General features: G+C 65.2%; 55 protein-coding genes and 4 tRNA genes (2 of these 59 only partly in view). 27 read left to right on the forward strand and 32 right to left on the reverse strand.

Annotated elements, in window-relative coordinates; genetic code table 11:
- Positions 1–1153 carry the 3' portion of an MFS transporter gene (locus PJW05_RS07195; RefSeq protein ID WP_271411033.1) on the forward strand. The gene continues 722 nt to the left of window position 1, outside the view, so 1153 of the gene's 1875 nt are visible here — the last part of the coding sequence; its start codon lies off the left edge, out of view; its stop codon occupies positions 1151–1153.
- Between the two features lie 41 nt (positions 1154–1194).
- Here PJW05_RS07195 and sugE read toward each other — a convergent pair whose 3' ends face one another.
- From sugE to rdgC, 3 genes are all read right to left on the reverse strand, one after another.
- The gene (sugE, locus tag PJW05_RS07200; RefSeq protein ID WP_271411034.1) at positions 1195–1509 is read right to left on the reverse strand and encodes a quaternary ammonium compound efflux SMR transporter SugE; all 315 of its coding nucleotides are present in this window, start codon (positions 1507–1509) and stop codon (positions 1195–1197) included.
- A 143-nt stretch (positions 1510–1652) separates the two neighbouring features.
- Entirely contained in the window at positions 1653–2603 is a 951-nt protein-coding gene (locus PJW05_RS07205) for a bile acid:sodium symporter family protein (protein WP_271411035.1), read from the reverse strand.
- 56 nt (positions 2604–2659) lie between these two features.
- A complete protein-coding gene (gene rdgC / locus PJW05_RS07210; protein WP_271411036.1) occupies positions 2660–3580 on the reverse strand; it encodes a recombination-associated protein RdgC in 921 nt (306 codons plus the stop codon).
- A 160-nt stretch (positions 3581–3740) separates the two neighbouring features.
- Here rdgC and PJW05_RS07215 point away from each other — a divergent pair.
- From PJW05_RS07215 to PJW05_RS07240, 6 genes are all read left to right on the forward strand, one after another.
- Positions 3741–3816, forward strand: a tRNA-Val gene (locus PJW05_RS07215).
- A 14-nt stretch (positions 3817–3830) separates the two neighbouring features.
- A tRNA-Asp gene (locus PJW05_RS07220) sits at positions 3831–3907 on the forward strand.
- 68 nt (positions 3908–3975) lie between these two features.
- A tRNA-Val gene (locus tag PJW05_RS07225) sits at positions 3976–4051 on the forward strand.
- Between the two features lie 15 nt (positions 4052–4066).
- Positions 4067–4143, forward strand: a tRNA-Asp gene (locus tag PJW05_RS07230).
- A 212-nt stretch (positions 4144–4355) separates the two neighbouring features.
- Positions 4356–5066 (forward strand): FKBP-type peptidyl-prolyl cis-trans isomerase, encoded by a 711-nt coding sequence (locus PJW05_RS07235; protein WP_271411037.1) that lies wholly within the window; start codon positions 4356–4358, stop codon positions 5064–5066.
- Positions 5067–5437: 371 nt separating this feature from the next.
- A complete protein-coding gene (locus PJW05_RS07240) occupies positions 5438–5872 on the forward strand; it encodes a YkvA family protein (RefSeq protein WP_271411038.1) in 435 nt (144 codons plus the stop codon).
- Here the strand turns inward: PJW05_RS07240 and PJW05_RS07245 are convergent.
- Entirely contained in the window at positions 5860–6597 is a 738-nt protein-coding gene (locus tag PJW05_RS07245) for a substrate-binding periplasmic protein (RefSeq protein ID WP_442969246.1), read from the reverse strand. The genes PJW05_RS07240 and PJW05_RS07245 overlap by 13 nt on opposite strands.
- 145 nt (positions 6598–6742) lie before the next feature.
- Here PJW05_RS07245 and PJW05_RS07250 point away from each other — a divergent pair, with 145 nt between their 5' ends.
- From PJW05_RS07250 to PJW05_RS07260, 3 genes are read left to right on the forward strand one after another with little or no spacing between them, the layout of a single operon-like run.
- Positions 6743–7057 (forward strand): helix-turn-helix domain-containing protein, encoded by a 315-nt coding sequence (locus PJW05_RS07250; RefSeq protein WP_271411040.1) that lies wholly within the window; start codon positions 6743–6745, stop codon positions 7055–7057.
- Positions 7054–7419, forward strand: a complete 366-nt coding sequence (locus PJW05_RS07255) for a hypothetical protein (RefSeq protein WP_271411041.1) — start codon at positions 7054–7056, stop codon at positions 7417–7419. Before PJW05_RS07250 ends, PJW05_RS07255 begins: the two co-directional genes overlap by 4 nt.
- Positions 7419–7886 carry a sel1 repeat family protein gene (locus PJW05_RS07260; RefSeq protein WP_271411042.1) on the forward strand — a complete coding sequence of 156 codons (468 nt, stop codon included), beginning with the start codon at positions 7419–7421 and terminating at the stop codon, positions 7884–7886. The genes PJW05_RS07255 and PJW05_RS07260 overlap by 1 nt, the downstream gene beginning before the upstream one ends.
- Before the next feature lie 22 nt (positions 7887–7908).
- Here PJW05_RS07260 and PJW05_RS07265 read toward each other — a convergent pair whose 3' ends face one another.
- The gene (locus PJW05_RS07265; RefSeq protein WP_271411043.1) at positions 7909–9654 is read right to left on the reverse strand and encodes a bifunctional diguanylate cyclase/phosphodiesterase; all 1746 of its coding nucleotides are present in this window, start codon (positions 9652–9654) and stop codon (positions 7909–7911) included.
- Between the two features lie 83 nt (positions 9655–9737).
- Positions 9738–11819, reverse strand: a complete 2082-nt coding sequence (locus PJW05_RS07270; protein WP_271411044.1) for a carboxy terminal-processing peptidase — start codon at positions 11817–11819, stop codon at positions 9738–9740.
- Between the two features lie 126 nt (positions 11820–11945).
- Here PJW05_RS07270 and PJW05_RS07275 point away from each other — a divergent pair, with 126 nt between their 5' ends.
- The 4 genes from PJW05_RS07275 to PJW05_RS07290 all read left to right on the forward strand — a co-directional run bounded on the left by PJW05_RS07275 (position 11946) and on the right by PJW05_RS07290 (position 16117).
- On the forward strand, positions 11946–12911 hold the full coding sequence (locus tag PJW05_RS07275; protein WP_271411045.1) for an NAD(P)H-quinone oxidoreductase: 966 nt from the start codon (positions 11946–11948) through the stop codon (positions 12909–12911).
- 155 nt (positions 12912–13066) lie between these two features.
- The gene (gene ahpC, locus PJW05_RS07280) at positions 13067–13630 is read left to right on the forward strand and encodes an alkyl hydroperoxide reductase subunit C (RefSeq protein ID WP_271411046.1); all 564 of its coding nucleotides are present in this window, start codon (positions 13067–13069) and stop codon (positions 13628–13630) included.
- Positions 13631–13897: 267 nt separating this feature from the next.
- On the forward strand, positions 13898–15454 hold the full coding sequence (gene ahpF, locus PJW05_RS07285; RefSeq protein ID WP_271411047.1) for an alkyl hydroperoxide reductase subunit F: 1557 nt from the start codon (positions 13898–13900) through the stop codon (positions 15452–15454).
- Positions 15455–15574: 120 nt separating this feature from the next.
- Positions 15575–16117, forward strand: coding sequence for a hypothetical protein (locus PJW05_RS07290; RefSeq protein ID WP_271411048.1), 543 nt, complete (start codon positions 15575–15577; stop codon positions 16115–16117).
- 108 nt (positions 16118–16225) lie between these two features.
- On the opposite strand, the gene modA is transcribed toward PJW05_RS07290, so the two are convergent.
- From modA to PJW05_RS07325, 7 genes are all read right to left on the reverse strand, one after another.
- On the reverse strand, positions 16226–16981 hold the full coding sequence (modA, locus tag PJW05_RS07295) for a molybdate ABC transporter substrate-binding protein (protein WP_271411049.1): 756 nt from the start codon (positions 16979–16981) through the stop codon (positions 16226–16228).
- 194 nt (positions 16982–17175) lie between these two features.
- A complete protein-coding gene (locus tag PJW05_RS07300) occupies positions 17176–17829 on the reverse strand; it encodes an HAD family hydrolase (RefSeq protein WP_271411050.1) in 654 nt (217 codons plus the stop codon).
- A complete protein-coding gene (locus PJW05_RS07305; protein WP_271411051.1) occupies positions 17829–18818 on the reverse strand; it encodes an ABC transporter ATP-binding protein in 990 nt (329 codons plus the stop codon). The genes PJW05_RS07300 and PJW05_RS07305 overlap by 1 nt, the downstream gene beginning before the upstream one ends.
- Positions 18815–19612, reverse strand: a complete 798-nt coding sequence (locus tag PJW05_RS07310; protein ID WP_271411052.1) for an ABC transporter permease — start codon at positions 19610–19612, stop codon at positions 18815–18817. The genes PJW05_RS07305 and PJW05_RS07310 overlap by 4 nt, the downstream gene beginning before the upstream one ends.
- Positions 19599–20441, reverse strand: coding sequence for an ABC transporter permease (locus PJW05_RS07315; RefSeq protein WP_271411053.1), 843 nt, complete (start codon positions 20439–20441; stop codon positions 19599–19601). The genes PJW05_RS07310 and PJW05_RS07315 overlap by 14 nt, the downstream gene beginning before the upstream one ends.
- On the reverse strand, positions 20438–21244 hold the full coding sequence (locus PJW05_RS07320; RefSeq protein WP_271411054.1) for an alkaline phosphatase family protein: 807 nt from the start codon (positions 21242–21244) through the stop codon (positions 20438–20440). The genes PJW05_RS07315 and PJW05_RS07320 overlap by 4 nt, the downstream gene beginning before the upstream one ends.
- Before the next feature lie 151 nt (positions 21245–21395).
- A complete protein-coding gene (locus tag PJW05_RS07325) occupies positions 21396–22454 on the reverse strand; it encodes an ABC transporter substrate-binding protein (protein ID WP_271411055.1) in 1059 nt (352 codons plus the stop codon).
- A 301-nt stretch (positions 22455–22755) separates the two neighbouring features.
- On the opposite strand from PJW05_RS07325, the gene PJW05_RS07330 reads away from it, so the two are divergent.
- Positions 22756–23472 carry a UTRA domain-containing protein gene (locus tag PJW05_RS07330; protein ID WP_271411056.1) on the forward strand — a complete coding sequence of 239 codons (717 nt, stop codon included), beginning with the start codon at positions 22756–22758 and terminating at the stop codon, positions 23470–23472.
- Positions 23473–23599: 127 nt separating this feature from the next.
- On the opposite strand, the gene lpcA is transcribed toward PJW05_RS07330, so the two are convergent.
- The 7 genes from lpcA to minC all read right to left on the reverse strand — a co-directional run bounded on the left by lpcA (position 23600) and on the right by minC (position 28873).
- Entirely contained in the window at positions 23600–24187 is a 588-nt protein-coding gene (gene lpcA / locus PJW05_RS07335) for a D-sedoheptulose 7-phosphate isomerase (RefSeq protein WP_271411057.1), read from the reverse strand.
- Positions 24188–24203: 16 nt separating this feature from the next.
- Positions 24204–25493: a M18 family aminopeptidase gene (locus PJW05_RS07340; RefSeq protein ID WP_271411058.1), complete on the reverse strand. Its 1290-nt coding sequence runs from the start codon at positions 25491–25493 to the stop codon at positions 24204–24206.
- Positions 25494–25651: 158 nt separating this feature from the next.
- Positions 25652–26227, reverse strand: a complete 576-nt coding sequence (locus tag PJW05_RS07345; RefSeq protein ID WP_271411059.1) for a class I SAM-dependent methyltransferase — start codon at positions 26225–26227, stop codon at positions 25652–25654.
- A 37-nt stretch (positions 26228–26264) separates the two neighbouring features.
- Positions 26265–26900, reverse strand: a complete 636-nt coding sequence (locus PJW05_RS07350) for an RluA family pseudouridine synthase (protein ID WP_271411060.1) — start codon at positions 26898–26900, stop codon at positions 26265–26267.
- Between the two features lie 58 nt (positions 26901–26958).
- On the reverse strand, positions 26959–27213 hold the full coding sequence (minE, locus tag PJW05_RS07355; protein WP_271411061.1) for a cell division topological specificity factor MinE: 255 nt from the start codon (positions 27211–27213) through the stop codon (positions 26959–26961).
- A complete protein-coding gene (gene minD, locus PJW05_RS07360) occupies positions 27210–28025 on the reverse strand; it encodes a septum site-determining protein MinD (RefSeq protein WP_120652639.1) in 816 nt (271 codons plus the stop codon). The genes minE and minD overlap by 4 nt, the downstream gene beginning before the upstream one ends.
- Before the next feature lie 101 nt (positions 28026–28126).
- The gene (minC, locus tag PJW05_RS07365; RefSeq protein ID WP_271411062.1) at positions 28127–28873 is read right to left on the reverse strand and encodes a septum site-determining protein MinC; all 747 of its coding nucleotides are present in this window, start codon (positions 28871–28873) and stop codon (positions 28127–28129) included.
- A gap of 120 nt (positions 28874–28993) precedes the next feature.
- On the opposite strand from minC, the gene PJW05_RS07370 reads away from it, so the two are divergent.
- Positions 28994–29914: a lipid A biosynthesis lauroyl acyltransferase gene (locus PJW05_RS07370; RefSeq protein ID WP_271411063.1), complete on the forward strand. Its 921-nt coding sequence runs from the start codon at positions 28994–28996 to the stop codon at positions 29912–29914.
- A 37-nt stretch (positions 29915–29951) separates the two neighbouring features.
- Entirely contained in the window at positions 29952–31160 is a 1209-nt protein-coding gene (locus tag PJW05_RS07375) for a patatin-like phospholipase family protein (protein ID WP_271411064.1), read from the forward strand.
- 34 nt (positions 31161–31194) lie between these two features.
- On the opposite strand, the gene PJW05_RS07380 is transcribed toward PJW05_RS07375, so the two are convergent.
- The 3 genes from PJW05_RS07380 to PJW05_RS07390 all read right to left on the reverse strand — a co-directional run bounded on the left by PJW05_RS07380 (position 31195) and on the right by PJW05_RS07390 (position 34290).
- A complete protein-coding gene (locus PJW05_RS07380; protein WP_271411065.1) occupies positions 31195–32040 on the reverse strand; it encodes a pirin family protein in 846 nt (281 codons plus the stop codon).
- A gap of 197 nt (positions 32041–32237) precedes the next feature.
- Positions 32238–32972: an MlaA family lipoprotein gene (locus PJW05_RS07385; protein WP_271412187.1), complete on the reverse strand. Its 735-nt coding sequence runs from the start codon at positions 32970–32972 to the stop codon at positions 32238–32240.
- 22 nt (positions 32973–32994) lie between these two features.
- A complete protein-coding gene (locus PJW05_RS07390; protein WP_271411066.1) occupies positions 32995–34290 on the reverse strand; it encodes a serine/threonine protein kinase in 1296 nt (431 codons plus the stop codon).
- Between the two features lie 239 nt (positions 34291–34529).
- On the opposite strand from PJW05_RS07390, the gene PJW05_RS07395 reads away from it, so the two are divergent.
- Positions 34530–34913 carry a hypothetical protein gene (locus PJW05_RS07395; RefSeq protein ID WP_271411067.1) on the forward strand — a complete coding sequence of 128 codons (384 nt, stop codon included), beginning with the start codon at positions 34530–34532 and terminating at the stop codon, positions 34911–34913.
- 125 nt (positions 34914–35038) lie between these two features.
- Here PJW05_RS07395 and PJW05_RS07400 read toward each other — a convergent pair whose 3' ends face one another.
- On the reverse strand, positions 35039–36589 hold the full coding sequence (locus PJW05_RS07400) for a glycoside hydrolase family 17 protein (RefSeq protein WP_442969213.1): 1551 nt from the start codon (positions 36587–36589) through the stop codon (positions 35039–35041).
- Positions 36590–36723: 134 nt separating this feature from the next.
- Positions 36724–36948, reverse strand: coding sequence for a DUF2061 domain-containing protein (locus PJW05_RS07405; protein WP_271411069.1), 225 nt, complete (start codon positions 36946–36948; stop codon positions 36724–36726).
- A gap of 224 nt (positions 36949–37172) precedes the next feature.
- On the opposite strand from PJW05_RS07405, the gene PJW05_RS07410 reads away from it, so the two are divergent.
- Both PJW05_RS07410 and PJW05_RS07415 read left to right on the forward strand, forming a co-directional pair.
- Positions 37173–37481 (forward strand): DUF485 domain-containing protein, encoded by a 309-nt coding sequence (locus PJW05_RS07410; RefSeq protein WP_271411070.1) that lies wholly within the window; start codon positions 37173–37175, stop codon positions 37479–37481.
- Entirely contained in the window at positions 37482–39140 is a 1659-nt protein-coding gene (locus PJW05_RS07415) for a cation acetate symporter (RefSeq protein WP_271411071.1), read from the forward strand. It begins immediately after the preceding gene.
- 609 nt (positions 39141–39749) lie between these two features.
- Here the strand turns inward: PJW05_RS07415 and PJW05_RS07420 are convergent.
- Positions 39750–39905, reverse strand: coding sequence for a DUF3309 family protein (locus PJW05_RS07420; RefSeq protein WP_271411072.1), 156 nt, complete (start codon positions 39903–39905; stop codon positions 39750–39752).
- A 135-nt stretch (positions 39906–40040) separates the two neighbouring features.
- Between PJW05_RS07420 and PJW05_RS07425 the strand changes: the two genes are divergently transcribed.
- The 6 genes from PJW05_RS07425 to cls all read left to right on the forward strand — a co-directional run bounded on the left by PJW05_RS07425 (position 40041) and on the right by cls (position 45073).
- The gene (locus PJW05_RS07425; protein WP_271411073.1) at positions 40041–40409 is read left to right on the forward strand and encodes a DUF2784 domain-containing protein; all 369 of its coding nucleotides are present in this window, start codon (positions 40041–40043) and stop codon (positions 40407–40409) included.
- Between the two features lie 105 nt (positions 40410–40514).
- Positions 40515–41327 (forward strand): SDR family oxidoreductase, encoded by an 813-nt coding sequence (locus tag PJW05_RS07430; RefSeq protein WP_271411074.1) that lies wholly within the window; start codon positions 40515–40517, stop codon positions 41325–41327.
- Positions 41328–41436: 109 nt separating this feature from the next.
- Positions 41437–42591: an MFS transporter gene (locus tag PJW05_RS07435; protein ID WP_271411075.1), complete on the forward strand. Its 1155-nt coding sequence runs from the start codon at positions 41437–41439 to the stop codon at positions 42589–42591.
- 75 nt (positions 42592–42666) lie between these two features.
- Positions 42667–43095 (forward strand): hypothetical protein, encoded by a 429-nt coding sequence (locus tag PJW05_RS07440; RefSeq protein WP_271411076.1) that lies wholly within the window; start codon positions 42667–42669, stop codon positions 43093–43095.
- Between the two features lie 29 nt (positions 43096–43124).
- Positions 43125–43457 carry a YnfA family protein gene (locus PJW05_RS07445; protein WP_271411077.1) on the forward strand — a complete coding sequence of 111 codons (333 nt, stop codon included), beginning with the start codon at positions 43125–43127 and terminating at the stop codon, positions 43455–43457.
- A gap of 221 nt (positions 43458–43678) precedes the next feature.
- Entirely contained in the window at positions 43679–45073 is a 1395-nt protein-coding gene (gene cls / locus PJW05_RS07450) for a cardiolipin synthase (protein WP_271411078.1), read from the forward strand.
- A 23-nt stretch (positions 45074–45096) separates the two neighbouring features.
- Here the strand turns inward: cls and PJW05_RS07455 are convergent, their stop codons facing one another.
- On the reverse strand, positions 45097–45450 hold the full coding sequence (locus tag PJW05_RS07455) for a hypothetical protein (protein WP_271411079.1): 354 nt from the start codon (positions 45448–45450) through the stop codon (positions 45097–45099).
- A gap of 906 nt (positions 45451–46356) precedes the next feature.
- On the opposite strand from PJW05_RS07455, the gene PJW05_RS07460 reads away from it, so the two are divergent.
- On the forward strand, positions 46357–47730 hold the full coding sequence (locus PJW05_RS07460; protein ID WP_271411080.1) for a multiheme c-type cytochrome: 1374 nt from the start codon (positions 46357–46359) through the stop codon (positions 47728–47730).
- A 50-nt stretch (positions 47731–47780) separates the two neighbouring features.
- On the opposite strand, the gene PJW05_RS07465 is transcribed toward PJW05_RS07460, so the two are convergent.
- The 5 genes from PJW05_RS07465 to PJW05_RS07485 all read right to left on the reverse strand — a co-directional run.
- The gene (locus tag PJW05_RS07465) at positions 47781–48011 is read right to left on the reverse strand and encodes a YheU family protein (protein ID WP_271411081.1); all 231 of its coding nucleotides are present in this window, start codon (positions 48009–48011) and stop codon (positions 47781–47783) included.
- Between the two features lie 49 nt (positions 48012–48060).
- Positions 48061–50838 (reverse strand): hybrid sensor histidine kinase/response regulator, encoded by a 2778-nt coding sequence (locus PJW05_RS07470; protein ID WP_271411082.1) that lies wholly within the window; start codon positions 50836–50838, stop codon positions 48061–48063.
- A gap of 68 nt (positions 50839–50906) precedes the next feature.
- Positions 50907–52100: an osmoprotectant NAGGN system M42 family peptidase gene (locus tag PJW05_RS07475; protein ID WP_271411083.1), complete on the reverse strand. Its 1194-nt coding sequence runs from the start codon at positions 52098–52100 to the stop codon at positions 50907–50909.
- Between the two features lie 109 nt (positions 52101–52209).
- Positions 52210–53955, reverse strand: a complete 1746-nt coding sequence (ngg, locus tag PJW05_RS07480) for an N-acetylglutaminylglutamine synthetase (protein WP_271411084.1) — start codon at positions 53953–53955, stop codon at positions 52210–52212.
- 4 nt (positions 53956–53959) lie between these two features.
- Positions 53960–54353 carry the final stretch of an N-acetylglutaminylglutamine amidotransferase gene (locus PJW05_RS07485; protein WP_271411085.1) on the reverse strand. 1376 nt of this gene lie beyond the right edge of the window, so only the last 394 of its 1770 coding nucleotides appear in the window; the start codon falls outside the window, past its right edge — the gene reads right to left on this strand; its stop codon occupies positions 53960–53962.

Here is a 54353-nt window from a genome sequence, read left to right on the forward strand (position 1 = left end):
CCTCGGCGCGGTCTACCTCACCCAGATCCCGGCCTATTCCAAGGAACTGCTGCACGGCGACGAAAGCGTGGTGACCCTGATCCTCACTGTGTTCTCGGTGGGCATCGCCCTGGGTTCGATGCTCTGCGAGCGGCTATCGGGCGGCAAGGTGGAGATCGGTCTGGTGCCCTTCGGCTCCATCGGTCTGACGCTGTTCGGCCTGCTGCTCTGGTGGCATTCCGGCGCATTTCCCCAGGGCGCCGTGCCCCATGACTGGCTGGCGCTGCTGGGCCATGGCCAGGCCTGGCTGATCCTCGCCGACATCCTCGGCATTGGCCTGTTCGGCGGCTTCTACATCGTGCCGCTCTATGCGCTGATCCAGGCGCGGACGGCGGAGCACGAGCGTGCGCGGGTGATCGCCGCGAACAACATTCTCAATGCGCTGTTCATGGTGGTTTCGGCGATCGTCTCGATCCTTTTGCTCAGCGTCGCCGGGCTGGCGATTCCCGAGCTGTTCCTGGTGGTGTCGCTGATGAACATCGCGGTGAACAGCTACATCTTCAAGATCGTCCCCGAGTTCAGCATGCGTTTCCTGGTCTGGCTGCTGGGCCATTCCATGTACCGCGTGGAGCACAAGGGGCTGGACGCGATCCCGGAGGAGGGCGCGGCGGTGCTGGTGTGCAACCACGTGTCCTTCGTCGATGCCTTGCTGATCGGTGGCGCGGTACGACGGCCGGTGCGTTTCGTCATGTACTACAAGATCTACCAGTTGCCGGTGCTGAACTTCATTTTCCGCACGGCTGGCACCGTGCCCATCGCCGCGCGCCACGAGGACCTGCTGGTGTATGACGCGGCCTTCAAGAAGATTGCCGAGTACCTGCGCAACGGCGAGCTGGTGTGCATCTTCCCCGAGGGCAAGCTGACCGGCGACGGTGAGTTGAACGAGTTCAAGAGCGGCATCGAGCGCATCCTCGAGGAGAACCCGGTGCCGGTGATTCCCATGGCGTTGCAGGGGCTCTGGGGCAGCTTCTTCAGCCGCGACCCGGCCAAGGGCGTCTTCCGGCGCTTCTGGTCGCGGGTGCGTCTGGTTGCCGGCGCGCCCCTGTCGCCGGACCTGGCTGACCGCCAGGCCCTGCAACTGCAGGTGGCTGAATTGCGGGGTGATGCCCGCTGAGTGAACAAGCCCGCCACCCGGAGGGCTTTTTCGTGGCCGCGTCAGTGGCTGAGCTTGAGGCCGATCAGACCGCTGATGATCAGCGCGACGCTGAGCAGGCGCACCAGTGCCATGGATTCGCCGAACAGGATGACGCCGGCGATCACGGTGCCGACCGCGCCCACGCCGGTCCAGATGGCGTAGGCGGTGCCGAGCGGCAATTCCTTAATGGCCAGGCCGAGCAGGCCCAGGCTGATGAGCATGGCGAGGACGGTGAGGGCGGTGGGTAGCGGCTTGCTGAAGCCGTCGGTGTACTTGAGGCCGATGGCCCAACCCACTTCGAACAGGCCGGCGAAGAAAAGAATGATCCAGGACATGGTGACCTCCCGTTGACGACACATTGGAATGGGGCCGTCCCCGGTGATCACTCGCAGAGTGGTAAGGTCGTCCTTACGCTGCGCAATATTTTGCACATTCTGGTCGGCCGGACAAGTCCGGCCGGATGAAGTGGGATGGAGGGCTACTGTCGTCCGGGTTGGCTGGTGCCGTCGTCCATGCGCCGGAAGATGGCCGCCAGCAGGGAGCCGGACAGATTGTGCCAGACGCTGAACAGGGCGCTGGGCACTGCGGCCAGCGGAGAGAAGTGCGCGTTGGCCAGGGCGGCGCCGAGGCCGGAGTTCTGCATGCCGACCTCGATGGACAGCGTCTTGCGCTGGGCCAGTGGCAGACCGAAGAAGCGCCCGGCCAGGTAACCCAGGCACAGGCCCAGGCCGTTGTGCAGCACCACCACGGCCATGATCAGCAGGCCGGATTCGGCGATCTTCGCCTGGCTGGCGGCGACCACCGCCGCGACGATCGCCACGATGCTCACCACCGACACCAGCGGCAGCACGTCCACCACCAGCCGGACCCGCTCGCCCAGCAGGCGCTGCGCCACCAGGCCGAGGGCAATGGGCAGTAGCACCACCTGCAGGATGGACTTGAACAGGGCGCCGAACTCTACCGGCAGCCAGGCCGAGGCCAGCAGCCAGATGAGGGCGGGGGTCACCAGTGGGGCGAGGAGGGTGGTCACCGCGGTGATGCCCACCGACAGGGCGACGTCGCCCCGGGAGAACCAGGTCATCACGTTGGAGGCGGTGCCACCGGGGCAGCAACCCACCAGGATGACGCCCACGGCGATCTCCGACGGCAGTTGCAGCAGCTTGCAGAGCAGCCAGGCCAGTCCCGGCATGACGATGAACTGCGCGAGCACGCCGATCAGCACCCGCAGCGGGCGTCGGGCGACCTCGCGGAAGTCGGCGGCCTTCAGCGTCAGGCCCATGCCGAACATGATCAGGCCGAGCAGCGGGACTATCCAGGCGGTCAGCGGCAGGAACCAGGCCGGTTGGTAGAAGGCCAGCACGGCGAAGAGCAAGATCCACAGGGCGAAGGTGTTGCCGATGAAACGGCTGAAGGCGGCGAGGGCACGCATGGTCGATCCTTGTCGTCAACGTGAAAGCGCCGGCTCGGGGCCGGCGCTCGGAAGGGTCAGACGCCCTGGGGGATCTCTTCGCCGCCGAGGGCTTCGAAGAGCTGCGGGATGAACTCCACCAGGGTCAGCATCATCAGGGTGAAGCTGGCGTCGAGCTGGCTGAGGGCGTCGTCGCCGCCGTCCTGCTCGGCCTTTTCCTGCAGCAGGTCTTCGAAGCGCAGGCGCTTGATCACCAGCTTGTCGTCGAGGATGAAGGAGAGCTTGTCCTGCCAGGCCAGGGACAGCTGGGTGACCAGTTTGCCGGAGGTCAGGTGCAGCTGGATTTCGTCACTGGTCAGGTCCTGGCGTTTGCAGCGCACCACGCCGCCGTCTTCGTCGGTGTCGCGCAGTTCGCACTCGTCCAGCACATAGAAGTCGCTGGCGGCTTCCTGGGTCTGGACCCACTGGGTGAGGGTGGCGGTGGGGGCGATCTTCACCGAGGCCGGACGCACCGGCAGCGAGCCGATGGCTTCACGCAGGGTGGACAACAGGTCCTCGGCGCGCTTGGGGCTGGAGGCGTCCACCAGGATCAGGCCCTGGGCCGGGGCGATAGCGGCGAAGGTGGCGGATTTGCGGATGAAGGCGCGTGGCAGGAAGCTCTGGACGATCTCGTCCTTCAACTGGTCGCGCTCCTTCTTGTAGACCTTGCGCATTTGCTCAGCTTCGATCTGGTCGACCTTCTCTTTCAGGGCATCACGCACGACGCTGCCGGGGAGGATGCGCTCTTCCTTGCGCGCGGCCACCAGGAAGAAACCTTCGCTGACATGCACCAACGGCGCATCCGCGCCCTTGCCGAAGGGCGCCACGAAGCCGTAGGTGGTCAGCTCCTGGCTGGCACAGGGTCGAGCCGGTTTGGTGGCCAGCGCGGCTTCCAGCGCCTCGGCATCGATGTTCAGATCCTGGGTGAGGCGATAGACAAGCAGGTTGCGAAACCACATAGGGGGATAACCTCCGGACACAAAGCGCGCATTATTCTCATCGGGAGGCGTTGGGCTCAACCCTGAGCTAAGCCTTTGGAAGGCATGAGAAATTTTTTTTGAAAGAGGGCTTGCCAGGGTCCGGATACCTCTCTAGAATGCGCCCCACTTCGAGAGTGAAGGGTGATTAGCTCAGCCGGGAGAGCATCTGCCTTACAAGCAGAGGGTCGGCGGTTCGATCCCGTCATCACCCACCATCTCGCAGTTACGCGCAGCGGTAGTTCAGTCGGTTAGAATACCGGCCTGTCACGCCGGGGGTCGCGGGTTCGAGTCCCGTCCGCTGCGCCATATTAAAAGCCCTCAGGTAACACCTGGGGGCTTTTCATTTAGTGTGCGTTGCTTCGTTGGACGCATCCGGGTGATTAGCTCAGCCGGGAGAGCATCTGCCTTACAAGCAGAGGGTCGGCGGTTCGATCCCGTCATCACCCACCATTTTCGCGGTTACGCGCAGCGGTAGTTCAGTCGGTTAGAATACCGGCCTGTCACGCCGGGGGTCGCGGGTTCGAGTCCCGTCCGCTGCGCCATCCAAAAGCCCTCAGGCAGTCATGCCTGGGGGCTTTTTCTTTGCCCGGCGGAAAGTTCCTACGGCACCGGCGCAATGGCTTGCGTGATGCGGTGCAAGACGCTGAACTTATTGCCAAATCTCAGTTCTCATTGCCCATAGCCACTTCTCGCGGCGGCCTGCTAAGCTCGCCGTTCCATCGTATTGCCATCACGGCACAGACAAGGATTCAGCATGAAACAACATCGGTTGGCAGCCGCTGTGGCCCTGGTGGGCCTGGTTCTCGCGGGTTGCGATTCGCAGACCAGCGTCGAACTCAAGACTCCGGCCCAGAAGGCCTCCTACGGCATCGGCCTGAACATGGGCAAGAGCCTGGCCCAGGAAGGCATGGATGACCTCGATTCCAAGGCCGTTGCCCAGGGTATCGAAGACGCCATCGGCAAGAAGGAACAGCGCCTGAAGGATGAAGAGCTGGTCGAAGCCTTCGCGTTCCTGCAGAAGCGTGCCGAGGAGCGCATGACCGCACTGAACGCCGAGAATGCGAAGGCGGGCAAGAAGTTCCTTGAAGACAACGGCAAGCGCGAAGGCGTGGTGACCACTGCCTCCGGCCTGCAGTACGAGATCGTGAAGAAGGCCGAAGGTCAGCAGCCCAAGGCCAGCGATGTGGTGACCGTTCACTACGAAGGCAAGCTGACTGATGGCACCGTGTTCGACAGCTCCATCCAGCGCGGCAGCCCCATCGACCTGCCGGTCAATGGTGTGATTCCCGGCTGGGTCGAAGGCCTGCAACTGATGCACGTGGGCGAGAAGGTCAAGCTCTATATCCCCAGCGAGCTGGCCTACGGCGAGCAGAGCCCGAGCCCGGCCATTCCGGCCAACTCGGTGCTGGTGTTCGATCTGGAACTGCTCGGCATCAAGGACCCGGCCGCCGCCGACCAGCAGTAAGCGGTCGCAGCGTCCTGGCAAACGCCCCGTTCGACGGGGCGTTTGCATTTCTGGTGACGGTCCTGTTCGAGCCTGGAACCGACCTTTCGGTCACAAGAAGAATGGAGCGCCTGGAAAGTGTTACGGTTATGCACATCACCGGGTAACCAGGCCCATGCTGGATGCGACCTGCGGTCGCACTGCCGACCGACTGGTCAAATGCTTGATTTTGCTGATCTTTTGGCCCTGGGTAAAATTTGCCCGATCTGTCGCGGGGCCGCGTGACATGGGCCTTTGCCTTGCTCTGTGGAAAACTGTTCACAAGCTTATCCACAGAATTCGTGGATAACCACGCCAAGCCCTCTAGGCCAGGCCTCAGCCGAGGAGTACCGATGAAAGCTCCGTGGAATTTCCAGCGTTACCTGACGCTGGCACAGCGTTTCCTCGCCGGTGGGCGTTTGCCCTCGCTGCTGCTGGCGGTGTCGCGCAAGAGCGCGAGCCAGAGCGGTCGGCTCGGTGCAGTGAAAGATGACCTGCGACTGTTACTGTCCCTTGCCAATGCCTGGTTGCGTGGCGAATACCGGCAAATCAACCCGAAGGCATTTCTCGCCGTGGTGGGGGCCTTGCTCTACTTCGTCACGCCGCTCGATGCACTGCCCGACTGGCTGGTGGGCATGGGGTTCGTCGACGACCTGGCGGTTCTGGCCTGGGTGCTGAAGACCTGGAGCGGCGAGCTGGATGCCTTCCGCGCCTGGCGCGCGGCGCAGAGCCCAGAAGCGCGGGCGGCCCTGGAGCGCTTGCCGGCGCCGGATTCTCAGCGGTCCTGAAGGCCGGCGCGTTGCTGTTCCCCCAGCAGCATTGATTCGAGTTCGCCGCTGTCCCGCAGGTGCTGCAGTGCCGTGTCCAGGCGCTCGGCCGGTATCGGCAACTGACTGCCATAGACGCAATGCAGGCGATAGCGCTCCACCACCCAGGGGCTGAAGACCAGGGGCGCGTCCGGGCGCTGGGCCAGTTCATAGGCGAGGGCGCGACGCATGTCGATAATGGCGTCCAGGCGCTTGCGACTGAGCAGGTTCAGGCTGGTGTCCAGGTCGCGCACATCCTTGCGCTTCACCGCGTGGTTCGCGAAGGCTTCCATCAACGGCATGCTGTAGGCATAGCCCAGGCTGGTGCCCAGCACCTTTCCCCGCAGGTCGGCCAGGCCGCCGATGGTCGGGGTGTCGCGGTGCTGCAGCAGGGCATCCTCTTCTTCGAACAGCGGCGGCGACCAGCGATAGGCCGAAGCGTCCACCACCCACTCCGGATTCATGTTGCAAATCAGGTGGATGCGCCCTTTCCTGAGGGATTCCTCGATGCGCTTGTTAGGGGTTTCGATGAAGCGTACCGGGACGGAAAGGTCCTGGGCGATGCGTTCGCCGAGACGCTGGATGAAGCCGCCGAGCAGGGTGTGGTCGCTCACTTGAACATAAGGCATGCCGTCGGCCGGACCGAAGCCCCAACGCAGCGCGTCGGCCAGCAGCAGACTGGGCCAGAGGCTGACGAGTACCCACATCACCACATGAAAATGCCGCGTCACGGACCTTCCCCCGGCTGGTGGACGCAGTATAGTTCACCCTTTGCGGGGCTTCGGCCTGCTAAGATGGCCGCCTGCATGGAGGTGCTGAAGCAGTCGGCACTGCGTTCCACGGGGAGCTTCAATGAGTGTGCAAGTGATCATGCGTGACGGTCAGGCGGAGTACGCGGTACTGCCTTGGGCCGACTACCAGGCGCTGCTGCGCGCCGCCGGCCAGGCCACTACCGAGCCTGCCGCCGAACCCGCCAGAACCGTCCTCGGACAACTGAAGTCGCTGCGTGAAGCCCAGGGGCAGAGCCTGGAGCAGTTGGCCCGCGTCGTGGGGATCAGCCCGCACTACCTGGGGCTGATCGAAAGCGGCGAGCGCGAGCCCGACGAAGCGATCAAGCGCGGCCTGGCGCGTGCCCTCGGGGTATCCGGCTGGGAGTCCGGATCTTGAGCCTGAGAATCAGCCGCCAGCATTGGCAAGCCTTGTTGAATGAACTGGAGGACGCCCGCCGTCAGCGACACCTGCTGACCTACCGGGCGTTGATCGAGCGCCTGCAACTGCCGCCACCGGCCATGCAGACCCTCACCGCCGCCCTTGAACATCTGGCTGTCCTCGATGCCCGTGCCGAGCGTCCGTTGCGCAGCTCCCTGGTCATCAGTCAGGGGGCGAGTCGCCTGCCGCGCACGGGCTTCTTCGAGTGCGTCGAGCGTCTGGGTCGCTTTTCCGGCCCGCCGGACGGAACGGCAGCGGCATCCTGGCATGCCGCCGAGGTGGTGCGCGTGTTCGAGTCCACTTATCCCGAAGAGCTCTGATGCTCTGGAATCTGCGGGCGCGGCTCGGCTACCAGGTGGCGCGTCGGCTGATGCGATTTCCCGGGCTGGTGGCGCACCCGCGGGCCTGGCAGTGGATGCAGGGGCAGTTCGCACGCATGGCCGCACTGGGCGATGTGTCCGCGCAGAGCTTCTACGGCCATCTGTTGCTGCACCGGGGGCATGGCTTCGGCGCTCGCGAGGAGGGAATCCGTCTACTGCGACTGGCGGCCCAGGGGGGCGATGGCAAGGCCGCCTACCAGTTGGGCCTGCTGAGCCTGGCGGGCGATGCCCGGCAAGCGCCGGATGCCGCCGAAGCCGCGCACTGGTGGGGTCTGGCAGCCAACGCCGGCCATCCGCTGGCAGCTCGCAAGCTGGCTGACCTCTATCGCGATGGCGGACCGGGCCTGGGGCCGGATGCCTCCGCCGCAGAACGCGCGGCGCGGCGCGCGTTCGAACTCGGACTCTGATTCTGTCGAAACGCCTTCGCGTTCAATCCGCTTCGATGATGTGCAGGCTGTAGCCGGGTACCGCCTTGGCGTGGCGCTTGGCTTCCGAGGCCAGGCCGGCGAGTTGCGCGGCGTCCAGTCGTTCGCAGTCTTCCGCTTTCAGGGTCACCACACCGATGGACAGCGACAGCAGCGGAAACTCCTCGCGTTGGCCGTGGCGGTTGTGGGCGACGAAGCAGCCGGCTTCCAGGTGGTCGGGGCGGTAGAAGCGCCGGCACTGGCTCTGGAAATCTTCCAACAGGTGATTGAGCCGCAGGCGCCAGTCGTCCGATCCCAGCACCAGCATGAAGTCGTCGCCGCCGATATGGCCGACGAAGTCCCGTGCCGGATCGACTCGCTCGCTCAGGCACTGGGCCAGGCACAGCAGCACTTCGTCGCCTTTGGCATAGCCGTAGAGGTCGTTGAAGGGTTTGAAACTGTCGATGTCCACGTAGCAGACCACGGCCTGGCGGCGCTGCTGCAGCAGTCGGGTCAGGCACTGTTGGATGGGCACGTTGCCGGGCAGCAGGGTCAGTGGATTGGCGTGACGCGCCTGCTGGATCTTCAGCTCGGTGATCAGCTTGAGTACGTCGATCACCCGTCCCAGCCCACGGTAGTGACCGTCGAGGAGGATGATGAAGTCTTCTTCGATGCGCTGCCGCGCGCGGCTGGTGATGAGACGGCTGACCTGCTGCAACGATTGCCCGATTTCCACGGCGAGGAAGTCCGTGCTCATCAGTCTGTTGACCGCTTTGCGCGTGAACAGGTCGGTGGCGAAAGGCCGCAGCAGGGCCTCTGAAAGCAGGTGGCGATGGACGATGCCCACCGGCCGCTGATGGGCGTCGAGTACCGCGAGGGAATTGAGGTTGGCCTGGGCGCGAAAGGCTTCCAGCACCTCGTGGATCGGCGTGTCCTGCTGCACGGCCGGTTGCTCGTTGAGCAGGGCGGAGAGGTCGCTGTTCTCTTCGTTCATGCTGCCGAGCGATTCCAGCGGTGGCAGCAGGGCGCGGGCATCGCGGGAAGGGTGTTCCTGGGGGCGGCCCAGCAGGTAGCCCTGGACGAGATCGATGCCCATTTCCGCCAGTACCGCCAGCTCTTCCGGCAGTTCGATGCCTTCCGCAATGACGTGGGCGCGCGAGGCCTTGGCCATCTTCAGGATGGATTCGACGAATTCGCGTTTCACGGCGTCCTGGTGGATGCCATCGATGAAATGGCGATCGATCTTCACGTAATCCGGGCGCAGCTCGGACCACAGGCGCAGGCTGGAGTAGCCGGCGCCGAGATCGTCCAGGGCAATGGAGAAGCCCATGGCGCGATAGTGGTGCAGGGCGGTGTCGAGCAGGCCGAAGTCTTCGGTCGGGGTCTGTTCGGTGAGTTCGATCACCACCTGGCTGGGCGGTATGCCGAAGGCCTGCAGCATTTTCAGGGTTCGGCCCGGTTGATGCGCCGGGTCCAGCAGGGATTCCGGGGAGACGTTGAGGAACAGCAGACCGTCGAGCTTGAGCTCCTTGAAACGGCGGCAGGCGCTCTTGCGGCAGGCCATCTCCAGTTCGCTCAGGCGCCCGGCATGGCGCGCCACCGCAAACAGGGTCATCGGCGAGTGCAGCGGGCTGTTGGAGGGGCCACGGGTGAGGGCCTCGTAGCCAAGGATGCGCCGTTCCGACAGCGACAGGATCGGCTGGAACAGACTGTGCAGGTCGCCCTGGGCAAGAATCAGGCCCAACGCGCTCAACTGCTCGGTGACGGTCATGCTGTTACTCGTGAAAAAGAAGGGGGCCGCAGTTGCGGCCCCCGGATTTCACGACAGTTGTATGACAGCGTTATGACATCAGTTCAATGCTTCGCCACGGCTGAGTTCAGACCCAGGTAGTCCAACAGGATCTGCCCGGTTTCGGTCAGGTAGGCGTCATCTTCCGGCTTGGTCTTGTCTTCCTCTTCCGGCAGGGCGTCTTCATCCTCCGGCTTGAGCTCCTGCAGCAGTTCCTCGCCCTTGGCCTTGCGGCGGGTGTTCTCCATCGCCAGCTGCTTGGCCTCGATGTCGCTCTGCTGGGCGCGGCGCTTGGTTTCGTTGAGGCTGACCACGGTGTCTTTCATCAGCTTCTGCGCCAGCGCCAGACGCTCGCGGCTGTAGACGAAGTCCGGGTTCTGCGCGGTGCGCGCATCATGGCGGGCTTTCAGCTCGGCCAGGAACGGCTTGAACGGGTCCAGCTCGGGCTTGATGGCCGGGCGGATGCTGTCCCAGGGCATGGCTTCGGGCAGCGCGCTCTCGCCGATCTGCTTGGTGTCCACCACCGAGGGGTACTCGATGTCTGGCAATACGCCCTGGTGCTGGGTGCTCTGGCCGGAGACGCGATAGAACTTGGCCAGGGTCAGCTTCAGCTCGCCATGGTTCAGCGGCTGGATGGTCTGCACGGTGCCCTTGCCGAAGGTCTGGCCGCCGATGATCAGTGCGCGGTGGTAGTCCTGCATGGCGCCGGCGAAGATTTCCGAGGCCGAGGCGGACAGTCGATTGACCAGCACGGCCATCGGTCCGGTGTAGTAGACGCCGGTGTTCTCGTCGGCCAGTACGTCGACGCGGCCGTCGCTGTTGCGTACCAGCACGGTCGGACCCTGGTCGATGAACAGCCCGGTCAGTTCGGTGGCTTCCTGCAGGGAGCCGCCGCCGTTGTTGCGCAGGTCGATGACCACGCCGTCGACCTTCTCCTTCTGCAGCTCGCCGAGGAGTTTCTTCACGTCGCGGGTGGTGCTCTTGTACTCGGGGTCGCCGGCACGGAAGGCCTTGAAGTCCAGGTAGAAGGCCGGCACTTCGATCACGCCGAGCTTGAACCGGGTGCCTTCATGTTCGAGGTTGAGGACGGATTTCTTCGCCGCCTGTTCTTCCAGCTTCACGGCCTCGCGGGTGATCGATACCACCTTGCTGGTCTGGTCGTTCGGCGCGTTGCTCGCCGGGATCACTTCCAGGCGTACCACCGAGCCTTTCGGGCCGCGGATCAGCTTGACCACCTCGTCCAGGCGCCAGCCGATCACGTCGACCATTTCGCCATTGCCTTGGGCGACACCGATGATCTTGTCCGCCGGCGCCACTTGCTTGCTCTTCTCGGCCGGTCCGGCCGGCACCAGGCGCACCACCTTCACGTACTCGTTGTCGCTTTGCAGCACGGCGCCGATGCCCTCGAGGGACAGGCTCATGTTGATGTCGAAGTTCTCCGCATTGTCCGGGGAGAGGTACTGGGTGTGCGGGTCGTAGGTCTGGGCGAACGCGTTGATGTAGGCCTGGAACACGTCCTCGCCACGGGTCTGGTCGAGGCGCGAGAGCTGGTTCTTGTAGCGCTTGACCAGCAGTTCCTGGATGGCCTTGGGTTCCTTCTTGGCGAGTTTCAGCCGCAGGACCTCGTCCTTCACGCGCTTGCGCCAGAGGTCGTCGAGGGCGGCGCGATCCTTGGCCCAGGGCGCCTTCTCGCGGTTGGTCTCGAGGCTTTCATCGACGTTGAAGTCGATCTTGTCGACGCCTTTGTCGAGCATTGCCAGGGCGAAGTCCAGGCGCTCCTTGAGGCGGTCCAGATGGCGTTTGTAGATGATGAAGCCGGGTTCCAGGTCGCCGCTCTTCAGCAGGTCGTCGAAACGGGTGCGCCATTTGTCGAATTCAGCGATGTCGGCGGCGGTGAAATACATCCGCGCCGGGTCGAGGAGCTTGAGGTAGCCCTCGTAGATCTTCACCGAGCGGTCGTCGTTGAGCGGCGGCTTGTTGTAGTGGTGGCGCTTGAGCAGTTCCACCACGTTGAGGCTGGCGATCACCTGTTCGCGGTCGGGCTGGAGGGCATCCCAACTGTTCGGGGCGGTGGGGGCGGCATGCAACGGCAGGACGCTGACGCTGAGGGCCAAGGCAAGTGCAGAACTGATCAGGGAGCGCTTCATGCTGATTCGACGTCGGGACAGGTGATAACGCATATTAGGCCGTATTTGAGGGCGCCGGGTTCCATTGGCGCAATGCAAAGGCCCGGCAGCTCGCCGGGCCTGGTCCAAGCTCACTATGGAGGCACCGTGAAGGCATTGCAAGGCGTCGAAGGGCGCGTGGAGTGGGGGGAGCGGGCCAGTCCGGCCTGCGATGTGGGGCAAGTGCGAATTCGCGTAGCCGCGGCCGGCCTGAACCGGGCCGACCTGTTGCAGCGGGCGGGGCTCTATCCGCCGCCGCCGGGTGCCAGCGACATCCTCGGCCTGGAGGCCTCCGGCGTGATCACCGAGGTGGGCGCCGGCAGTGGCGCCTGGCAGGTGGGCGACCGCGTGTGCTGCCTGCTGGCCGGCGGCGGCATGGCCGAGGACGTGGTGGTGGACGCCCGCCACGTATTACCTGTGCCCGAGGGCCTGTCTCTGGCCGAGGCCGCGGCGCTGCCGGAGGTGTACGCCACCGCCTGGCTCAACCTGTTTCAGCTGGCGGCGCTGAAGCCCGGCGAGAAGGTGCTTCTGCACGCCGGGGCCAGCGGTGTCGGCTCCGCCGCCATTCAGCTGTGCAAGGCCTTCGGCAGCCCCTGCTGGGTCAGCGTGGGGTCGCCCGAGCGCCTGGCCTACTGCGAATCCCTCGGCGCCCAGGGGGGCGCGCTACGTGGCGAAAGCCTGGACAGCCTGCGCGATTTCGGCCCCTTCGACGTGATTCTCGACCCCGTAGGCGGCAACTACGCCAGCCTCAACCTGGCCCTGGCCGCCACCGATGGCCGCTGGGTGAACATCGGCCTGATGGGCGGACGCAATGCCGAGCTGGACATGGCGCTGCTGCTGGGTAAGCGGGTGCAACTGATCGGTTCCACCCTGCGCAGCCGAGATGAGCAGTTCAAGGCCGACCTGATCAGCGAGCTGCGCCAGCACGTCTGGCCGCTGTTCGAGGAGGGTCGCCTGCAGCCGCGCCTGGAAAAAACCTTCCCGGGCAAGGATGCGGATGCCGCTTTCGACGCACTGGCCAGCAACCAGGTGGAAGGAAAGCTGGTGTTGCTGGTGGATGAAAGCCTGGTCTGAGGTACTTTGGTCAACGCTCCAGGCCTCGTGGTTCGGGGCGTTGACGAGTTGCATTGATGTAATCAATCGATCTGATGCCTGTAATCAATATGATCTTTTTGGAATAACCTCATAGTCTTCGTCGGGTAAATTTTCTAACCCACGAGGACGTTGCGATGTCTCTGATCAACACCGAAGTCAAACCTTTCAAAGCGACTGCTTACCATCAGGGCAAGTTCGTCGAAATCTCCGAAGCCAGCCTGAAGGGCAAGTGGTCCGTGTTCTTCTTCTACCCGGCCGACTTCACCTTCGTCTGCCCGACCGAGCTGGGCGACCTGGCCGACAACTACGACGAGTTCCAGAAACTGGGCGTGGAAATCTACGGCGTGTCCACCGACACCCACTTCACCCACAAGGCCTGGCACGACACGTCCGACACCATCGGCAAGATCCAGTACCCGCTGGTTGGCGACCCCACCTGGGTCCTGTCGAAGAACTTCGAAGTGCTGATCGAAGAAGCCGGTCTGGCTGATCGTGGCACCTTCGTGATCGACCCGGAAGGCAAGATCCAGATCGTCGAAGTCAACGCCGGCGGCATTGGTCGCGACGCCCAGGAACTGCTGCGCAAGGTCAAGGCTGCCCAGTACGTCGCCGCTCACCCGGGCGAAGTCTGCCCGGCCAAGTGGAAAGAAGGCGAAGCCACTCTGGCGCCGTCCCTCGACCTGGTCGGCAAAATCTAAAAACGGTCGGGAAGCTGTTGCGCAGCGCTGATGCTGCGTTGAATGCAGGTTCGGGCTGCTCATTTACAGCTCGTAAACGCCGCGCCCTCGCCTGCATTCGCCTTGCCTGAGCGCTTGCTCTCGACGCTTCCCACGCCGTTTTACGTGCTGCAAAGGCGAGCGGCAGGCCTTCCGGCCATCTGCTCGCATCACACCCCTCAACCCCGTTCAGGGCGGCCGGCGACGGCTGTCGAGGGGTGACTCATGCCCGCAAAAAAGGAATCGCACATGTTGGACGCCAATCTTAAAACCCAGTTGAAGGCCTACCTTGAAAAGGTCAGCCAGCCGTTCGAGATCGTCGCGTCCCTCGATGACAGCGACAAATCCCGCGAACTGCTCGGGCTGCTGCAAGACATCACCGGCCTGACCGACAAGATCACCCTGAAGACCGATGGCAGCGACGCCCGCCGCCCGTCGTTCTCGCTGAACCGACCGGGCGCAGAGATTGCCCTGCGCTTCGCCGGTATTCCCATGGGCCACGAGTTCACCTCGCTGGTGCTGGCCCTGCTGCAAGTCGGCGGTCATCCGTCCAAGCTCGGCGCCGATGTGATCGAGCAGATCAAGTCCATCGAAGGCGAGTTCAACTTCGAAACCTATTTCTCGCTGTCCTGCCAGAACTGCCCCGATGTGGTGCAGGCGCTGAACCTGATGGCGGTGCTCAACCCGAACATCCGCCACGTCGCCATCGACGGCGCGCTGTTCCAGGACGAGGTCAACGAGCGCCAGATCATGTCGGTGCCGAGCCTCTATCTGAACGGCGAACTGTTCGGCCAGGGGCGCATGGGCGTGGAGGAAATCCTCGCCAAGATCGATACCGGCGCCGCCGCCCGCGATGCTGAGAAGCTCAACGCCAAGACGGCCTTCGACGTGCTGGTCATCGGCGGTGGCCCGGCCGGTGCATCCGCCGCCATCTACGCCGCCCGTAAAGGCATCCGCACGGGCGTCGCTGCCGAGCGTTTCGGCGGCCAGGTGCTGGACACCATGGCCATCGAGAACTTCGTCTCCGTGCAGGAAACCGAAGGCCCGAAGCTGGCACGAGCCCTGGAAGAACACGTCAAGCAGTACGACGTCGACATCATGAACCTGCAGCGAGCTTCCGCGCTGATTCCGGCCAAAGCCGAAGGCGAGCTGCACGAAGTGAAGTTCGAGAGTGGCGCGAGTCTGAAAGCCAAGACCGTGATTCTCTCCACCGGCGCCCGCTGGCGTGAAATGAACGTGCCCGGCGAGCAGGAATACCGTGGCCGTGGCGTGGCGTACTGCCCGCACTGCGACGGCCCGCTGTTCAAGGGCAAGCGTGTGGCGGTGATCGGCGGCGGCAACTCCGGTGTCGAGGCAGCCATCGACCTGGCCGGCATCGTCGCCCATGTCACCCTGATCGAGTTCGACGACAAGCTGCGTGCCGACGCCGTGCTGCAGAAGAAACTGGGCAGCCTGCCCAACGTCACCGTCATCAAGAGTGCGCTGACCACCGAGGTGAAGGGCGATGGCCAGAAGGTCAACGGCCTGGTCTACAAGGACCGCACCCGCGATGAGCTGCGCACCGTTGAACTGGAGGGCATCTTCGTGCAGATCGGCCTGCTGCCCAACAGCGAATGGCTGAAGGGTGCCGTGGAGCTGTCCCCGCGTGGCGAGATCATCGTCGACGCCAAGGGCCAGACCAACGTGCCCGGCGTATTCGCCGCCGGCGACGTGACCACCGTGCCCTACAAGCAGATCGTGATCGCCGTGGGCGAAGGTGCCAAGGCTTCCCTCAGCGCCTTCGACCACCTGATCCGTACGACCTGATTTCTCAGCGTGGTGTGCTGAAGTGGCGGAGGGCCCGCAAGGGCCTTCCGCTTTTTTTATGTCCGTGCGGCTTCCCTGTATCCTTCGCGCTTTCGATCTTCAAAGCGGCAGGGCCCTCTGGTGAAACAGCAACTCATCGAATTGATTACGGCGATCAGCTCCGGCTGCATGGCCGAGGACGAGATCCAGCGCGTCGCTGACGAGGCGGCCCAGGCCTACGCCGATCAGGACGCCTTTCTCGCCGCCAACCCCGATATCAACTATGACGACAGCTTCCCCATCCCCCTGGGCGAATGGGTGGTGGTGGGCAGCCTGCCGGACACCGTGCTGTTCCAGGCCGACAGCTATGACCAGTTGTTCCAGCAGGTGGTGGATTCCTTCGGCCCGAGCGTGAACTTCGTGCTCAAGCCCAAGCAATTGGTGAAGGTGGAGCCGCTCAAGGCCCTCAACCGCATCCAGGTGCAGATGGGCAGCCTCTACCCGGAGAAGGGGGGGTATGTGCTGGTGGACTTCAGCGAGCCGCTGGATGACGAGCTGCAGTGCGTGCTGGTCTACAAGAACGACCTGGAGAAGGTCATGCAACTGGCGGTGGATGTCGGCATCTACGCCGCGCCGGCCTTCGAGGCCCTCAAGGCCGCGATGGAGGAGGGCGACGACGACTGAGCCGCGTCGCCTGTTGGTGCTGAGCGCAGCGAAGCCCAACGATCGAGCGGGCCCATGCCTTGCGCGTTGGGCCTCGCATAGCTCGGCCCAACCTACGAGGAGGGAACCTTACAGCTGATAGCCGTAGGACTTGATCACGTCCGCCGCTTTCGGCCCCTTGAGGTAGTCCACCAGCGCCCTGGCCGCGGGGTTCGCCTCACCCTTCTTCAGGATCAGCGCGTCCTGCCTGATCGGTTCATGCATCTCGGCCGGCACTATCCAGGCCGAGCCGTGGGTGATCTTGCCATCCTTGTACACCTGGGACAGGGCGACGAAGCCCAGCTCCGCATTGCCGCTGGAGACGAACTGCAGCGCCTGGCTGATGTTCTGGCCTTCCACCAGCCGGGGTTTGACTTGCGCGGTCAGGCCCAGCTTGTCCAGCACCTGGGTGGCTGCCTGGCCGTAAGGCGCGGTCTTCGGGTTGGCGATGGACAGGTGCTTGTACTGGCCGCTCTTCAACACATCGCCCTGGGCATCCACGTAACCATCCTTCGCCGACCAGAGCACCAGAGTGCCGATGGCATAGGTGAAGCGTGAGCCAGGCACGCTGTCGCCTTCCTTCTCCAGCTTGGCCGGGGTGCTGTCGTCGGCGGCGAGGAACACCTCGAACGGCGCGCCGTTCTTGATCTGGGTATAGAACTGCCCGGTGGCGCCATAGGCGGCCACCAGTTTGTGGCCGGTGTCCTTCTCGAAGTCCCTGGCGATGGCCTGGATCGGCGCGGTGAAGTTGGCGGCGACCGCCACCTGGACTTCCGCCGCCGAGGCGCCGCCCAGCGTGATCAGGGCGAGCAGTGCGATGACAGGGCGGGCGATGGGCTGACTCATGGAGGCTCCTGGGAAGTTCTTCTTCTTTGGAATTCGCTATGTAGAAATTTATATAGCGATGGAGGCGGCATTCTCAAGATGGTTTGACTTTGAAGTCAAGCGCCGTATCGATGCGCGCCGCTCCTCGTCGCCAACCTACGGACAGTGGCGCTGTCCATCGCGAATGAATTCGCACAGGTTGCGGGAGCGGTGGCTCAGCGCCAGTCGAGAATCGGCCAGCCGGCCTGTTCGGCGTGGGCGCGCAGGGTGGGGTCGGGGTTGACGGCCTTGGGGTTGGCCACCCGGTTCAGCAGCGGCAGGTCGTTGCGCGAGTCGGAGTAGAAACAGGCGTTTTCGAGGCTTTCGCCCTGCTCTTCCAGCCAGGCCAGCAGCCGCGTCACCTTGCCTTCCCGGTAGGTGAGCACGCCACGGGTGCGGCCGCTGTAGCAGCCGTGCTGCTCCTCCAGGTCGATGGCCAGCACTTCCTCCACGCCCAGGCGTTCGGCGATGGCGCTGACCAGGAAATGGGCCGAGGCGGAGATGATCAGGATGCGATCGCCCGCGGAACGATGCTGCGCCAGGCAGCGCATGGCGTCGGAATGGATCAGTGGCTCGACGACGTCCTCGACGAAAGGTCCGACCACGAATTCCACTTCTTCGGCCGTGCGCCCCACCAGCGGCGACAGGCTGAAGGCCATGTAGTCCTCCATGGCCAGCTTGCCTTCGGCGTAGAGCGCCATGAGTTCGTGGTCCTTGCGGACGAAGGATTCGCCATCGACCCAGCCCAGCTCAGCCATATGCGCGCTCCACAGGCTGGCGCAGTCGCCGTCTATCAGGGTGTCGTCGAGGTCGAAGATTGCCAGGGCCATCAGGCCACCTCCCGTATGGCGTGGTCGTCGATGCGCAGGCCGATGCGTTGGCCCTTGCGGTGCAGATCATCGGCGCAGCGGTTGAGCACGTCCACCACCAGCTCCACGCCACGGGCTTCGACGCGGTAGCGCACCACGTTGCCGAGCAGGCTGTGGCTGCGCACCTCGGCCTCGATGCCGCCGTCGTGGCTCAGGGCGATGGCTTCCGGGCGGATGGCGATGCGGCCATTGACCGCGCGTTGCAACAGGCGGCTGGCGGCCTCGGCGTCGAGCAGGTTGTAGTTGCCGATGAAGCCGGCGGCGAAGGCATCCACAGGCGCCGTATAGAGGGTTTCGGCGTCGCCGCTCTGGACGATGCGCCCGGCGTTCATCAGGAAGATGCGGTCGGACAGGGTCAGCGCCTCCTCCTGGTCATGGGTGACGAAGAGGGTGGTCAGCCCCAGTTCCTGCTGGATGTGGCGGATCTGCTCGCGCAGGTGCTTGCGGATGCGAGCGTCCAGCGCCGACAGTGGCTCGTCCAGCAGTAGCAGGCGCGGGCGGGTCACCAGCGAGCGGGCCAGGGCCACGCGCTGGCACTGGCCGCCGGAGAGCTGGTGCGGGTAGCGCGTGGCGTAGTCCTGCAGCTCCACCATGGCCAGGGCGTCGGCGACCCGCCGCTGGCTGTCGGCGGGGGAAACCTTCTGCATGCGCAGGCCGAAGGCGACGTTTTGCTGGACGGTCATGTTGGGGAACAGCGCGTAGCTCTGGAACACCATGCCGATGCCGCGTTTCTGCGGCGACAGCGGCACCAGGTCCTCGCCGTCCAGCAGGATCTGTCCGCCATTGACCTCGGTGAGCCCGGCGATGCAGCGCAGCAGGGTGGACTTGCCGCAGCCCGAGGGGCCGAGCAGGGTGACGAACTCGCCCTTGCCGATCTCGCAGTGGATATCGCTGAAGATGGGGGTCTGGGCGTAGTGCTTGTGCAGGCCGCGGATGGAAAGAAAGCTCATGCCTTGTCCTTGTTCAGACGGTTGGCTGCCCAGGTGAACAGCAGCACGAAGAAGAAGTAGGAGATCACCAGGGCGCTGTTGAAGTGGCCACTGCTGTTGCGCATGTTGTTCAGGTAGACCTGCAGGGTCTCGTAGCGGGTGCCCACCAGCAGGTTGGCGAAGACGAACTCGCCGAAGAGGAATGAGAACGACAGGAACAGCGACACCATCAGGCCCTTGCGCAGGTTCGGCAGCACCACCAGGAAGGCCGCCTTCCAGGTGCTGGCGCCGAGCAGGTGGGCGGCGTCCATCAGGTCGCGCAGGTTGATTGCCTGCAGGTTGTTGGTGATGGCGCGGTACATGAAGGGCAGGGCGATGGTGAAAAAGCAGCCGATCAGGATCCAGGGCGTGCCGACCATGGCCAGTGGGCCCGAGCCATAGACCTGCAGCAACCCCACCGAAGACACCACCGGCGGCACCGCGAAGGGCAGCAGGATGAGGATGTTCATCAGCCCGTCGAGCTTCGGGAAGTGGTAATTCACCACGAACAGCAGCGGCAGGATCAACAGCACCGACAGCAGCAGTGCGCCGAAGCACACCAGCAGCGACTGGCCGAAGGCGGTGAGGAAGCGCGCATCGCTCCACAACGCCAGGTACCACTTGAAGGTCAGTCCGTCCGGCAGGATGGTCGCCGACCAACTGGTGGACAAGGAGTAGAGCAGGGTGCCGGCCAGCGGCAGCAGCAGGATCACGAACAGCAGCCAGACCACCACGCGATGGTAGAGGCCGCCGCTGCGGGCTTCAGCGCGCGACATGGTAGCTCCTCCTCAGCAGCCACTGGTGGACCACGGTGATCAACGCCATCAGGCCCACCAGGATCATCGCCAGAGCGCTGGCCAGGTTGGGGTTGAGGGCGATATCGCCGGCCACCATGCCGGCGATGCGGATGGTCAGCACGTTGAAGTTGCCGGTGGTCAGGGCGTAGACGGTGGCGTAGGCGCCCAGCGCGTTGGCCAGCAGGATGACGAAAGTGCCCAGCAGCGCGGGGGTCAGCACCGGCAGGCCGATGTGTCGCCAGAACTGCCAGGGGTTGGCGCCGAGCAGGGCGGCCGACTCGCGCCAGTCCTCGCGCAGGGCATCGAAGGCCGGGTAGAGCAGCAGCACCCCGAGGGGAATCTGGAAGTAGGTGTAGAGCACGATCAGGCCGGTCTTGGAGTAGAGGTTGAAGTCCTCGATCAGGCCGGACTGCTTGAGCAGCAGGGTCAGCGCGCCGTTGAAGCCCAGCAGGATGATGAAGGCGAAGGCCAGCGGGACGCCGGCGAAGTTGCTGGTCATGTTGGAGAAGGCCATGACGAAATCGCGCAGCCTGGAGTCCACCTGGCGCAGGGAGTAGCTGCCGATCAGCGCGATGACAATGCCGATCAGGCTCGACCAGAAGGCGATCTGCAGGCTGTGCTTGATGGCTTGCAGGTAGAACTTCGAGCTGAACACCTTGGTGAAGTTGCCCAGGCCCCAGCCCTCCGGCGTGTTCAGGCTGTGGATGGCGACCCACACCAGCGGTGCGATCTGGAACGCGATGAAGAACAGGGCGAAAGGCAGCAGGCAGAGCAGCGCCAGCCACTTGCCGCGCTTGGCGGTATTCACGTGAGCAACTCCCGGCAGAACGCCTTGTCGTGGGGGACACCGAGCAATTCGCAGAGGGTGCCGCACAGCTCGGTCTGCTTCGGCTGCGCGCTGGCGTCCAGGCTGAAGGCATCCCCCAGCACAAACAGCGGAACCTCCCGTTCCTCGGCCAGCAGGCCGTTGTGGGAGCGGTCGTTGTTCATGCCGTGGTCGGCGGTCACCAGCACCTGGTAGCCGGCATCCAGCCAGCGCTGCAGGTACTCGGCCAGGATCACGTCGGCCATGCGCGCGGCATTGCGGTACTGCGGGCTGTCGAGCCCGTGCTTGTGGCCGGCGTCGTCGATGTTCATCGGATGCACCAGGAGGAAGTCCGGCCCGTGCCGCAGGCGCAGGCTTTCGGCATCGGCGAACAGGTGCGAGTCCGGGTAGTGGTCGGCGTAATAGAAGTGGCCGTGCTGGATCGGCAGTCCGGGGTCGTCGGTGTGACGGTCGCGGGCAGCCTCGAAGGGCGAGCGGTTGTACAGCTCGCTGACCCAGTGGTAGGCGGCCGCGGCGGTCGTCAGCCCGGCGGCGCGGGTGTAGTGGAAGATGCTGCGCTCCTTCGACAGGCGCGACACCTCGTTATGCACGATGCCGCTCTGGATTGGCGGCACGCCGGTGAGGATGCATTCGTAGAGCGGACGGGACAGCGCCGGCAGCTCGCACTGGAGCTTGTACAGCGCCGCCCGGCCGGCACCGCAGTAGGCCTGCAGGTGGCCCAGCGCATGCCGGGCCACCTCGTAATTCAGGCCATCCAGCAGGACGAGGATGACTTTGTGGTTCATAGCGTTCCCCAAAAGCCGTTCAAGCTCTCGGCGAGCGCAGTTCAGGCAAGGCGAACGTGGGCGAGGAAGCGGAGTTTACGTCTGTAAATGAGCATTCCGATCCCGCGTTCAACGTAGCATGAGCAAGCGCAGCCAGAGATTGGGCGGCTTCTTATTCCATCTCGATGATCACGTGCTCCTGCCACTGCTGCGGCAGGGCCTTGGAGGTTTCTTCCCAGGCCTTGGCATCCTTGATCGGCTGGACCTTGGCGTACTGCTCGTTGGGCAGCAGCTTGGCCTTGACCTCGGCCGGCAGGGTCAGGTGTTCGGCGCGGATCGGGCGGGCGTTGCCCTTGGCCAGGTTGATCTGCCCGGCATCGCTGAGGATGTACTCGCGGGCCAGCTTCGCGGCGTTGGGGTTCTTCGCGTACTTGTTGATGATGGTGGTGTAGCCGGAGATCACCGAGCCATCGGAGGGGATCAGCACCTCGAAGCGGCTGGGGTCGATCTGGTCGCGGTAGGACAGGCCGTTGAAATCCCACACCACGCCCACCTCCACCTCGCCCTTCTCCAGGGTCTGGATGGTCGGGTTGGACAGCGACAGGCGACCCTGCTTGGCGATTTCGGCGAAGAACTCCAGGCCCGGCTGGATATTCTTCTCGTCGCCGCCGTTGGCGATGGCGGCGGCCAGCACGCCGTTGACCGCCTGGGCGGCGGCGCTGACGTCACCGATGGCAACCTTGTACGTGCCCTGCTTCAGCTCCGCCCAGGACCTGGGGGCTTCCTTCACCAGTTGCTTGTTGACGATGAAGGCGATAGAGCCGGTATAGGCCAGCATCCAGTGGCCATCCTGGTCCTTGGCCCACTCGGGAATCTGCGCCCAGGTGCTGGGCTTGTAGGGCTGGGTCACGCCCTGCTGCACGGCGATGGGGCCGAAGGCGGCGCCGACGTCGCCGATGTCGGCGGTGGCGTTGTCCTTCTCGGCGGCGAACTTGGCGATCTCCTGGGCGGAGCTCATGTCGGTGTCGACGTGCTTCAGGCCATACAGTTTGCCCAGGTCGACCCAGGTGTCCTTCCAGTTGGCCCAGCTGTCGGGCATCCCCACGCTGTTCACCGCGCCTTCCTTGCGGGCGGCTTGTTCGAGACTCTTCAGATCTGCGTCGCTTGCCATGGCCTGGGTACCCAGGGCGATGGCCGTTCCCATCAGTGAAGCCAGCAACAGGCGTTTCATGTGAAGCTCCTTAGCAGGTTTGGAGGTTGGTCTAGATCAGCAAGACCCAGGCCAAATCTAAAAGCCTTGGATGACGGTTTGATTTCAGAGGATGCCCCCGGATGGGTGGCGGTGAACGCCTGGACAGCGTAGACCATGGGCGGATGGCTGATTCCCGGGGCTGTCGCAAATGGCGGTGGCATGGCGCGTGCAGGCTGGCCTGGCTGTCATCCCACAGTCATCTAGGCTGCCTAGGATGGCCGGCAAACCCGGACCTGACGCACCTTGCTGGTGCTGGTCTATTCCAGATTGGAGTCTTTCGATGCGCGATGAGGCGCCCCGCACCCTGACCGCCATCTGCAGTGCACTGCAGGAACAGATCGAGCACGGCCTGCTGCCCCACGGCAGCAAGCTGCCGGCCGAACGCAAGTTGAGCGAGTTGTTCGATACCACCCGGATCACCCTGCGCGAGGCGCTGGGGCAACTGGAGGCCCAGGGGCTGATCTACCGCGAGGACCGCCGTGGCTGGTTCGTCTCGCCACCCCGCCTGCTCTACAACCCGCTGGTGCGCAGTCATTTCCACGCCATGGTGGCCGGGCAGGGGCGCATGCCCGCCACTGAGGTATTGGGTGCGCGGCTGATCCCGGCCAGCGTGGAAATCTGCGAGCGGCTGGAGCTGCCGGCGCTTTCCAGCGTCTACCAGATCCGCCGCGCCCGGCGCATCGACGGGCGCCTGGTGCTCTATGTGGAGCACTATCTGAATCCGGCCTATTTCCCCGGCATCATCGAGTTCGACCTGACCCGCTCGCTGACCGAGCTGTACGACAGCCAGTACGGCATTCGCTACGGCCGGGTGCGCTTCGACATGGTGCCGACCGCACTGCACCCGGAAGCGGCGGCGCCCCTCAAGGTCTCAGCCGGAAGCCCGGCGCTGAAGATTACCCGGATCAACCGCGACCAGCATGGCCGGCTGATCGACTGTGACCTGGAATTCTGGCGGCATGATGCGATCCACGTCAGCGTGGAAGTGCCGGAATAGACGCGAGTTGCCTGGCGTAGGTTGGGTAGAGGAACGAAACCCAACATCAGGTGGCCGGTGCCGCGACCGTTGGGCCTCGCTACGCTCGGACCAGCGTGGCCCGCACCAACCTACGCTTGGCGACTGCTCAGGCGTAGTTCTCCGGCGCCAACTTGCGCTCCACCAGCTCGATGAGGATGTGCACCACCTTGATGTGCAGCTCCTGCACGCGGTCGGCGAAGTCGCCGCCGGGTGCGCAGATGCACACGTCGGCCAGGGCTTCCAGGGCGGAGCCGGGCTTGCCGGTGAGTGCCACCACCTTCACGCCCAGGGCGCGGGCGGCTTCGGCGGCCTTGATCACGTTGGGGCTACGACCGCTGGTGCTGAAGGCGAGCAACACATCGCCCTCGCGGCCGTGGGACTCGATGTAGCGGGAGAAGATGTGGTCGTAGCCGAAATCGTTGGCGACGCAGCTGATGTGGCTGGCGTCGCTGATGGAAATGGCCGCGACGCCCGGGCGGTTCTTGCGGTAGCGGCCGGTCAGCTCCTCGGCGAAATGCATGGCGTCGCACATGGAGCCGCCGTTGCCGCAGGAAAACGCCTTGCCCTTGCTCTCGAAGCTTTCTACCAGGAGTTCCGCCGCGCGTTCGATATTCTTCAGCGTCTGTTCGTTGGCGATGAAGGCGTCCAGGGCGGCCCTGGCTTCCTCCAGGCTGTTGCGGATGTGGCTGAGCATGAGCGTTCCTTCCTGATCAGGGCAGGTCGTGGCTGGAATAGAAAGCGGCCAGCACTTTCACCAGATGGGCCAGGTCGTGGCTACCGGCCAGCTCGCGGATGGAGTGCATGGCGAAGGTGGGCAGGCCGATGTCCACGGTGCGCACGCCGAGCTGGCTGGCGGTGATGGGGCCGATGGTGGAGCCGCACCCCATGTCGCTGCGGGTCACGAAGCTCTGCACCGGTACTTCGTTTTCCAGGCACAGGTGGCGGAAGAAGCCGGCGGTTTCGCTGTTGGTGGCGTAGCGCTGGTTGCTGTTGATCTTGATCACCGGACCGGCGTTGAGCTTCGGGCCGTGGTTGCCGTCGTGCTTGTCGGCATAGTTGGGGTGCACGCCGTGGGCGTTGTCGGCGGATACCAGCAGGGAGCGCTGGATCACCCGGGCGAAGGCATCGCCTTCCGGCAGCACGCGGCGCAGCACCTGCTCCAGCATCGGGCCGTCGGCGCCGCAGGCGGAGCAGGAACCTACTTCCTCGTGGTCGGTGCAGACCAGCACGCAGCTTTCGTCGGCTTCGGCGGCCAGCAGGGCTTGCAGACCGGCGTAGCAGGACAGCAGGTTGTCCAGGCGCGCGCCGGCGATGAAGTCGCCACCCAGGCCGATGACCGCGGCGCTCTGGGTGTCATAGAAGGACAGTTCGTAGTCCAGCACCGCGTCGGCCACCACGCCGTGCTCCAGGGTCAGCTGCTCGGCCAGCAGATCGCGGAACTCGCGGGCTTCGCCAGCGGCCAGTTGCGCCAGGATCGGCGGCAGCTCGGTCTGGGCGTTGATCGCCCAGCCCTGGTTGGCCTCCCGATTGAGGTGGATGGCCAGGTTGGGAATCACGGCGATGGGGGCCTGGAAGTCCACCAACTGGCTTTCCACCATGCCGGCGGCGCGGTAGGTGACGCGGCCGGCGAGGGACAGGTCGCGGTCGAACCAGGGCGCCAGCAGGGCGCCGCCGTAGACTTCCACGCCCAGTTGCCAGAAGCCTTGCTTGTGCAGTTCGGGGTTCGGCTTGACCCGCAGGCAGGGGCTGTCGGTGTGAGCGCCGACCAGACGCAGGCCGCCTTCCAGAACCGGACGCTTGCCCAGCTTGATGGCGATGATGGAGGAGTCGTTGCGGGTGACGTAATAGCGGCCACCGCTTTCGATACGCCAGGCCTCGCGTTCGTCGAGGCGCACATAACCGGCGGCTTCCAGGCGCTTGGCCAGGCTGCGGGTGGCGTGGAAGGGGGTGGGCGAGGCCTTGAGGAAATCGATCAGGCCCTGGTTCAACTCTTCGCGCATGGGGGGACTCCGGACAGCAGTGGCGGGAGTTTATCCCATAGCCCCTGGGGATTAGGAGGGCGACCGGCGGCGAATTTTCCTAACAGGTCGATAGACAGGGACTGAGGTTGGTCTGTGGGAGCGATTTCAATCGCCAAGGGACTCGTGTGCAACGTCGGTCAAAGGCGCCGGGCGACCACCGAGAACAGGTGCCAGTGCTTGTTGCGGCCCTTGGCGGTGACGCCGTCTTCTTCCTTTTCTTCCAGCATCAGCACGTCCCAACCGCACAGCAGTTCCTCCAACTGGTGCCGACGCAGGATGGTGATGCCGTTGTCGGCCCAGTCGTCCCGCTCGCCGAACAGGTGGCCGGCGAACAGGCCCCCCTCCGACAGCGCATTGCAGATCGACAGCCAGAGACCGGGAAAGGCGGCGGGTGGGCAGAGGGGCAGGGCGAAGCTGGAATTCACCAGTTGCGCCGGAGGCAGGGGCAGGGACTCGAAACGACCGCAATGGCTCTGCAGCAGCGCGCGCCTTTGGTCGTCGACCTGGGCGTCCAGGCGGGCCAGGGCCTCGGGCTCGGCGTCCACCGCGAGCACCCGCCAGCCGCGCCGGAGCAGTTCCAGGGTGTCGCGGCCCGCGCCGCAGCCCAGGTCCAGGGCGTGGCTGGGCGGTCCGTCCCAGTACGCCAGGGCGGTGAGCAAGGTGAAGCGGGCGGGCTGGCCCTCGGTAGCGTTGTAAAACGCGGTGAGGCTCATGATGTCCCCGGTTTGCGGTCTTTTTCTTGAGCCTAGGTCAGAACGGCGCCGGGCACTCGAATCTCAGGCGTTCACCCGTCTGGGGATGGGTCAGGCAGAGCAGGCTGGCGTGCAGGCAGAGACGCTCATGGGCGGCCAGCGCTTCGGGGTTGGCGTAGAGCCGGTCACCGAGCAGCGGGTGGCCGATGGACAGCATGTGCACGCGCAACTGGTGCGAGCGGCCGGTGATGGGGGTCAGCTCGACGCGGCTGTAGTGGCCGCAGCGCTCGACGACCCGCCAGAAGGTGAGGGCATGGCGGCCGTGTTCGAAGTCCACCACATGGCGCGGCTTGGTCGGCGGGTCGTAGCGCAAGGGCAGTTCGATGCGGCCGCTGTCCAGTTCCGGCTCGCCCCAGCAGAGGGCGGTGTAGGCCTTCTCGGTCTCGCGGTCGTGGAACTGGCGGGACAGCTCGCGGTGGCTGTCGGCATCGCGGGCCAGGACGATCAGGCCGGAGGTCTCCCAGTCCAGGCGGTGGACGATGCGCGCCTCCGGGTAGCCGTTCTCCTGCAGGCGGGTGATCAGGCAGTCCTTGTTGTCTTCGGCGCGACCGGGCACCGACAGCAGCAGGGTGGGCTTGTTGACCACCAGCAGGGCGTCGTCCTGGTGAATGAATTCGATCTGGGAAAGCGGCATGGGGTTATCCACAAACGCCGACGGCGGCCGAGGCCGCCGTCGTTGGACTATCGCTCGATCAACGATCGGGCAAGGTGATGTTCAGCTCGAGGATGGAGCAGTTGCCCTGGTCCTCCAGCAGGACCTGAACCTGCTCCTGGTCGATGTCGACATACTTGCGGATCACGTCCACCAGGTCCTTCTGCAGGGCTGGCAGGTAGTCCGGCTGGCTGCGCTGGCCACGTTCGTGGGCAACGATGATCTGGAGTCGTTCCTTAGCGATCGAAGCGCTACTCTGCTTCTTCCGCTCGCGAAAGAAGTCGAAAATGTTCATTCACGGCCTCCAAACAGGCGTTGTAAGAGTCCTTTCTTCTGCACGTCGAGGAAGCGGTGGGGCAGCTCCTTGCCGAGCAGGCGATCGACGGCATCGCTGTACGCCTGGCCGGCGTCGCTCTGGTCGTCGAGGATGACCGGAATACCCTGGTTGGAGGCCTTGAGTACCGCCTGGGATTCCGGGATGACGCCGAGCAGGTTGATGGCGAGGATTTCCTCGACGTCTTCGACACCGAGCATTTCGCCCTTGGTGACGCGCTCGGGGTTGTAGCGGGTCAGGAGCAGGCGCTCCTTGATCGGGTCCTCGCCCTTCTCGGCACGGCGGGACTTGCTGGCCAGCAGGCCGAGCATACGGTCGGAGTCGCGGACGGAAGAGACTTCCGGGTTGGTCACGACGATCGCTTCGTCGGCGTAGTACATGGCCAGGTGGGCGCCTTTCTCGATGCCCGCCGGCGAGTCGCAGACCACGTATTCGAAGTTCTGGGACAGCTCCTCGATGACCTTACCGACGCCTTCGAGGGTCAGCGCGTCCTTGTCACGCGTCTGGCTGGCGGCTAGGACGTAGAGGTTCTCAAGGCGCTTGTCCTTGATCAGGGCCTGGGTGAGGCTCGCTTCGCCATTGATGACGTTGACGAAGTCGTACACCACGCGGCGTTCACAACCCATGATCAGGTCCAGGTTGCGCAGGCCAACGTCGAAGTCGACGATGACGGTCTTGTGACCGCGCAGTGCGAGACCGGTACCGATTGCGGCGCTGGTGGTGGTTTTACCCACACCACCCTTGCCGGACGTGACAACGAGGATCTTGGCCAAGGTGATTCACCCCAAAAGAATAAGTAAAACGGGAAGTTATCGGCCCATCCAGGCCGGTCCAGCTTCCCTTTCAGTTCCCTGAAATTTCGCGGCAGTATCCGTTAAAGGCGGGTGATGTTCAACACGTCTCCCGACAGGCTGACCTGCACTTGCTGACCCCACAGCGGGTCGCGGCGCAGGTCGTCGGCAACCTTGTACTGGCCGGCCACCGAGACGAGTTCGGCGGCCAGTTGGCGGCAGAATATCCGCGCCTTGGTATCGCCCTTGATGCCGGCCAGCGCACGGCCGCGCATTGGTCCGTACACATGGATGTTGCCGTCGGCGAGAAGTTCCGCGCCGGGGCTGACCGCGGCCAGCACCACCAGGTCGCCGCCGGGGGCGTAGACCTGTTGGCCACCGCGCACCGGGGTGGTGATGATCTTGGTTGGTTGCACCTCGGGCTTCGGCGGCTCGGCGGGCTTTTCGACGGCCTTCTTCGCCCTGGGTTCCACCGGGTCGATGGGCCGTTCGCGGGCGCCGGACGGCGGCAGTACCGGGATATCCAGGGCGTCGGCGGCCTTGATGTGTTCTTCGCGGCTGGCCCGGATGGCCAGGGTCCGCAGGCCGTGGCGGCGGCAGGTGTCCAGCAGCGCGGGCAGGTCCAGTTCTGGCTCGCCGTCCGGCAGCTTGTCCAGCGCCATCACCAGTGGGGTGTTCTGGAAGAAGTTGGGGGCCTGGGCGACTTTCTCGTCCAGTTGCCGGTCCAGGCGTTCGAGGTCGTTATGGGCCAGTTCCATCACGGTGATGGCGAGCATGCTGCCCTTGAGCTGGAACACGGGATCTTGGTCGAGAAGGTCGGCTTGGCTCATGGTCTGTCTGCAGTCGTGAATGGCGAGGACTTATAGCGAGATCGCCCGGCGCTCGCAAGCCGGAGGGGGCGGCGCATTTGGAGTAGAATGCGCGGCTTTCTCGCTCAAGCGGATTCAGAGATGGATAGACCTCAATTTCGCCCACAGTTCTTTCACCCGCGCTATTGGGCGCTGTGGCTGGGGCTGGGGTTGCTCTGGCTGATCACCCTGTTGCCATACCGGGTGCAACTGGGCCTGGGTCGCATGCTGGGGAAGCTGATGCTGTGGGGCGCCGGTTCCCGGCGCAAGATCGCCCGGCGCAACCTGGAACTGTGCTTCCCGGAGCTGTCCGCTGCCGAGCGTGACCGGCTGCTGCGCGAGAACTTCGCGTCCACCGGCATCGCCTTCTTCGAAATGGCCATGAGCTGGTGGTGGCCCAGGGCGCGCCTGGCGAAGCTGTCCCATATAGAAGGCCTGGAGCATCTGCAGAAGGCCCAGGCGCAAGGGCAGGGGGTGATCCTCATGGCCCTGCATTTCACCACCCTGGAAATTGGCGCGGCGTTGCTCGGCCAGGTGCACACCATCGACGGCATGTACCGCGAGCACAAGAACGCGCTGTTCGACTTCATTCAGCGCCGCGGCCGCGAGCGCCACAACCTGGATGCCTCCGCGATCGAGCGCGAAGACGTGCGCGCCATGCTCAAGGTGCTGCGTGCCGGCCGCGCCATCTGGTATGCCCCGGACCAGGACTACGGCCGCAAGCAGAGCCTTTTCGTGCCTCTGTTCGGCGTCGAGGCCGCCACTGTGACCGCCACCACCAAGTTCGCCCGCCTGGGGCGCGCCATTGTCCTGCCCTTCACCCAGCGCCGCCTGGAGGACGGCTCCGGCTACCGGCTGGTGATCCATCCGCCGCTGGCCGATTTCCCCGGCGAAACCGAGGAAGCCGACTGCCTGCGCATCAACCAATGGGTGGAAGAAGCGGTGCGCGAATGCCCGGAGCAGTACCTCTGGGCCCATCGCCGATTCAAGACCCGTCCGGAAGGCGCGCCCAGGCTCTACTGAAACCTATACTCGGAACATCCCGCCCGGAGAGCCGTCCATGGATTCCAGCTCCACCACCCAGAAGCCCGTGACCGGGCTGATCCTCTCCGGTGGCGGATCCCGAGCGGCCTATCAGGTAGGGGTGTTGGGGGCCATCGCCGACCTGCTGCCGGATGCCGCCTGCAACCCCTTTCCGGTGATAGTCGGCACCTCCGCCGGTGCGGTGAATGCCGTCGGCCTGGCCTGCGGCGCGCTGCATTTCAGTCAGGCAGTCCGCCGCCTCAATACGGTCTGGCAAGGGTTCCGTTGCGGGCAGATTTATCGCAGCGACTGGCCCGGCGTGCTGCGCCAGAGCTCGCGCTTCTTCGGCCACAGCCTGCTCGGTCTCGGCCGTGACATCCCGGCGGCACTGCTGGACAACGCTCCACTGCACGACCTGCTGGCGCGCGAACTGGACTTCAGCGGTATTTCCGCCGCCGTGCGCACCCGCCAGTTGCGCGCCGTGGCCGTGACCGCCTTCGGCTATGAAAGCGGCCAGGCGGTAACCTTCTACCAGGGGCGAGCCACCATCGATCCCTGGTACCGCCATCGACGGGTCGGGGTGCCGACCCGCCTCAGCGTCGAACACCTGATGGCCAGTGCGGCCATTCCCCTGCTGTTCCCGGCGGTACGCCTGGGGCGCGAGTACTTCGGCGACGGCGCGGTGCGGCAGACGGCCCCCATCAGCCCGGCGCTGCACCTGGGGGCCAGCCGGGTGCTGGTGGTGGGCGTGAGCGGCAACCCGCTGGGCATGAACCTCACTGCGGAGGTGGCGCAGGCGCAGATCGGGCGTCCGCCGACCCTGGCGCAGATCGGCGGACACCTGCTGAACAGCACCTTCATCGACAACCTGGAAAGCGACATCGAACTGCTGGAGCGGATCAATCACATGAGTCGGGCCATTCCGCCCGAGTCGCGGCCGCGCAACCTGAGTTCGCAACAGGTGGACGTGCTGGTGATCTCGCCGAGCCGGCCGCTGGACGAGATCGCCGCCCGCCATCGCCGCGAGATGCCCCGCGCGATCCGCACCTTCCTGCGCGGGCCGGGGGCGACCCGGGCGAGCGGGGCGGGCGTGCTCAGCTACTTGCTGTTCGAACCGGGTTACTGCAACGAACTGATCGAACTGGGGTACCAGGACGCCATGGCCAAGCGCGATGCCCTGCAGCGCTTCCTTGGCCTGGAGACAGCGCCGGTGCGTCCCCAGGTCATTCCCGCGCTCCAGCCCTAGGGCCGGGCTGCGGCCCGCCGAACGGCGTGTCCGCTCAGCCGCCGAAGCGGCCGTCGCGGTAGTCGCGCAAGGCCTGTTCGATCTCCTCACGGCTGTTCATCACGAAGGGGCCGTACTGCACGATGGGTTCGCCAAGGGGGCGGCCGGCCAGCAGCAGGACCTTGCTGTCCGCGTCACTGGCCAGTTCCAGCGCACCGCTGTCGGAAAGCCGCGCCAGGCGACCCTGGCCGATGGTGTGGCCGTTGACCTGCACTTCGCCCTCGTAGACGTAGAGCATCACCCGCAAGCCATCGGCCAGTCGCGGCGACACCCGTCCGCCGGCAGGCAGATGCAGGTCGAGGATCTGCGGTTCGGTGTGGGGGCGTTGCACGGCGCCGTCCTGGGATATGCCGTCGGCCTCGAAGCGCCCGGCGATCACCAGGGCTTCCACGCCGTTCTCCAGGCGCACGCGCGGAATCTCCGCCGGGTCGAAGTCGCGGTAGCCGGGGTCGCCCATCTTGTCCTTGCCCGGCAGGTTGAGCCAGATCTGGAAGCCGCGCATCACGCCTTCCTCCTGCTCCGGCATCTCGCTGTGGATGATGCCGCGCGCCGCGGTCATCCATTGCACGCCGCCGTTCTGCAGCAGGCCGCTGTTGCCCAGGTGATCCTCGTGGCGCATGCGGCCTTCGATCATGTAGGTAATGGTCTCGAAACCTCGGTGCGGGTGCGCCGGGAAGCCGGCGACGTAGTCGTCCGGGTTGGCTGAGCCGAATTCGTCGAGCATCAGGAAGGGATCGAAGCGCGGCACGCCCTGCTCGGCGAAGACACGGGTCAGGTTGACCCCGGCGCCGTCGGAGGCGGGTTGGCCCGGACGTTGTTCGAGAATCTGGCGGTCGCTCATCTGAACCTCCTCAAGGTTGGAATGAACGCGATACTACGCCCGCCAATTGAATTGATGGTGCGTGATTTTGCCTGATTTATATCGAATTATTGGATGCTTTTTACTGTTGTGAGGGCGAATTCCTTCGCGAAAGGGCTGCTGAGCAGCCCCGGGTATCAATGACAGGCCTCTGGCCTGCTTCGCGAATGGATTCGCGGCTACTCGGCGATCTGCAGCCGGCGCGATTCCGTGTAGACGTAGCGCAGCTTCTCGTACTCGAAGGGCGAGTTGAGCTGGCCGTAGCGGAATTTCGTCGTGTAGCGCTTGTCCACCGCGCGCAGCAGGGTGATCTCCGGGTGGTCGCTGCTGACCTCCGGGACGTTGAGGAAGTTGATCTGGTAGTCGGCCACGTAGTCCACCACCAGGCCACCGGTGTCCCGCAGATTGGAAGGGCCGAGGACCGGCAGCATCAGGTAGGGTCCTTCGCTCACCCCGTAGAAGCCCAGGGTCTGGCCGAAGTCCTCGGTCTGCCTGGGCAGGCCCATGCGGGTGGCCGGGTCCCAGAGACCGACGACCCCGATCGTGGTGTTGAGCAGCAGGCGCCCGGTGATCTCCATGGAGCGCTGGCCCTTCAGTTGCAGCAGGCTGTTCAGCAGGTTGGGCACATCGCCCAGGTTACTGAAGAAGTTGCTCACCCCACTGCGCACGAAGCCCGGTGTGATGTACCGGTAGCCATGCACCACCGGCAGGAACACCCATTCGTCGAAGCGGTAGTTGAAGTGGTAGATCCGGCGGTTCCAGGACTCCAGGGGGTCATAGACGTTCAGCGCGTCCAGGGTGGCGCGCTCGAATTCACGCTGGTCCAGGCCGGGGTTGAACTCGAGATCCTTGAGCGGTTGGGTGAAACCGTCCTGGTCGGGTTCCTGGGCCCAGGCCAGGCCGCTGCAAAGCATCAGGGCGATCAAGAGGGATTTCCTAGCCACGGAAGAACTCCAGCATGGCGTCGCCGTTGACGCGGTAGTTGAGGTTGCCGCAGTGCCCGCCACGGGGGTAGACGGTCAGGCGGTCGCCCAGGGTGCGGCGCAGGAAACCCAGGTCCCCCGGGCCGAGGATGAGGTCGTCGGCATTGTGCATGACGGCGATCTTGCGGTTTTCCCTGAGGTAACCCTCCAGGGCATAGAGGCTGACCTGGTTGATCAGCTGGGCCAGGCTGCCGCCGTCGTAGCGGGCGCGCCAGTAAGGGATCAGTTGCTCGGTGATGTAGCAGTCGAAGTCGCACTGCAGGGCGCGTTTGTAGAAGGGGGTCAGGCTGGTGCCTTCGTTGATGGGGTACTTCACCGGGGTGATCAGGCCGCGGCGGTTGATCAGGTCCGAGGTGAAGGCGATGTCCGAGGAGGAGAAGCGGAAGGCGGTGCCGATCAACATCGCCATCTGCTCGTTGGACAGGCGTTGCCTGGATTCCTGGAAGTCGAACAGCAGGGCGTCGTTGAGGTCGATGTAGCCCTTCTGCTGGAAGTAGCGGGTCAGCTTGCCCAGCACCACCTGGTAGAAGGTGGTGGCGTCGTCGATGCCCTTGACGCGGGTCTGCACCAGGCGATCGAGGTTAGTCACCGAGGTGTAGAGATTCACCGGCGGGTTGAGCAGCAGCACGCGCTTGAAGTTGAAGCTGCGGCGGGTCTCGTCGAGGTGGCTGACGAAGGCCGCTTCGAGGGCGCCCAGGCTGTAGCCGGTGAGGTAGAAGTCGGTGATCGGCAGGTCCGGGTGCTGGGCACGCACCGCCTGCATCACCCGGTAGAGATCGTCGGCGTCTTCGCTGGAAAGCCCGGGGGTGGCGTGGCGCGAGGCGGCCGCCATGAAGTCGTAGCTGGTGGGCGAAGACAGCTGCACCACGTGGTAGCCGGCGCCGTAGAACAGCTTCTTGAGGTTCTCCGCGTGCGTGCTGGCGTAGTGGCCGCCCGTGCCGGCGATGACGAAGATCAGGGGCGCCGGCCCGTCCTGCCGAGCCAGGCGGTAGCGCATTTTCTTCACCGGCCAGAAGTTGTCCGGCAGTTCGCTTTCCCGCTCCGGGCGCAGCCCCAGGGCGTAGTCGGACTGGTCGATGTCATCGTCGGCCGGTACTTCGCTGCGCAGGTTGGGCGGCGTCGTGGCGATGGTCGCCTCGAAGGGATTGGCGATGGGAAAGCCGTAACTGGCTGCGTCCGGGACCGCGGCCAGCGTGTGGGCGCAGAGGGACAGGCAGCCCAGCAGGGCGGCAAGGCGAAGAGGAAGCATAGGAAAGGTCCCTGTTCAGTGTCTGCGGAGGCCGGGCTCCACCGGGATGGAGAGGCTCCGGTCATGCCCCCGGTCATGCGCGCCGGGGTGGATATGATTGAACGTAATGAGTGAATACCGAGGCTATGACAACTGCAAGCCTTCCGAGTGCGGTCCACGCGTCAGTCCATGCGGTGGAGGGTTCTTGCATGGCGCGCGTGGGGGTATCCTTGGCGCCGCTTACCCATTCGGAGAGAACCATGTCCAGCCGTTCGTCCCTCATTCTGTTGCTGATCCTGCTGCCGCTCTGGCTGGCCGCCAGCTACGGGGTCCGCTTCGCCCTGATGGAGGACGGCCAGTGGGTCGGCCTGTGCGTCGACCAGGCTCAGCGTTGGGAATGCCAGGCACGGGCGGGCCTGGGCCTGCTGATCCACTTCCGCGTCATCGCCTGGATCAGCCTTGGCGCCGCGCTGGCCGCCTTTTTCGTTCCCGGCCGCGCCGGCTGGGGCCTGGCGCTGCTGGCCCTGCTCTTCGCCCTGCCGGCCCTGGTGCTCTATACCGCCAGCCTCGCCGTGTTCGCCTGCGTGATCGCCGGCCTGCGCCTGGTGCGCCGCCAGGCGGAGCCGGTTCCGCTCGCCGCCTGAGGTTTCGCCGGGCATGAAAAAAGGACGCTTCGGGCGTCCTTTTTTTGCGCCAAAGGTTCTGAGCCAGGTGCCCTGTGGGAGCGGTTTCAATCGCGAATGAATTCGCTCCCACAGAATTGACGCCTTCAGCCGCGAACCCGCAGGCAGCGCCAGAGGGCGGCCAGCAACAGGGTGCTCACGGCGGCCCAGCCGATGGCCTGGACGTTGCCCAGGGTTTCCTCATAGAGCTGCGGCACGATGCCGGCGCCGACCAGCACCGCCATCAGGGCGATTTCGCGGCGCGGTGCGGCTACCGGGCGGAACAGGTAGACCAGCGCCGGCAGCAGCAGGGCGGCGCTGGGGAAGCTGCGGTAGCGGGCATCGAACACCAGCGCCAGCATCAGCACTGCACCGGCGAAGCCGGCGGCGGCCAGCCACCAGCCGGCACGGGCTTCCAGCCAGCCGAACAAACGGCCACGGACGCCATCGCGGGCGGACAGGGCCAGGGCGCCATGGGCCAGGACGACCAGATTGAGGCCGACCAGGAAGGCCGCCCAGGCCCATTCGCCGACGAAGCGGCTGGTGACCCGCGCCATTTCGCCCCAGAGGCCGATGCAGGCGGCGCCCAGCGCGGCCAGCAGTGGCAGCACCAGGGCGGCGCGGATGGAGGCCGGCCGGCCGGCGAGCACCAGGGTGGCGAGAACGATCAGGCCGGAAACCCCCAGCCACATCGGCCACAGGGGCAGGTTGCTGACCGGGCCGGCGAGCACGCCCTTCTCCTGGCGGTCGGCGTCGAACAGGCCCCAGTAGCCACCCACCGCGCCTTCGCTGGCGCGCTTCCAGGGCTGGTCGAAGGCTTCGATCAGGTTGTAGCCCCAGCCGTTCTGCTCGGCCAGGGCGACGAAGCCACGGATGAACTTCGCCTCGTTGACTCGACTCGGCACGGCGGTTTCGCGCTGGCGGCCTTCGCTGGGCCAGCCGGTCTCGCCGATGAAGATGTCCTTGGGCGCGAACCTGTTGCCGAACACCTGGCGGATTTCGGCGACATGGCGCAGGGCCTGGTCGATCCCGGCGGGATCGTCTTCCCAGTAGGGCAGCAGGTGAATGGTGAGGAAATCCACCGCCGGGGCCACTTCCGGGTGGCGCAGCCAGAATTCCCAGACGTCGGCATAGGTGACCGGCTGCTCGACCTGGGCCTTGACCTGTTCGATCAGCGTGGCCAACTGGGCGCCGGTGACCTCCTTGCGCAGCAGGGTCTCGTTGCCCACGATGACCGCCTGCACCACGTCAGGATTGGCGTTGGCGGCCTTTATCAGCGCGTCGATTTCCGTTTGGGTATCCACCGGGTTGCCGTTCACCCAGGCGCCCAGCATCAACTTGAGGCCGTGCTTGCGGGCCAGCTCCGGAATGGCTTCCAGACCGGTCATGGAATAGGTGCGTACGCAGTGGAAGCGGGTCGCCAGCAGGGCCAGGTCGGCATCCATGCGCTCGGGGCGCAGCACGAAGGGCTGGTCGAACGGCGACTGGTCCTTGTCGAAGGGGCTGTAGGACGCGCATTGCAGCTTGTGTTCGGGGGTGGCGGCGTCCGGCAGGATCACCGGTTTTCCCAGGCCGTACCAGAGGCCGATGAGGGCGACGCTGGCGAGGAGGAAGGACAGCAGGTAGGGGAGTACAGGGAAACGGGCGTTCTGACTCATGGCTAAGGATGCTTGCGTGGGGGCAAAGCCGCGCATCTTAGCGGATTGGACTTCCGCGCTCCTACGTTCGGCACCGGAAATTACGTACAGCGGATTGCCCGTCCGGAACCACCGGCATACCCCCGATGGAATGCTCAAGCGTGGTGGTGCAACCAGGCGTGCCTGGGGATCTCCTGGCCGGGCTTGTCGTCCTTCTCGAAGCGCTTCCAGATCTTCTCGTGGAAGTAGAAACCCACCGAGTTGCACAGCGGCTCAACCGCCGCCACCAGGCCACCCACGGTGATGCTGCCGGTCAGGGCGTACGCCACGCTGAAGGCAATGCAGAAGTGCATGATGGTGAAGGTCACGGTCTTGAGCATGGCGCACCTCGGTAATGAGAATGATTATTCGATGTGCCCAGACTAGGCCTCGCGTTCGATACATGGAAATGCGCATCCGCGATAGTGCTGATAGCTTCGCTGTATGACGGCTCTACGACCTTGGTCGAGAATGCTCCGAAGTACGACTAAGGTCGTCTGTTGCGCTTGCAGGACGGTTCTATTGTTGGCTTCACCAGCAACCCGCGCTGTGGAGGACAACAACAATGAACGACAGCACCTACAAGCGGATTCAGGAGAATCCGCGCTTCCAGGAACTGGTTTCCAAGCGAGAGCGCTTCGCCTGGATACTTTCTGCCATCATGCTCGGCCTCTATCTGGCCTTCATTCTCCTGATCGCCTTCGAGCCGCAAGCGCTCGGCACCCGCATCAGTCCTGACTCTCCCGTTACCTGGGGCATCCCGCTCGGTGTCGGTCTGATCCTGTCGGCCTTCGTGCTGACCGGTATCTACGTGCGCCGCGCCAACGGCGAATTCGATCGCCTGAACCAGGAAATCCTCAAGGAGGTCCAGTAAATGATCGCGCGCATCCTTGCCGTGCTCGGCCTGATGGCCGTCGCACCCGCCCTCTGGGCCGCCGGTGCCATCGAGGGCGACGTCCAGCGCCAGCCGTTGAACACCTCCGCCATCGTCATGTTCATCGCCTTCGTCGGCGCGACCCTGTACATCACCTACTGGGCCTCCAAGCGCAGCAAGTCGGCTTCCGACTTCTACACCGCCGGCGGCAGCATCACCGGCTTCCAGAACGGCCTGGCGATTGCCGGTGACTACATGTCGGCAGCCTCCTTCCTGGGGATTTCCGCCCTGGTATTCACCTCCGGCTACGACGGCCTGATCTACTCCATCGGCTTCCTGGTGGGCTGGCCGGTGATCCTCTTCCTGATCGCCGAACGCCTGCGCAACCTCGGCAAGTACACCTTCGCCGACGTGGCCTCCTATCGCCTGAAGCAGAAGGAAATCCGCACCCTGTCCGCCAGTGGCTCGCTGGTGGTGGTGGCCTTCTACCTGATCGCCCAAATGGTCGGCGCTGGCAAGCTGATCGAACTGCTGTTCGGTCTCAACTACCATGTAGCGGTCGTTCTGGTCGGCATCCTGATGGTGCTCTACGTGCTGTTCGGCGGCATGCTGGCGACCACCTGGGTACAGATCATCAAGGCCGTGCTGCTGCTCTCCGGCGCTTCCTTCATGGCGATCATGGTGCTCAAGCACGTCAACTTCGACATCGCCACCCTGTTCAGCGAAGCCATCAAGGTTCACCCGAAAGGCGAGGCCATCATGAGCCCCGGCGGCCTGGTGAAGGACCCGATCTCGGCGATCTCCCTCGGCCTGGCCCTGATGTTCGGTACCGCCGGCCTGCCGCACATCCTGATGCGCTTCTTCACCGTCAGCGACGCCAAGGAAGCCCGCAAGTCGGTGTTCTACGCCACCGGTTTCATCGGCTACTTCTACATCCTGACCTTCATCATCGGCTTCGGCGCCATCCTGCTGGTCAGCACCAACCCGGCCTTCAAGGACGCCGCCGGCGCGCTGCTGGGCGGCAACAACATGGCGGCGGTGCACCTGGCCAATGCCGTGGGTGGCAGCCTGTTCCTCGGCTTCATCTCCGCCGTGGCCTTCGCCACCATCCTGGCGGTGGTGGCCGGCCTGACCCTGGCTGGTGCCTCGGCGGTGTCCCACGACCTCTATGCGTCCGTGTTCAAGAAGGGCAAGGCCAGCGAGAAGGATGAGCTGCGCGTGTCGAAGATCACCACCGTGGCCCTCGGCTTCGTGGCCATCGGCCTGGGCATCCTGTTCGAGAAGCAGAACATCGCCTTCATGGTGGGCCTGGCCTTCTCCATCGCTGCCAGCTGCAACTTCCCGGTACTGATCCTCTCCATGTACTGGAAGAAGCTGACCACCCGTGGCGCCATGATCGGCGGCTGGCTGGGCCTGATCACCGCCGTGGCGCTGATGATCCTCGGTCCGACCATCTGGGTGCAGATCCTCGGTCACGCGACCCCGGTCTACCCCTACGAGTACCCGGCGCTGTTCTCCATCCTGGTGGCTTTCGTCGGTATCTGGTTCTTCTCCATCACCGACAAGTCGGCTGCCGCGGACGAGGAACGTGCACGCTTCTACCCGCAGTTCGTGCGTTCCCAGACCGGCCTGGGCGCCAGTGGTGCCGTGGCTCACTGATCCCGCTTCATCCCTTGCAAGTCTTTGGGCAGCCTTCGGGCTGCCCTTTTCTTTGCGGCTTCTGCTCGCTTCGCGCTCAGGCGTTCGTCAGCGTGTACCTGATGCCTCGACAGCATGGGTTTCGTACCTCAACCCATCCTACCTATGCGTGGCAATCCTGAAGCCACCAGCGGCTTGAAACTGAGCAGAAGAGGTGGGGCGGCGACTCCGCCCCTTCAGGAGGCCGAGTGGAATCCTTGCAGAGGGGGATGAGCGGCATGGATGCCGCGAGAGGCGTGCGGGGCCATGGATGGCCCCTCACGCCGTGCCCCCGGCGCAAGGATGGAGCGAGGGGACCCGACGCAGTCGGGCCGGATGCCGGGGCAAGAGTTCTTGGTTACTCCTTTGTGGTTCGGCACCCCGACGACTGAAAGAAGTGACTCGCCGGGAGGCGAAACCAAAAGCCAAAGCCCGCACAGCAATGAGCTATAAATGAAGTTCCAAGCCCCTCACACCGGATTTCCCATCCGGTGTGGACTTCACATCCCCAAAAATCCGTGAAGAAGCGAATCACGGGAACGGGCGGCAAGTGTGCCGCCCGTCCTTCGTTCCAGCCGTGGGCGACAGCGGCTAGATCATGCCGAACAACAAAAGCACCACTACGATGACCAGCAGCACCCCGACCAGGCTCGATGGCCCGTAGCCCCAGTTGCGCGAGTGAGGGAAGACCGGCAGTCCGCCGATCAGCAGCAGAATCAGGATGACAAGCAGCAGAATGGTGATCATAGGCGGTGACTCCTCGTGAGCTCGTAAGCCGGGGCGCGGCCTTGCTGGATTGATGGCCAATTGACCGTGCCTGTAGTAACCGACTGACCACCTTTCGTGATGGTTCAAGGAAAACGACCCCATGGACCTCGCGCCATGACCTACCGCCTCGCCGCCGATGCCGTGCTGCTGTTGCACCTGGCCTTCATTCTCTTTGTGGTGCTGGGCGGCCTGCTGGTACTCCGCTGGCCGCGCCTGGCGCTGCTGCACCTGCCGGCGGTGGCCTGGGGCGCCACACTGGAGTTCCTGCATCTCATCTGTCCACTCACGCCGCTGGAGAACCGCCTGCGCCGCGCGGCGGGGGAGCAGGGTTACAGCGGCGGCTTCATCGAGCATTACCTGGTGCCGTTGATCTACCCGGCGGGGCTGACGCCGGATATCCAGCTCTGGCTGGGGGCCTTCGTGCTGCTGTTCAATCTGGTGCCCTACGGACTGCTGGCGAGGCGGTTGATCCGGCGCCGTTAGTGGCGTTTGCCCTCCATCATTCAGCGCCGTGATTCAAGGGTGGCGGCACTATGGCCTTCGCTACACTGCGGCTCATCGACCGTACAAGCACGAAGGCACCTCACCATGCACAACCGCATCATGATCACCGGGGCAGGCTCCGGACTCGGCCGCGAAATCGCCCTGCGCTGGGCGCGCGAGGGCTGGAAGCTGGCCCTGTCCGACGTCAATGAAGCCGGCCTGACGGAAACCCTCAAGCTGGTCCGCGAGGCCGGTGGCGACGGTTTCACCCAGCGCTGCGACGTCCGCGACTACAGCCAGCTCACGGCTTTCGCCCAGGCCTGCGACGAGAAGCTGGGTGGCATCGACGTCGTCGTCAACAATGCCGGCGTGGCCTCGGGCGGCTTCTTCGAGGAGCTGTCCCTGGAGGACTGGGACTGGCAGATCGCGATCAACCTGATGGGCGTGGTGAAGGGCTGCAAGGCCTTCCTGCCGCTGTTGCAGAAGAGCAAGGGACGCATCATCAACGTGGCGTCCATGGCCGCGCTGATGCAAGGCCCGGCGATGAGCAACTACAACGTCGCCAAGGCCGGCGTGGTGGCCTTGTCCGAAAGCCTGCTGATCGAGCTGAAGGAGGAGGGGGTGGGTGTGCATGTGGTCTGCCCGTCCTTCTTCCAGACCAACCTGCTCGACTCCTTCCGTGGCCCGACCCCGGCCATGAAACAGCAGGTGGGCAAGCTGCTGGAAGGTTCGCCGATCAGCGCCGCCGATATCGCCGATTACATCTTCCGCGAAGTGGCCGTCGGGGCCTTCATGATCCTGCCCCACGAGCAGGGCCGCGTGGCCTGGGCGGTGAAGCAGAAGAACCCGCAGGCCCTCTACGACGAGATGGCCGGCATGGCGGCGAAGATGCGCGCCAAGCACCGCGGCCACGCCTGAACGCGGCTGGCCGGTCGGTCAGCTTTTGTGCCGTCCGGGGTTGCCTGGCGACGGACCGGGGGAGTAGGGTTGCTGCCCCGGCCCGACTGCCGACCCGGATGGACCCACCGTGAAACCCCTTTCCCGCGCGCTGCTGATGCTGGCGCTGATCTTCGCCGCCATCAACCTGCGACCCGGCATTACCTCCCTTGCCCCGCTGATAGAACGCATCGCCGAGGAGCTCGCCCTGAGCCGCGGCCTGGTCAGCCTGACCACGGCGCTTCCGGTGCTCTGCATGGGCCTGCTCGCGCCGCTGGCGCCGCGCCTGGCCGTACGCTTCGGCCTGGAGCGGGTGATCACCGCCTGCCTCGGGTTGATCGGCGTCGCTCTGCTGGCGCGCCTGGGCAGCCATGCCAGCAGTGTGCTGATCGGCAGCGCCGTGGCGATGGGCGCCGGCATCGCGGTGGCCGGGCCGCTGCTGTCCGGCTTCATCAAGCGTCACTTCCATGACCACGTCGGGCGCGTGGTCGCCTGGTATTCCCTGAGCATGACCCTCGGCGGGGCCGCCGGCGCGGTGCTGACGCCGCCCCTGACCCAACTGCTGGGCGACCGCTGGCACTTCGGCCTGGCCTTCTGGGCGCTGCCGGCTCTTCTGGCGCTGCTGCTCTGGCTGTGCCTGCCCAACCGCGCCGAATCCACCGGCGAGGCGGAGCCTGGCGGCCTTCCCTGGGGCGAGCCGCGTGCCTGGCTGATCACCGCCTTCTTCGCCCTCCAGGCCGGGCTGTTCTATGCCCTGACCACCTGGCTGGTGGCGCGTTACCACGAGGCCGGGCTCAGCCTGCTGCGCAGCAACGGCCTGTTCAGCCTGTTCATGCTGGTGGGCCTGCCCAGCGCCTTCGTGCTGCCCTGGCTGGCCCAGCGCTTCGACAACCGTTACACGCTGCTGCTGGGCTGCGGGCTGGTCAGCTCCCTCTGCCTGGGAATGATCTGTTTCCAGCCGACGTTGCTGCCGGACGTCTGGGCCGGCCTGCTGGGCCTGGGGCTCAGCGGTTCCTTCGCCCTCTCCCTGGTGTTGCCACTGTACGAGGCGAACACGCCGCTGGCGGTGAGCCGCTGGACCGCGATGATGCTGTTCGCCGGCTACGGCATGGCCAGCCTGGCACCGATCCTGGCCGGCATCGGCCGCGACCTGGCGCACAGCTACCAGGTGCCTTTCGCGGTGCTCACCGGCCTGGCGCTGAGCATGTGCGTGCTGGCCTGGTTGCTCGGACGCGGTCGGCGCTGAAGACTTCGACGCATTTCCTTTCTCCCGTGGCGGTCCTGTGTTAGAAGGCTGCCACTGTTTTCCTGGAGTGCCCGCGTGGAGTCCGAATCCATCGTCTATGGCTGCATCCGCGACTGGCCGTCGCTCGACGACCCGGAGTACCACCTGCGCCGCGAGACCAACCGCCGCGTGCTGGATAGCCTGCCCAGGGGCGAAGCCTGGCCCTTCCTCGGCCGGGAAATGTTTTCCTGCTGCGAGCAACCGGGCATGGGCCTGTTTCGTACCCAGGTGATCCATTTCGGCGCCAGCTATCCGGCGGTGGAGTACGAGTGGAACCTCTGGGTCAAGGCCTTCGAGTCGCTGCTCAAGCAGTTGTATTGGAGCAGCGCGGTGGTCCACCTGGAAACCGAACTCAACGGCCTGCACACCTTTCGCTGGGAAAGCGAGCAGGGCCTGCACAGCCCTCAGGAAGACAACCTGCGCGTGCGCTGCGCCTGGGAGCGGGAAGGCGGCGTGCACGGCTGAGTCCACCCCATCTCGAAGAGAGGCTGTCGATGCTCAACTACCTGTGGTTCTTCCTCGCCGCGCTCTTCGAGATCGGCGGCTGCTACGCCTTCTGGCTGTGGTTGCGGATGGGCAAGAGCGCCTGGTGGGTGGTTCCCGGCCTGCTCAGCCTGACCCTCTTCGCCCTGCTGCTGACCCGCGTGGAAGCCGCCTACGCCGGGCGCGCCTATGCGGCCTATGGCGGCATCTACATCGTCGCGTCCCTGGTGTGGCTCGGCGTGGTGGAGCGTACCCGCCCCCTGGCCAGCGACTGGTTGGGCGCGGCCCTCTGCGTGCTGGGCGCAACGGTGATCCTGCTGGGGCCGCGCTTCTCGCCAAGCTGACGGCAAGCCGCGCCGACCTGCCCGCCAGCGATCCCTCCCCAACCTGGCCAGGTCCCGCGAAGAACAGGGCGCGGCGCTTGCTGCCGTAGTGCCCTGAAGGGGCTGGAAGAAATTCCTTCAACCTTTCCCGACGTCAGGCTGTCGAACGGGCATGGCGACCCGGCAGGCGTCTCGCACAGGCGCTCCGGGCATCGACCCACCCTCCCGCTGGAGGATGCTGGATGAACCTACCGTCATCAGGGAGCGTGGCGCGTGCCCTGGTGGCGCTCTATTCGGCGCTTCTCCTGGCGTGCACCCCGCTGCCGCGGATCAACCCCGACCTGGTCCACTCGCCGGATGCCAGGGTGCAACTGGATGGCGCCCAGGGCCCGCTGTCGGAGGCGCGCAGCCAGGCCATCCTCGACCGCCTCAAAGCCTCGGGCCTGCGGACCGATATCTTTGACCTGCACCTGGCGATCGAAGAAGCGCTGGTGGGCAGCCCGCTCACCGCCGGCAACAAGGTCGACCTGCTGCAGGACGGTCCGGCTACCTACGCGGCGATGTTCGCGGCCATCGACGCTGCCCGCGACCACATCAACATGGAAACCTACATCCTGGAGGGCGACGAAGTGGGGCAGCGCTTCGCCGACAAGCTGATCGCCAAGCAGCGCAGCGGTGTGCAGGTCAACCTGATCTACGACAGCGTCGGCACCCTGGGCACATCACCCGCGTTCTTCGAGCGGCTGCGCCAGAGCGGCATCCGCCTGGTGGAGTTCAACCCGGTCAATCCCATGACCGCCAAGGCCGGCTGGCAGCTCAACCAGCGCGACCATCGCAAGCTGCTGATCGTCGACGGGCGCATCGCCATCCTCGGCGGCGTCAACATCAGCGGCGTCTATTCCGGTGGCTCGGTCGACTCGGGCCGCCACCCGCCGAGGCGCGAGGACCTGCCCTGGCGTGACACTGACCTGCGCATCGAAGGCCCGGTGGTGGCCGATCTGCAGAAGCTGTTCATCGGCACCTGGGACCGGCAGAAGGGCGGCGAGCTGGTGGCGCGACACTACTTTCCACCCCTGGAACACGAGGGCAACGCGGTGGTACGGGCCATCGGCAGCGCGCCGGAAGAGCCCTACAGCCAGATCTACGCCACGCTGATATCCGCCCTGCACAGCGCGCAGAGCGAAATCTGGCTGACCAGTGCCTACTTCGTGCCCGATCCGCAATTGCTCGATGCCTTGAAAGCCGCGGCGGCGCGGGGGGTAGACGTGCGCCTGGTGGTGCCCGGCAGCACCGACTCCTGGCTGGTGTTCCATGCCGGGCGGGCCTCCTACAGCGAGCTGCTGAAGGCCGGGGTGCGGCTCTACCAGCGGCGCGATGCGTTGCTCCACGTGAAGGCGGGGGTGATCGACGGTGTCTGGTCCACGGTGGGTTCCACCAACCTCGACTGGCGCAGCTTCCTGCACAACCAGGAAGTCAACGTGGTGGTGCTTGGGGTGGATTTCGGGGAGCGGATGCGCCAGGCGTTCCTGGCGGATGTGGCGGGCTCGGAAGAACTGACGTTGAAGGCGTGGCAGCGGCGCCCCATCCGCGCCCGAATCAGCGAAGGGATAGGGCGCGTCTGGGCGTACTGGTTGTAGCCACGCCTGGCGTGCCGGAGGCCTCAGGCCTGGACGTCGGCCGGGTCCGGGCGTTGCTCCTCCCGTGCGCGCTGGAAGGCCACTTCGTGGAGCGTCTGGGCATCCGCCAGGAGCAGCCCCAGGGCGGATGCGAGCCGGGCAGTCTCCTGGGCAAGGACGTCGCCGCGGCTGCCGCTCTCCAGTATCTGCAGCAGGTCGCCCAGGGCGGCCATGCGTTGGTTCGCGGCTTCGAACAGGTGCGCGGCGGGGGCGGCGGCATTGATGAAGAGCACGTCGTCGTAGGGTTGCGAAGACGTGGTCAGGGGCTTGAAGTCGTTCATGGCGCCCTTCCGGGAAGGATGGGCGGCGCCGGGGGGCGTGGCGTGGTCTGCGTGCATGTCCTTGCTTCCTCGCGTGTGGGGAGGCCGCTCCCTGCGTTACGACACGATAGGGTGGCGGGTCGTGCAGGGGTCGCAAACCGGATACGCGAGGAAAACCCGGCAAGGCCTAGGCCTTCCCTGCACGACCTGCCATGGAGGCGGACGGGCCGTGACCTGCGTGAAGTTCGGGTTGCGACACCCGGTCGTGGTTCCAACCATGACGGACCGGGACTCTAGCGAGGGCTTTTGTAGGCACTCAAGGCTTAAGTTCCGTACGAAATGTCTTGTCTGGCCGAGGAAATGTATGGATGAGGGATGCGGCCGCCTACGGAGTGCATTCCGCTCGTCTGGCCACAAAGCGCGAATCAGAGCCTTTGCGCTACGTATCGACGATTTTGCCGACGAAATGCCTGTTGTTTTTCCAGGCGCCGTCATCATTTCGTAGCAGAACTTCTACACTCTGATTTCAGAGTCTCTTGGTGCTCTGTGCTTTGTTTAGGTCGCCCCCATCCGGCGGCCTTTTTTGTGCGCGTCGTTCAAGGCCGTGCAGCCGGTCGCTGGTACGGGTTAATCGCCACTTCATCGCCTGCTTGATTATTTTCTTTTTCTGTAAAGTCGATAAAAATCAAATAGATGTATTGGCTGGTTGGCAATTTTTTACGCCTGTCCAATCGTTGACGCTGCCGCTTCTCCCATCTACTACTGACTTACGCCCCCACTTGCGGGGGAATCAGGTTGGAAATTGGCCAAAAGGCGCCGAACGAGACGGCTATTGCCGCAGCTCTGTGGGTTTCGTGCGCCTTCTTGTTGGGTTCTTCTCGATGCAAGTGAGGCGGCCAGATGGGCGATCCGGCGAAGAGGTCCACTACTTCGATCCTTTCGGTTCGACCTGGCACGCGGCTGATCGCTTGTGCGCTACTGGCAATGCTTGCCCTGGCGGCGGTTGCTGAAACGCTCCCGCGCAACGACAAGTGGTTGGAGCCCGCGCGTTCCCGGCTGCTGAAGGACAAGCAGGGGTTGCCATTTTTCCCCCATCGGGCCAATACGCCGAACAACACCTTGTTGAGCGTCGGCGATTTCGATGACGCGCAGGTGTGTGGCGCCTGCCATACCGAGATCTACCGGCAATGGCGCACCTCGATGATGTCCCACGCCTGGGAGGAGCCCATCTACCGCGCGCTGCTGCGCCATGCCAGCGAAGCCACCGATGGGCGTGTCGATAACTTTTGCACCGGTTGCCACACCCCCATCGGCCTCACCACCGGCCAGATCAATTCGACCGTCAATCGCGCCTCGATAGCGTTCACCGCCGAGCACAATCCGATGCCTGGCGTGGACTGCGAGACCTGCCACAACATCAGCGCCCGCACCGGCCTGGATAACGGTGCCTACGTACTGAGCCCGCGCGCCCACGGCAAGCCCACCAAGTTCGGCCCGCGCAGCGATGCGGTATCCCCTTACCACGATACGGTCTACTCCGACCTGCACACGCGCTCCGACTTCTGTGCGACCTGCCACAACGTCACCCACCCTTTCAGTACCGTTGCGGTGGAGCGCACCTATGACGAATGGCTGGAAAGCCCCTACAGCTTCAACGGCGAGACCTGCCAGAGCTGTCACATGCCGGGTTTCGCCGGCAAGGCGGCGGTCATGGGACCGGAGCGGGCTGACGTGGCGTCCCACTGGTTCACCGGCGCCAACGCGGCGGTGCTGGAGTACCTGGGTGAAAAGGACGCGGCTCGGCGGGCCCGGGAAAACCTGGCGAAGGCGGCGCAGATCAGCTTCGAGTCGCTACCGGAAGATCTGCTGCCGGGTCAGGAGGTGGCGGTACGGGTGAGGGTTGCCAACGTCGGCGCCGGGCACAAGCTGCCTACTGGCTTTCCCGAGGGGCGCGAAGTCTGGATCGACTTTCATGCGGTGGACGGCGCGGGACGCGAGTTCTACCGACTGGGGGCTGTCGAGGACGGCGCCACCGAGCCCAATACGCGCAACTTCAAGGTCCATCTCGGCGACAAGGACGGCAAGGAGCTGGACATCGAGGTGTGGAACGCTACCCAGATCCTGTCGGACAACCGAATTCTGCCGAAGGGCTACGACATCTGCGAGTTCATCTTCGAGGTGCCGAAGGACGCCGTCGGCCCCATCACCTTGAGGGCGGAACTCAATTACTGGCCTTTTTCGCAGCGTCTGGTGGATTACCTGTTGGGGCCGGACAGCTTGGAAGTGGAAGTGACGCGCATGGACCAGGTTGCGGAAACCCTGCCCCTGGCGGGGGCGGCGCAGGCGGCGAAATGGTGATGCGTTGCCCTTGAGAGCCCATTCGCCCCCGTGAGGCAGCGTTCGGCGGGTTACTCCTCCAGCCATTCCTTGGGCACATCCAGCTTGAGCATCAGTTGGCACTGCTGGCTGTCGGGGTCATAGACGATCACCGCCTCGCCCTTGCGCAGGGCCCGGCGTACCCGTTCGACGCGGGTGTCCAGCGGCGTGTCGTCGCCGTTGTCGGTGCCTTCGCGGGTGACGAAGTCCTCGATCAGGCGGGTCAGGGTATCGGCTTCGAGCAGATCGAATGGAATGAGCATGGGGCCTCCGGGCAGCGGCGGCAGATGCTAACGCCGCCGTCGCGCGCCGTCATCCGTCCACGCCCTGGCGGACGATAAAGCGCTCCAGGGTGGCGAACAGCAGGGCACTGTCCAGGGGTTTGCCGAGGAAATCGTCCATGCCGGCGGCGGCGCCGGCCTGGCGGTGTTCTTCGAGGATGTGCGCCGTCAGCGCGACGATGGGTACCGGCGGCCAGTTGCGAGTGCTTTCCAGCCGGCGAATCTGCCGTGTGGCCTCGAAGCCGTCCATCTCCGGCATCTCGCAGTCCATCAGGATCAGTTGGATACCGTCCGGGTCGCGCTGGTACTCGTCCACCGCGGCCAGGCCGTTGGCGACGGTGCGCACCAGGTAGCCGCGCTTCTTCAGGAAACCCTGCACCACCATCTGGTTCACCGGGTTGTCCTCCGCCACCAGGACGCAGGGCGTGGCGTTCGTTCGGCGCCGCTCTTCCTGTTGCGGCGTGCGTTCTTCCAGGCGCCGTTCGCGGTAGAGCTCCTGCAGGGTGTCGCGCAGTTGCGCCAGGGTCAGTGGCTGGGCCAGGGCGCGCAGACGCAAGCCGGCGCCCGGCGGCAGGTGCTGGCAGTGTTCCGGCGGGCAGATCAGCATCACCCGCTGGCCGTGCTCCAGGTGGGGGCGCAGCGCGTCCAGCCAGTGTTCCGGATCGCCCGGCCAGGGTGCTTGCAGCACCAGCAGCGGCGGTGCGGCGAAGTCTTCCAGGCGCTCGATGAGCCTGGCCGGGTCCTGGCAGCGCTCGCAGCGCATGCCCCAGCGACCCAGCAGGCGGCCCAGGGCATCCAGGCCTAGGCCGTCCTGGCAGGCGAGCAGCGCGGCGCGACCATCCAGTAGCCGGGTCAGGTCGTCGGTGCGGAACTCGCCCGGCTGCAGGGGAATGTCGAAGCTGAAGCGAGTGCCCTGGTTGAGGGTGCTCTGCACCTCGATGTGCCCCCCCATCATTTCCACCAGCTCCTTGCTGATGGCCAGCCCCAGGCCGCTGCCGCCGAAGCGGCGGGTGGTGCTGGAATCGCCCTGGGCGAAGGAGTTGAACAGCTGCGCCAGGGCCTCGGGGCGGATACCGATACCGCTGTCGCTGACGCTGAACACCAGGTGCGTCGTGCCTTCGGCAGTACGGCGCAGGCCGAGGTCGAGGGACACATGGCCCTGGGCGGTGAACTTCAGGGCATTGCCCAGCAGGTTCATCAGCACCTGCTTGAGCCGCGTCGGGTCGCCCTGAATGCGTCGGGGCACGCCGGCATCCAGGCTGAGGTACAGGCCCAGGTGCTTGTCCATGGCCTGGGCGGTGAACAGGCCGAGGGTTTCCGAGGCCAGGTCTTCCAGGTCGAATTCGATGTGTTCCAGCGCCAGCTTGCCGGACTCGATGCGGGCGAAGTCGAGGATGTCGTTGATCACCGTCATCAGCGCAGCGCCGGAACTGGAGATGGTGTCGACGTAGAAGCGCTGACTGCGATCCAGCGGGGTTTCCCTGAGCAATTGCAGCATGCCCAGCACACCGTTGAGCGGGGTGCGGATCTCGTGGCTCATCGTGGCCAGGAATCGGCTCTTGGCCTGATTCTCGAAATGCGCCTGCTCGGCCGCCTGGCGCGAGCGGAAGCCCTCTTCCTTGAGGTTGTTGATACGGTCGGCGAGGCCGATGGAGAGGGTGATCAGCTCGATGGTGACGCCGATCTTCACCACGGTGGCGCCGAACAGCCCGAGTACCTCGATGCCCAGGGAGCCGGTGGTGGTCTGGATGAAGGCGAACAGCAGCACACCCCAGGCCAGGATGTAGTAGGAGCCGTAGCGCAGCCCCCGTCGCCAGACATAGATGCCGGTGAGCAGGAGGAAGGCGGAAACCCCGGACACCGTGAGGCTGGCGAGGATGTTCCAGTGCTGCAGGCCGATCAGCGGGACGCTGAGCAACGCCACCAGGGTCGCGACCATCAGGCCGCGCAGCACCCGGTCCAGGCGCGGGAAGTGCGCCCCGGTGTGGAGGAAATGGCGGCTGAACTGCAGGGCGACCAGGCAGTGCAGGTACATGAAGATGTAGATCGCCACCGACTGCAGCCCCACATGTTCGGGCAGCAGCTTGAACAACATGCCGTCGAAGCAGGCGGCGAGCAGGCCGACGTTGAGGATGTAGGCCAGGTACCAGAAGTAGGCGCGCTCGCGCAGAGACAGGTAGAGGAACAGGTTGTAGCAGAACATGGCGAACAGCACGCCGTAGAAGGCGCCGTTGAACCCCATGAGGTTTTCCTGGGCGGCGGCGCTGGCGTCGTAGGTGCTGAACACCAGCGGCACGAAGAGTGTGCTGGTGCTTTCCACCCGCAGGATCAGGGTGCTCTCGCCCGGCTCCAGGCGCAGGGGGAACCAGAAGTTGCGCACCTGCACCGGACGTTGGGAGAACGCGAAGCGGTCGCCGGTTTCCTGACTTCGGACCTGGCCGTCGGGGCCGATGGCGTAGAGGCGGATGTCATCCAGCAGCGGGTAGTTGGCTTCCAGGTAGCCTTCCAGGGCACGGGGGCGACGGTTGTCCAGCCGCACCTTGAACCACCAGGCCGACGCATTCTTGCCGAGGTTGACCTGTTCCCCCGCCGGTTTCCGGAAGGCCGGATCGGGGAGCTCGCGTACCTGCTTCAGGTTGAGCTCGCCCTTGGGGTCTTCCAGGTAACCGAGCCACTGGCCGAGGGGAAGGCGCAATGACTCCTGGCTGAGCGGCACCGCCTCCAGGGCGAAAGCCGGCCGGCAGAGCCAGAGCAGGAGAAAGGCCAGACCGAGTGCGACGCTTTTCACACTGCCTGAGAGGTGAAGCATGGGGTGGCCACCCGTGTTGTTATGTCGTTCGTCCCTAGGTGGCACTTTGCTCCTGGCTCAAGCGCCCTTCAAGGGGCGTTTTCACCCTTTCCCACAAGACTTTCCACGGTCGGGACGCGCGTCTCGCTCTCCATTTGCGCGTCATGCTCCAACTGATGACTGAAAGGCTCCAGGGATTGCTGCAGGGTCGTGGCGTCGCTGGCGAATACCGGCGGACTCATCAGGTAGGCGGTGAGCAGGCGGCTCAGGGCTTCCAGGCTGTCGATATGGGTGCGTTCGTAGCCGTGGGTGGCGTCGCAGCCGAAGGCCAGCAGGGCGGTGCGGATATCGTGGCCGGCGGCGACCGCCGATTGGGCGTCGCTGTGGTAGTAGCGGAACAGGTCGCGGCGCAGGGCAATGCCCTGCGCCTCGGCCAGGCGCAGCAGGTGCCGCGACAGGTGGAAGTCGTAGGGACCGCCGGAATCCTGCATGGCCACGGTCACGGCATGTTCGCTGGAGTGCTGGCCGGGGGCGACCGGGGCGATGTCGATGCCGACGAACTCGCTGACATCCCAGGGCAGCGCGGCGGCCGAGCCGGAGCCGATCTCCTCGGTGATGGTGAACAGCGGGTGGCAGTCGATCGGCGGTATCAGGCCGCCCTCGGTGATGCCCTTGAGGGCGGTGAGCAGGGCGGCGACGCCGGCCTTGTCGTCGAGGTGGCGGGCGCTGATATGGCCGCTCTCGGTGAATTCCGGCAGTGGGTCGAAGGCGACGAAGTCGCCCACCGCGACGCCCAGGCTTTCGCAGTCGGCGCGGGTGGTGCTGTAGGCGTCCAGGCGCAGTTCCACGTGGTCCCAACTGACGGGCAGGCTGTCCACCTGGGTATTGAACGCATGCCCGGAGGCCAGCAGGGGCAGGACGCTGCCGCGCAGCACCCGGCCGTCACCGAACAGGCTGACGCGGCTGCCCTCGGCGAAGCGGCTGGACCAGCAGCCCACCGGCGCCAGGGCCAGGCGGCCGTTGTCCTTGACCTCGCGGACGATGGCGCCAATGGTGTCCAGGTGCGCCGATACCGCGCGGTCCGGGCTGTTCTGCCGGCCCTTGAGGGTGGCGCGAATGGTGCCGCGGCGGGTCAGTTCATAGGGAATGCCGATCTCGTCCAGGCGCTCGGCGACGTAGCGCACGATGGTGTCGGTGAAGCCCGTGGGGCTGGGGATGGCGAGCATCTCCAGCAGCACCTTCTGCAGGTAGGCGAGGTCGGGTTCGGGAAGGTTCTGGCTCATGAAGTCTCCTTCGTTCGAGGACTTGGGTCCTTGGGATGGGTAGCGCTCGCAAAACCCATCTCCGGTGTGAGGAGTATCGCCCCGCTCGCGGAGCGTTGCCCGCCACATGCTACGGAGACGGTGTGCGCGTCAGCGGGAACAGCAGGTCGATGAAGCGCTCCGCCGTGGGCTGCGGCTGGTGGTTGGCCAGGCCGACGCGCTCGTTGGCCTCGATCAGCACGTAGTCCGGCTGGTCGGCGGCCGGTACCAGCAGGTCCAGCCCCACCACCGGGATTTCCAGGGTGCGGGCGGCGAGGATGGCGGCCTCGGCCAGGGCCGGGTGGAGGCTCGCGGTGACGTCTTCCAGGGTGCCGCCGGTGTGCAGGTTGGCGGTGCGCCGCACGGCCAGGCGGGTGCCCGCCGGCAGCACGCTGTCGTAGTCGAAGCCGGCGGCGCGCAGGGTGCGCTCGGTCTCGCCGTCCAGCGGAATGCGGCTCTCGCCCTGGGTGGCGGCCTGGCGCCGGCGGCTCTGCCGCTCGATCAGCTGGCGCAGGCTGCGCTGGCCGTCGCCGACCACTTCGGCCGGGCGGCGGACGGCGGCGGCCACCACCTCGTAGTTGATCACCACCACCCGCAGGTCCAGGCCCGGGTGGCAGCTTTCCAGCAGCACGCGGCTGTCGAAGTGTTCGGCGGCGGCGATGGCGGTGCGCACCTCGTCCGGGCTGCGCAGGTCGACGGCCACGCCCTGGCCCTGCTCGCCATTGACCGGCTTGACGACGAGGCTGCCGTGCTCGGCAAGGAAGGCGGCGTTGTCCGCCTCCGAGCCGGCCAGGCGCTGGGCCGGCTGGCGGATGCCGACCTGGGCCAGCGCGCGGTGGGTGAGGTGCTTGTCCTGGCAGAGGGTCATGCTCACCGCGCTGGTCAGGTCGCAGAGCGATTCGCGGCAGCGGATTCGCCGGCCGCCCAGGCTGAGGCTGAACAGGCCGCCCTCGGCGTCGTCCACCTGCACGCCGATGCCACGGCGCAGCGCCTCGTCGACGATGATGCGGGCGTAGGGGTTGAGCTGCTCTTCGGGGCCGGGGCCGATGAACAGGGTCTGGTTGATGCTGTTCTTGTGCTTCACCGCGAAGGTGGCCAGCTCGCGGAAGCCCAGTTTGGCGTAGAGCGCCTTGGCCTGGCGGTTGTCGTGCAGCACCGAGAGGTCGAGGTAACTGAGTTCGCGGCTCATGAAGTGCTCGATCAGGTGGCGCACCAGCGCTTCGCCGACGCCGGGGCGGCTGCATTGCGGGTCCACCGCCAGGCACCAGAGGCTGGAACCGCCTTCCGGGTCGCCGAAGGCCTTGGCGTGGTTGAGGCCCATGACGGCGCCGATCACCTGGCTGTCGCGTTCGTCCTCGGCCAGCCAGTACACCGGCCCGCCCTGGTGGCGCGGGGTGATGGCGTCCTGGTTCACCGGCAGCATGTCGCGGCAGCGGTAGAGCTGGTTCACCGCCTGCCAGTCCGCCTCGCTCACGGCGCGGCGGATGCGGAAGCCGCGAAAGGCGCGGCGTGCCGGGCGGTAGTCGGTGAACCAGAGGCGCAGGGTGTCGGACGGGTCGAGGAACAGCTGCTGCGGCGCCTGCGCCAGCACCTGCTGGGGGGCGGCGACATAGAGGGCGATGTCGCGCTCGCCGGGGCGTTCGTCCAGCAGTTCGTGGGCCAGGATGGTCGGGTCGGCGAAGGTATGGCCGAGCAGCAGGCGGCCCCAGCCGCAGTGCAGGACCTGTGGCGCGGCGTGGGGCGCCTGATGTTCTTCGGCCAGGCGCGCCTGTAGGCGCTGGTAGGACGGTGCCTGGCCGCGCAGCAGGCGTTGGCTGTGCAGGGTATGGGCTTTCATCGGTTCAGAGTCCCTGTTGATTGAGCCAGAGGTTGAGGGCGGCCATCTGCCAGAGCTTGGAGCCACGCAGCGGGGTGATGTCCTGCTCCGGGCTGGCCAGCAGCTGTTCCAGCATGGCCGGCTGGAACAGGCCGCGGTCCTGGCTCGGGTCCAGCAGCAGTTCGCGCACCCAGTCGCGGGTCCGGCCTTCCAGGTGCTTGAGGCCGGGCACCGGGAAATAGCCCTTGGGCCGGTCGATCACCTGGGCGGGAATGACCTGGCGCGCGGTGGCCTTGAGCACCGCCTTGCCGCCGTCGCCGAGCTTGAAGCGCGAGGGGATGCGTGCCGACAGCTCGGCCACCCGGTAGTCGAGGAAGGGCACCCGCGCCTCCAGGCCCCAGGCCATGGTCATGTTGTCC

It is taken from the genome of Pseudomonas sp. Q1-7, assembly GCF_028010285.1.
In the GTDB taxonomy this organism is placed as follows: Bacteria; Pseudomonadota; Gammaproteobacteria; order Pseudomonadales; family Pseudomonadaceae; genus Metapseudomonas.

Excerpts from the sequence above, each read along its gene's own strand:
- sugE (WP_271411034.1), bottom strand. The coding sequence starts at position 1,509 with ATGTCCTGGATCATTCTTTTCTTCGCCGGCCTGTTCGAAGTGGGTTGG.
- PJW05_RS07205 (WP_271411035.1), bottom strand. The coding sequence starts at position 2,603 with ATGCGTGCCCTCGCCGCCTTCAGCCGTTTCATCGGCAACACCTTCGCC.
- rdgC (WP_271411036.1), bottom strand. The coding sequence starts at position 3,580 with ATGTGGTTTCGCAACCTGCTTGTCTATCGCCTCACCCAGGATCTGAAC.
- PJW05_RS07235 (WP_271411037.1), top strand. The coding sequence starts at position 4,356 with ATGAAACAACATCGGTTGGCAGCCGCTGTGGCCCTGGTGGGCCTGGTT.
- PJW05_RS07240 (WP_271411038.1), top strand. The coding sequence starts at position 5,438 with ATGAAAGCTCCGTGGAATTTCCAGCGTTACCTGACGCTGGCACAGCGT.
- PJW05_RS07245 (WP_442969246.1), bottom strand. The coding sequence starts at position 6,597 with ATGTGGGTACTCGTCAGCCTCTGGCCCAGTCTGCTGCTGGCCGACGCG.
- PJW05_RS07250 (WP_271411040.1), top strand. The coding sequence starts at position 6,743 with ATGAGTGTGCAAGTGATCATGCGTGACGGTCAGGCGGAGTACGCGGTA.
- PJW05_RS07260 (WP_271411042.1), top strand. The coding sequence starts at position 7,419 with ATGCTCTGGAATCTGCGGGCGCGGCTCGGCTACCAGGTGGCGCGTCGG.
- PJW05_RS07265 (WP_271411043.1), bottom strand. The coding sequence starts at position 9,654 with ATGACCGTCACCGAGCAGTTGAGCGCGTTGGGCCTGATTCTTGCCCAG.
- PJW05_RS07270 (WP_271411044.1), bottom strand. The coding sequence starts at position 11,819 with ATGAAGCGCTCCCTGATCAGTTCTGCACTTGCCTTGGCCCTCAGCGTC.
- ahpC (WP_271411046.1), top strand. The coding sequence starts at position 13,067 with ATGTCTCTGATCAACACCGAAGTCAAACCTTTCAAAGCGACTGCTTAC.
- ahpF (WP_271411047.1), top strand. The coding sequence starts at position 13,898 with ATGTTGGACGCCAATCTTAAAACCCAGTTGAAGGCCTACCTTGAAAAG.
- modA (WP_271411049.1), bottom strand. The coding sequence starts at position 16,981 with ATGAGTCAGCCCATCGCCCGCCCTGTCATCGCACTGCTCGCCCTGATC.
- PJW05_RS07300 (WP_271411050.1), bottom strand. The coding sequence starts at position 17,829 with ATGGCCCTGGCAATCTTCGACCTCGACGACACCCTGATAGACGGCGAC.
- PJW05_RS07305 (WP_271411051.1), bottom strand. The coding sequence starts at position 18,818 with ATGAGCTTTCTTTCCATCCGCGGCCTGCACAAGCACTACGCCCAGACC.
- PJW05_RS07310 (WP_271411052.1), bottom strand. The coding sequence starts at position 19,612 with ATGTCGCGCGCTGAAGCCCGCAGCGGCGGCCTCTACCATCGCGTGGTG.
- PJW05_RS07320 (WP_271411054.1), bottom strand. The coding sequence starts at position 21,244 with ATGAACCACAAAGTCATCCTCGTCCTGCTGGATGGCCTGAATTACGAG.
- PJW05_RS07325 (WP_271411055.1), bottom strand. The coding sequence starts at position 22,454 with ATGAAACGCCTGTTGCTGGCTTCACTGATGGGAACGGCCATCGCCCTG.
- PJW05_RS07330 (WP_271411056.1), top strand. The coding sequence starts at position 22,756 with ATGCGCGATGAGGCGCCCCGCACCCTGACCGCCATCTGCAGTGCACTG.
- lpcA (WP_271411057.1), bottom strand. The coding sequence starts at position 24,187 with ATGCTCAGCCACATCCGCAACAGCCTGGAGGAAGCCAGGGCCGCCCTG.
- PJW05_RS07340 (WP_271411058.1), bottom strand. The coding sequence starts at position 25,493 with ATGCGCGAAGAGTTGAACCAGGGCCTGATCGATTTCCTCAAGGCCTCG.
- PJW05_RS07345 (WP_271411059.1), bottom strand. The coding sequence starts at position 26,227 with ATGAGCCTCACCGCGTTTTACAACGCTACCGAGGGCCAGCCCGCCCGC.
- PJW05_RS07350 (WP_271411060.1), bottom strand. The coding sequence starts at position 26,900 with ATGCCGCTTTCCCAGATCGAATTCATTCACCAGGACGACGCCCTGCTG.
- minE (WP_271411061.1), bottom strand. The coding sequence starts at position 27,213 with ATGAACATTTTCGACTTCTTTCGCGAGCGGAAGAAGCAGAGTAGCGCT.
- minC (WP_271411062.1), bottom strand. The coding sequence starts at position 28,873 with ATGAGCCAAGCCGACCTTCTCGACCAAGATCCCGTGTTCCAGCTCAAG.
- PJW05_RS07370 (WP_271411063.1), top strand. The coding sequence starts at position 28,994 with ATGGATAGACCTCAATTTCGCCCACAGTTCTTTCACCCGCGCTATTGG.
- PJW05_RS07375 (WP_271411064.1), top strand. The coding sequence starts at position 29,952 with ATGGATTCCAGCTCCACCACCCAGAAGCCCGTGACCGGGCTGATCCTC.
- PJW05_RS07380 (WP_271411065.1), bottom strand. The coding sequence starts at position 32,040 with ATGAGCGACCGCCAGATTCTCGAACAACGTCCGGGCCAACCCGCCTCC.
- PJW05_RS07385 (WP_271412187.1), bottom strand. The coding sequence starts at position 32,972 with ATGCTTTGCAGCGGCCTGGCCTGGGCCCAGGAACCCGACCAGGACGGT.
- PJW05_RS07390 (WP_271411066.1), bottom strand. The coding sequence starts at position 34,290 with ATGCTTCCTCTTCGCCTTGCCGCCCTGCTGGGCTGCCTGTCCCTCTGC.
- PJW05_RS07395 (WP_271411067.1), top strand. The coding sequence starts at position 34,530 with ATGTCCAGCCGTTCGTCCCTCATTCTGTTGCTGATCCTGCTGCCGCTC.
- PJW05_RS07400 (WP_442969213.1), bottom strand. The coding sequence starts at position 36,589 with ATGAGTCAGAACGCCCGTTTCCCTGTACTCCCCTACCTGCTGTCCTTC.
- PJW05_RS07405 (WP_271411069.1), bottom strand. The coding sequence starts at position 36,948 with ATGCTCAAGACCGTGACCTTCACCATCATGCACTTCTGCATTGCCTTC.
- PJW05_RS07410 (WP_271411070.1), top strand. The coding sequence starts at position 37,173 with ATGAACGACAGCACCTACAAGCGGATTCAGGAGAATCCGCGCTTCCAG.
- PJW05_RS07415 (WP_271411071.1), top strand. The coding sequence starts at position 37,482 with ATGATCGCGCGCATCCTTGCCGTGCTCGGCCTGATGGCCGTCGCACCC.
- PJW05_RS07420 (WP_271411072.1), bottom strand. The coding sequence starts at position 39,905 with ATGATCACCATTCTGCTGCTTGTCATCCTGATTCTGCTGCTGATCGGC.
- PJW05_RS07425 (WP_271411073.1), top strand. The coding sequence starts at position 40,041 with ATGACCTACCGCCTCGCCGCCGATGCCGTGCTGCTGTTGCACCTGGCC.
- PJW05_RS07430 (WP_271411074.1), top strand. The coding sequence starts at position 40,515 with ATGCACAACCGCATCATGATCACCGGGGCAGGCTCCGGACTCGGCCGC.
- PJW05_RS07445 (WP_271411077.1), top strand. The coding sequence starts at position 43,125 with ATGCTCAACTACCTGTGGTTCTTCCTCGCCGCGCTCTTCGAGATCGGC.
- cls (WP_271411078.1), top strand. The coding sequence starts at position 43,679 with ATGAACCTACCGTCATCAGGGAGCGTGGCGCGTGCCCTGGTGGCGCTC.
- PJW05_RS07455 (WP_271411079.1), bottom strand. The coding sequence starts at position 45,450 with ATGCACGCAGACCACGCCACGCCCCCCGGCGCCGCCCATCCTTCCCGG.
- PJW05_RS07460 (WP_271411080.1), top strand. The coding sequence starts at position 46,357 with ATGCTTGCCCTGGCGGCGGTTGCTGAAACGCTCCCGCGCAACGACAAG.
- PJW05_RS07465 (WP_271411081.1), bottom strand. The coding sequence starts at position 48,011 with ATGCTCATTCCATTCGATCTGCTCGAAGCCGATACCCTGACCCGCCTG.
- PJW05_RS07470 (WP_271411082.1), bottom strand. The coding sequence starts at position 50,838 with ATGCTTCACCTCTCAGGCAGTGTGAAAAGCGTCGCACTCGGTCTGGCC.
- PJW05_RS07475 (WP_271411083.1), bottom strand. The coding sequence starts at position 52,100 with ATGAGCCAGAACCTTCCCGAACCCGACCTCGCCTACCTGCAGAAGGTG.
- ngg (WP_271411084.1), bottom strand. The coding sequence starts at position 53,955 with ATGAAAGCCCATACCCTGCACAGCCAACGCCTGCTGCGCGGCCAGGCA.